At 39.3% G+C, this 57,671-nt stretch carries 60 protein-coding genes and 1 other RNA gene (1 of these 61 running past the window's edge); 42 read left to right on the forward strand and 19 right to left on the reverse strand.

All coding sequences use genetic code 11. The features are described from left to right. The first annotated feature begins 382 nt into the window (after positions 1-382). From AC570I_RS14795 to AC570I_RS14810, 4 genes are all read left to right on the forward strand, one after another. Positions 383-1,015 (forward strand): TetR/AcrR family transcriptional regulator, encoded by a 633-nt coding sequence (locus AC570I_RS14795; RefSeq protein WP_497406043.1) that lies wholly within the window; start codon positions 383-385, stop codon positions 1,013-1,015. A 345-nt stretch (positions 1,016-1,360) separates the two neighbouring features. Beyond that, positions 1,361-1,816: a hypothetical protein gene (locus tag AC570I_RS14800; protein WP_497406044.1), complete on the forward strand. Its 456-nt coding sequence runs from the start codon at positions 1,361-1,363 to the stop codon at positions 1,814-1,816. Positions 1,817-1,868: 52 nt separating this feature from the next. Next, a complete protein-coding gene (locus AC570I_RS14805; protein WP_497406045.1) occupies positions 1,869-2,570 on the forward strand; it encodes a hypothetical protein in 702 nt (233 codons plus the stop codon). Between the two features lie 102 nt (positions 2,571-2,672). Then, positions 2,673-3,467, forward strand: coding sequence for a hypothetical protein (locus AC570I_RS14810; RefSeq protein WP_497406046.1), 795 nt, complete (start codon positions 2,673-2,675; stop codon positions 3,465-3,467). A 310-nt stretch (positions 3,468-3,777) separates the two neighbouring features. On the opposite strand, the gene AC570I_RS14815 is transcribed toward AC570I_RS14810, so the two are convergent. Then, positions 3,778-4,281, reverse strand: coding sequence for a glycosyl-4,4'-diaponeurosporenoate acyltransferase CrtO family protein (locus AC570I_RS14815; protein WP_497406047.1), 504 nt, complete (start codon positions 4,279-4,281; stop codon positions 3,778-3,780). A gap of 91 nt (positions 4,282-4,372) precedes the next feature. After that, positions 4,373-5,764, reverse strand: a complete 1,392-nt coding sequence (locus tag AC570I_RS14820) for a hypothetical protein (protein WP_497406048.1) — start codon at positions 5,762-5,764, stop codon at positions 4,373-4,375. 393 nt (positions 5,765-6,157) lie between these two features. Here AC570I_RS14820 and AC570I_RS14825 point away from each other — a divergent pair, with 393 nt between their 5' ends. The 3 genes from AC570I_RS14825 (at position 6,158) to AC570I_RS14835 (ending at position 7,986) form a co-directional block, all read left to right on the forward strand. After that, entirely contained in the window at positions 6,158-6,658 is a 501-nt protein-coding gene (locus AC570I_RS14825) for a GNAT family N-acetyltransferase (RefSeq protein ID WP_497406049.1), read from the forward strand. 20 nt (positions 6,659-6,678) lie between these two features. Beyond that, positions 6,679-7,146: a MarR family winged helix-turn-helix transcriptional regulator gene (locus AC570I_RS14830; RefSeq protein WP_497406050.1), complete on the forward strand. Its 468-nt coding sequence runs from the start codon at positions 6,679-6,681 to the stop codon at positions 7,144-7,146. Between the two features lie 573 nt (positions 7,147-7,719). Then, positions 7,720-7,986, forward strand: a complete 267-nt coding sequence (locus AC570I_RS14835; protein WP_497406051.1) for an aldo/keto reductase — start codon at positions 7,720-7,722, stop codon at positions 7,984-7,986. A 327-nt stretch (positions 7,987-8,313) separates the two neighbouring features. Here AC570I_RS14835 and AC570I_RS14840 read toward each other — a convergent pair whose 3' ends face one another. The 4 genes from AC570I_RS14840 to AC570I_RS14855 form a co-directional block, all read right to left on the reverse strand. After that, entirely contained in the window at positions 8,314-8,991 is a 678-nt protein-coding gene (locus tag AC570I_RS14840; RefSeq protein ID WP_497406052.1) for a DUF6766 family protein, read from the reverse strand. Then, positions 8,984-9,484 (reverse strand): CinA family protein, encoded by a 501-nt coding sequence (locus AC570I_RS14845; protein WP_497406053.1) that lies wholly within the window; start codon positions 9,482-9,484, stop codon positions 8,984-8,986. The genes AC570I_RS14840 and AC570I_RS14845 overlap by 8 nt, the downstream gene beginning before the upstream one ends. Positions 9,485-9,601: 117 nt before the next feature. Continuing rightward, positions 9,602-10,051 (reverse strand): DUF421 domain-containing protein, encoded by a 450-nt coding sequence (locus AC570I_RS14850; RefSeq protein WP_497406054.1) that lies wholly within the window; start codon positions 10,049-10,051, stop codon positions 9,602-9,604. 213 nt (positions 10,052-10,264) lie between these two features. Then, a complete protein-coding gene (locus AC570I_RS14855) occupies positions 10,265-10,780 on the reverse strand; it encodes a sigma-70 family RNA polymerase sigma factor (protein WP_497406055.1) in 516 nt (171 codons plus the stop codon). A gap of 616 nt (positions 10,781-11,396) precedes the next feature. Here AC570I_RS14855 and AC570I_RS14860 point away from each other — a divergent pair. From AC570I_RS14860 to AC570I_RS14905, 10 genes are all read left to right on the forward strand, one after another. Continuing rightward, positions 11,397-11,663 (forward strand): transposase, encoded by a 267-nt coding sequence (locus AC570I_RS14860; protein WP_497406056.1) that lies wholly within the window; start codon positions 11,397-11,399, stop codon positions 11,661-11,663. A gap of 192 nt (positions 11,664-11,855) precedes the next feature. Further along, positions 11,856-12,488, forward strand: coding sequence for an IS3 family transposase (locus AC570I_RS14865; RefSeq protein ID WP_497406131.1), 633 nt, complete (start codon positions 11,856-11,858; stop codon positions 12,486-12,488). Positions 12,489-12,661: 173 nt separating this feature from the next. After that, positions 12,662-13,057: a hypothetical protein gene (locus tag AC570I_RS14870; protein WP_497406057.1), complete on the forward strand. Its 396-nt coding sequence runs from the start codon at positions 12,662-12,664 to the stop codon at positions 13,055-13,057. Between the two features lie 1,246 nt (positions 13,058-14,303). Further along, positions 14,304-14,891, forward strand: coding sequence for a hypothetical protein (locus AC570I_RS14875; RefSeq protein WP_497406058.1), 588 nt, complete (start codon positions 14,304-14,306; stop codon positions 14,889-14,891). Positions 14,892-15,321: 430 nt separating this feature from the next. Beyond that, entirely contained in the window at positions 15,322-16,374 is a 1,053-nt protein-coding gene (locus AC570I_RS14880; protein WP_497406059.1) for an NAD(P)H-dependent flavin oxidoreductase, read from the forward strand. Positions 16,375-16,511: 137 nt separating this feature from the next. Beyond that, positions 16,512-16,838: a winged helix-turn-helix transcriptional regulator gene (locus AC570I_RS14885; protein ID WP_497406132.1), complete on the forward strand. Its 327-nt coding sequence runs from the start codon at positions 16,512-16,514 to the stop codon at positions 16,836-16,838. A 385-nt stretch (positions 16,839-17,223) separates the two neighbouring features. Beyond that, a complete protein-coding gene (locus AC570I_RS14890; protein ID WP_497406060.1) occupies positions 17,224-18,135 on the forward strand; it encodes a helix-turn-helix domain-containing protein in 912 nt (303 codons plus the stop codon). Positions 18,136-18,251: 116 nt separating this feature from the next. After that, entirely contained in the window at positions 18,252-18,983 is a 732-nt protein-coding gene (locus AC570I_RS14895; RefSeq protein WP_497406061.1) for an SDR family oxidoreductase, read from the forward strand. Positions 18,984-19,943: 960 nt separating this feature from the next. Beyond that, positions 19,944-20,198: a DinB family protein gene (locus tag AC570I_RS14900; protein ID WP_497406062.1), complete on the forward strand. Its 255-nt coding sequence runs from the start codon at positions 19,944-19,946 to the stop codon at positions 20,196-20,198. A gap of 148 nt (positions 20,199-20,346) precedes the next feature. Next, the gene (locus tag AC570I_RS14905; RefSeq protein WP_497406063.1) at positions 20,347-20,607 is read left to right on the forward strand and encodes a chemotaxis protein CheB; all 261 of its coding nucleotides are present in this window, start codon (positions 20,347-20,349) and stop codon (positions 20,605-20,607) included. Positions 20,608-20,636: 29 nt separating this feature from the next. Here AC570I_RS14905 and AC570I_RS14910 read toward each other — a convergent pair whose 3' ends face one another. Next, a complete protein-coding gene (locus tag AC570I_RS14910) occupies positions 20,637-20,909 on the reverse strand; it encodes a winged helix-turn-helix transcriptional regulator (protein ID WP_497406133.1) in 273 nt (90 codons plus the stop codon). Between the two features lie 188 nt (positions 20,910-21,097). Here AC570I_RS14910 and AC570I_RS14915 point away from each other — a divergent pair, with 188 nt between their 5' ends. From AC570I_RS14915 to AC570I_RS14925, 3 genes are read left to right on the forward strand one after another with little or no spacing between them, the layout of a single operon-like run. Next, positions 21,098-21,493, forward strand: coding sequence for a hypothetical protein (locus tag AC570I_RS14915; protein WP_497406064.1), 396 nt, complete (start codon positions 21,098-21,100; stop codon positions 21,491-21,493). Beyond that, positions 21,494-21,844 (forward strand): MBL fold metallo-hydrolase, encoded by a 351-nt coding sequence (locus tag AC570I_RS14920; protein WP_497406134.1) that lies wholly within the window; start codon positions 21,494-21,496, stop codon positions 21,842-21,844. Beyond that, positions 21,841-22,077: a hypothetical protein gene (locus AC570I_RS14925; protein WP_497406065.1), complete on the forward strand. Its 237-nt coding sequence runs from the start codon at positions 21,841-21,843 to the stop codon at positions 22,075-22,077. Before AC570I_RS14920 ends, AC570I_RS14925 begins: the two co-directional genes overlap by 4 nt. A gap of 107 nt (positions 22,078-22,184) precedes the next feature. Here AC570I_RS14925 and AC570I_RS14930 read toward each other — a convergent pair whose 3' ends face one another. After that, on the reverse strand, positions 22,185-22,739 hold the full coding sequence (locus tag AC570I_RS14930; RefSeq protein WP_497406066.1) for an NAD(P)H-dependent oxidoreductase: 555 nt from the start codon (positions 22,737-22,739) through the stop codon (positions 22,185-22,187). A gap of 83 nt (positions 22,740-22,822) precedes the next feature. On the opposite strand from AC570I_RS14930, the gene AC570I_RS14935 reads away from it, so the two are divergent. Next, a complete protein-coding gene (locus AC570I_RS14935; protein ID WP_497406067.1) occupies positions 22,823-23,185 on the forward strand; it encodes a winged helix-turn-helix transcriptional regulator in 363 nt (120 codons plus the stop codon). 687 nt (positions 23,186-23,872) lie between these two features. Here AC570I_RS14935 and AC570I_RS14940 read toward each other — a convergent pair. Further along, positions 23,873-24,043, reverse strand: a complete 171-nt coding sequence (locus tag AC570I_RS14940; RefSeq protein WP_497406068.1) for a hypothetical protein — start codon at positions 24,041-24,043, stop codon at positions 23,873-23,875. 385 nt (positions 24,044-24,428) lie between these two features. On the opposite strand from AC570I_RS14940, the gene AC570I_RS14945 reads away from it, so the two are divergent. The 6 genes from AC570I_RS14945 to AC570I_RS14970 all read left to right on the forward strand — a co-directional run bounded on the left by AC570I_RS14945 (position 24,429) and on the right by AC570I_RS14970 (position 30,046). Continuing rightward, positions 24,429-24,695: a hypothetical protein gene (locus AC570I_RS14945; RefSeq protein ID WP_497406069.1), complete on the forward strand. Its 267-nt coding sequence runs from the start codon at positions 24,429-24,431 to the stop codon at positions 24,693-24,695. A 982-nt stretch (positions 24,696-25,677) separates the two neighbouring features. Next, positions 25,678-26,469, forward strand: a complete 792-nt coding sequence (locus AC570I_RS14950; protein WP_497406070.1) for a helix-turn-helix domain-containing protein — start codon at positions 25,678-25,680, stop codon at positions 26,467-26,469. Positions 26,470-26,693: 224 nt separating this feature from the next. Beyond that, the gene (locus AC570I_RS14955; RefSeq protein WP_497406135.1) at positions 26,694-28,457 is read left to right on the forward strand and encodes a cytochrome c oxidase subunit I; all 1,764 of its coding nucleotides are present in this window, start codon (positions 26,694-26,696) and stop codon (positions 28,455-28,457) included. A gap of 25 nt (positions 28,458-28,482) precedes the next feature. Beyond that, complete coding sequence (locus tag AC570I_RS14960; protein ID WP_497406071.1) at positions 28,483-29,076, forward strand: hypothetical protein; 594 nt, start codon at positions 28,483-28,485, stop codon at positions 29,074-29,076. A gap of 17 nt (positions 29,077-29,093) precedes the next feature. After that, positions 29,094-29,516, forward strand: coding sequence for an acyl-CoA thioesterase (locus AC570I_RS14965; RefSeq protein WP_497406072.1), 423 nt, complete (start codon positions 29,094-29,096; stop codon positions 29,514-29,516). Positions 29,517-29,806: 290 nt separating this feature from the next. After that, entirely contained in the window at positions 29,807-30,046 is a 240-nt protein-coding gene (locus tag AC570I_RS14970; RefSeq protein WP_497406073.1) for a hypothetical protein, read from the forward strand. Between the two features lie 542 nt (positions 30,047-30,588). Here the strand turns inward: AC570I_RS14970 and AC570I_RS14975 are convergent. Then, the gene (locus AC570I_RS14975; protein ID WP_497406074.1) at positions 30,589-31,146 is read right to left on the reverse strand and encodes a DUF1348 family protein; all 558 of its coding nucleotides are present in this window, start codon (positions 31,144-31,146) and stop codon (positions 30,589-30,591) included. A 421-nt stretch (positions 31,147-31,567) separates the two neighbouring features. On the opposite strand from AC570I_RS14975, the gene AC570I_RS14980 reads away from it, so the two are divergent. The 4 genes from AC570I_RS14980 to AC570I_RS14995 all read left to right on the forward strand — a co-directional run bounded on the left by AC570I_RS14980 (position 31,568) and on the right by AC570I_RS14995 (position 35,940). Beyond that, positions 31,568-33,808 carry a heavy metal translocating P-type ATPase gene (locus AC570I_RS14980; protein WP_497406075.1) on the forward strand — a complete coding sequence of 747 codons (2,241 nt, stop codon included), beginning with the start codon at positions 31,568-31,570 and terminating at the stop codon, positions 33,806-33,808. 74 nt (positions 33,809-33,882) lie between these two features. Further along, positions 33,883-34,098: a heavy-metal-associated domain-containing protein gene (locus AC570I_RS14985; protein ID WP_497406076.1), complete on the forward strand. Its 216-nt coding sequence runs from the start codon at positions 33,883-33,885 to the stop codon at positions 34,096-34,098. A 187-nt stretch (positions 34,099-34,285) separates the two neighbouring features. Next, positions 34,286-34,849: a helix-turn-helix domain-containing protein gene (locus AC570I_RS14990; protein ID WP_497406077.1), complete on the forward strand. Its 564-nt coding sequence runs from the start codon at positions 34,286-34,288 to the stop codon at positions 34,847-34,849. Between the two features lie 233 nt (positions 34,850-35,082). After that, positions 35,083-35,940, forward strand: coding sequence for a helix-turn-helix domain-containing protein (locus AC570I_RS14995; RefSeq protein ID WP_497406078.1), 858 nt, complete (start codon positions 35,083-35,085; stop codon positions 35,938-35,940). 307 nt (positions 35,941-36,247) lie between these two features. Here AC570I_RS14995 and AC570I_RS15000 read toward each other — a convergent pair whose 3' ends face one another. Both AC570I_RS15000 and AC570I_RS15005 read right to left on the reverse strand, forming a co-directional pair. Then, entirely contained in the window at positions 36,248-37,300 is a 1,053-nt protein-coding gene (locus AC570I_RS15000) for an alpha/beta hydrolase (protein ID WP_497406079.1), read from the reverse strand. 2 nt (positions 37,301-37,302) lie between these two features. Beyond that, the gene (locus tag AC570I_RS15005; RefSeq protein ID WP_497406080.1) at positions 37,303-37,719 is read right to left on the reverse strand and encodes an OsmC family peroxiredoxin; all 417 of its coding nucleotides are present in this window, start codon (positions 37,717-37,719) and stop codon (positions 37,303-37,305) included. Between the two features lie 1,197 nt (positions 37,720-38,916). Here AC570I_RS15005 and AC570I_RS15010 point away from each other — a divergent pair. From AC570I_RS15010 to AC570I_RS15045, 8 genes are all read left to right on the forward strand, one after another. Beyond that, positions 38,917-39,444, forward strand: a complete 528-nt coding sequence (locus AC570I_RS15010) for a TetR/AcrR family transcriptional regulator (RefSeq protein ID WP_497406081.1) — start codon at positions 38,917-38,919, stop codon at positions 39,442-39,444. 4 nt (positions 39,445-39,448) lie between these two features. Next, the gene (locus AC570I_RS15015; RefSeq protein ID WP_497406082.1) at positions 39,449-39,862 is read left to right on the forward strand and encodes a DUF1348 family protein; all 414 of its coding nucleotides are present in this window, start codon (positions 39,449-39,451) and stop codon (positions 39,860-39,862) included. A 481-nt stretch (positions 39,863-40,343) separates the two neighbouring features. Then, the gene (locus AC570I_RS15020; protein ID WP_497406083.1) at positions 40,344-40,598 is read left to right on the forward strand and encodes a hypothetical protein; all 255 of its coding nucleotides are present in this window, start codon (positions 40,344-40,346) and stop codon (positions 40,596-40,598) included. A 424-nt stretch (positions 40,599-41,022) separates the two neighbouring features. Beyond that, a complete protein-coding gene (gene cynS, locus AC570I_RS15025; protein ID WP_497406084.1) occupies positions 41,023-41,463 on the forward strand; it encodes a cyanase in 441 nt (146 codons plus the stop codon). A 6-nt stretch (positions 41,464-41,469) separates the two neighbouring features. Next, the gene (locus AC570I_RS15030) at positions 41,470-42,174 is read left to right on the forward strand and encodes a carbonic anhydrase (RefSeq protein ID WP_497406085.1); all 705 of its coding nucleotides are present in this window, start codon (positions 41,470-41,472) and stop codon (positions 42,172-42,174) included. A gap of 247 nt (positions 42,175-42,421) precedes the next feature. Beyond that, the gene (locus AC570I_RS15035) at positions 42,422-43,309 is read left to right on the forward strand and encodes an AraC family transcriptional regulator (RefSeq protein ID WP_497406086.1); all 888 of its coding nucleotides are present in this window, start codon (positions 42,422-42,424) and stop codon (positions 43,307-43,309) included. Between the two features lie 693 nt (positions 43,310-44,002). After that, entirely contained in the window at positions 44,003-44,686 is a 684-nt protein-coding gene (locus AC570I_RS15040) for a lipid-binding SYLF domain-containing protein (protein WP_497406087.1), read from the forward strand. 20 nt (positions 44,687-44,706) lie between these two features. Beyond that, a complete protein-coding gene (locus AC570I_RS15045) occupies positions 44,707-45,093 on the forward strand; it encodes a hypothetical protein (protein ID WP_497406088.1) in 387 nt (128 codons plus the stop codon). 208 nt (positions 45,094-45,301) lie between these two features. Here AC570I_RS15045 and AC570I_RS15050 read toward each other — a convergent pair whose 3' ends face one another. The 7 genes from AC570I_RS15050 to AC570I_RS15080 all read right to left on the reverse strand — a co-directional run bounded on the left by AC570I_RS15050 (position 45,302) and on the right by AC570I_RS15080 (position 52,026). Next, entirely contained in the window at positions 45,302-45,700 is a 399-nt protein-coding gene (locus AC570I_RS15050) for an OB-fold nucleic acid binding domain-containing protein (protein WP_497406136.1), read from the reverse strand. Beyond that, positions 45,595-47,760 carry an error-prone DNA polymerase gene (locus tag AC570I_RS15055; protein WP_497406089.1) on the reverse strand — a complete coding sequence of 722 codons (2,166 nt, stop codon included), beginning with the start codon at positions 47,758-47,760 and terminating at the stop codon, positions 45,595-45,597. Before AC570I_RS15055 ends, AC570I_RS15050 begins: the two co-directional genes overlap by 106 nt. A 252-nt stretch (positions 47,761-48,012) precedes the next feature. Beyond that, a complete protein-coding gene (locus tag AC570I_RS15060) occupies positions 48,013-48,309 on the reverse strand; it encodes a PHP domain-containing protein (protein WP_497406090.1) in 297 nt (98 codons plus the stop codon). A gap of 822 nt (positions 48,310-49,131) precedes the next feature. Beyond that, on the reverse strand, positions 49,132-49,959 hold the full coding sequence (locus AC570I_RS15065) for a site-specific integrase (protein ID WP_497406091.1): 828 nt from the start codon (positions 49,957-49,959) through the stop codon (positions 49,132-49,134). Next, on the reverse strand, positions 49,943-50,392 hold the full coding sequence (locus AC570I_RS15070) for an Arm DNA-binding domain-containing protein (RefSeq protein WP_497406092.1): 450 nt from the start codon (positions 50,390-50,392) through the stop codon (positions 49,943-49,945). The genes AC570I_RS15065 and AC570I_RS15070 overlap by 17 nt, the downstream gene beginning before the upstream one ends. 256 nt (positions 50,393-50,648) lie before the next feature. Continuing rightward, positions 50,649-51,015: a transfer-messenger RNA gene (ssrA, locus tag AC570I_RS15075) on the reverse strand. 108 nt (positions 51,016-51,123) lie between these two features. Beyond that, positions 51,124-52,026 carry an AraC family transcriptional regulator gene (locus AC570I_RS15080; RefSeq protein WP_497406093.1) on the reverse strand — a complete coding sequence of 301 codons (903 nt, stop codon included), beginning with the start codon at positions 52,024-52,026 and terminating at the stop codon, positions 51,124-51,126. A gap of 268 nt (positions 52,027-52,294) precedes the next feature. On the opposite strand from AC570I_RS15080, the gene AC570I_RS15085 reads away from it, so the two are divergent. The 3 genes in view from AC570I_RS15085 to AC570I_RS15095 are tightly spaced (at most 33 nt apart) and all read left to right on the forward strand, a layout consistent with a single transcriptional unit that may run on beyond the window. After that, positions 52,295-55,585 (forward strand): SusC/RagA family TonB-linked outer membrane protein, encoded by a 3,291-nt coding sequence (locus AC570I_RS15085; RefSeq protein WP_497406094.1) that lies wholly within the window; start codon positions 52,295-52,297, stop codon positions 55,583-55,585. Beyond that, complete coding sequence (locus tag AC570I_RS15090; RefSeq protein ID WP_497406095.1) at positions 55,585-57,516, forward strand: RagB/SusD family nutrient uptake outer membrane protein; 1,932 nt, start codon at positions 55,585-55,587, stop codon at positions 57,514-57,516. The genes AC570I_RS15085 and AC570I_RS15090 overlap by 1 nt, the downstream gene beginning before the upstream one ends. Positions 57,517-57,549: 33 nt before the next feature. Further along, positions 57,550-57,671, forward strand: partial view of a DUF5000 domain-containing lipoprotein gene (locus tag AC570I_RS15095; protein WP_497406096.1) — the beginning only. Its footprint extends 1,105 nt past the window's final position; only the first 122 of its 1,227 coding nucleotides appear in the window; its start codon is at positions 57,550-57,552; the stop codon falls past the right edge of the window.

Here is a 57,671-nt window from a genome sequence, read left to right on the forward strand (position 1 = left end):
AAGGTTAACAATGAAAATTTTCCAATCAACCTTTCTAATGGTTATTTTTTTCATTTATCGTTTGTATGATGCACCTAAAAATTCATATTACTTCTTTTATTAAAGCATTGACTACCCATTTAACATCAATGATCTGCTTATTTTGACGATATACTAATTAATCGGTAAATCCATTTGTCGTTTGTTTTGTATGCAGCCTAGCTCAAAGTAATAAACACTCTTATATCTCAAGCTTGAGATAAATTATTTTAGATGGGCTTCTTTGGAGTTTAATCATAAATGATGGATTTTGAATGTATCCGCTTGGAGGAGAGGTGGGGATTTATAGCTAAATCTTTGTTGCTGGCCCAAAAAATCGCAACTTGCATTAAAATAATAAGCAATGGCAAGGAAAATTACAGATGGACCAGTTAGAAATAAGGAGCGCACCAAGGCGAAATTTTTACACGCACTTGGGAAAATCCTTAAGAAAAACGGCTTTTCAGGACTAAGTATTACGAGCGTTGCAAATGAGGCAAAGGTTGACAGGCGGCTGATCTATGACTATTTCGGGGGATTGGAAGGCTTAGTAAAAGAATACCTGAATAGCCATGATTACTGGAAAATAAATCCCGAAGAAATCGATGGAATTGTGCAAGCTTGTCAGGCAGATGCTGGCAAAGGGGTTGCCTATTCAGTGTTGGAAAATCAGTTTGATAGTTTGATTAATAATGAAGAGATGCGCCGTATTATCACTTGGGGACTCATTGACAACTTGCCTGCGCTGAAGGAACTCGACTTGAAACGCGAAAATATGGGTAACCAGTTATTGAGTGCAGTAGCGGACAGTCACTTTGAAGACAGTGATAAAAACTTTAGGGCGATGTATGCAATCCTTATGGGAGGCGTTTATTATCTGACGCTCCATGCTAAGATGCAGGAGAATCCATTTTGCGGAATAGATTTGCAAAAGTCGATGGGGCAGGAGCAGATCAAAAAAGCACTTAAGGATCTGATCAATTTGATTTACGCTTAACCAGTCTCAGATTTGTAGCAACATCTGTTATATCACACCTATTTTTTCCCCAATTTACATTTTATAAAATATATCTCGAATTTGTGATTTATTATTTTTAGATTTGAGACGATCGCTTACCTCAGATAACTAAAATATGAAAAGAACATTGTCTGCTAGTGTTTTTTGTTGACCGTGCATATTTCCTCTACACGAGAAATAATAGTTTCTGCAACTGCTTTTTTAAAGATTATAGTAAAAAGAATACTATTTAGATCAATGGCGTAAGGAAAATCAGCGTCTAGATTAACGATTTATTACTCAGCCAATTTGTGTATCATCTTGATCCGAAAATATATTTAAATAATGAAAAAAAGTTTATTGCTGACTATCATTATCGCAATGTTCGCGATACATGCCTTCGCACAAAAGGTATATACAGGTTACGTTAAATTTAACAAGAATGGTTATACCGCAGTTGCCGAAAATGCTGTAACGGCACAAGAAAAAATCGAGGGGGTGAGGTTTATCAAGCATTTAATCTCACAGGTGTATGGCAAAGATGCCTTACGCAACAAACTTAGTGCTGATATCGATAGCCACGTTATCGTTTTAGGCAACCGTCAAGAGGCAATCGAATCGATGAACTCATATTACAAAGGACTGTTAACGGGAAAACCTATTGAAAATACCACATTGGCAATTTACAGCATATTGAAAATCAAAGGAGCAGCAAGTCCGGAAGCTGGTGGGTATTCCCTTATTGACCTGAAGAATAAAGTGGCTTACAATTTATATGATGAAAAGATCATTAAACTTTAAACCTTTAGTAAAAATGAGAAGGTTCTTTTTCGGAAGTTTTTTATCGTTGTGCATGAGCATTTCTTCTAGCAGCTGTCAGTCTCCTTTGTCAGATAGAAATCTAAATGATCTGTCGGCAATGGATGTACGTATCGAGATCGCTCAGGACCTTATCCACCAAAGAAAAAATGAAATCACTGTTTTTATAAATGATGAAAATGGTAAGCCCTTCAGGAACAAAGCGGTCAAGCTGGATGTAAACGGCCACGACATGGCCTATTCTGAGCGGCAGGAACTGTATTATACAACGAGTTCTAAATATTCGGCAACTGATATTCCGGTTGAACAGGAATATAATTTTCAGATTGTGTTGGCAAATGGTAAAACCTATTTTTTGGGTAGGATTGCTCCACTTTCACAGCACAATGATCAGAATATCGTTTGTGCTGACAAGGGTGACTTTACCCGTGATTTTGTAGTTTCGTGGAAGAATCTCAAAGATATTGACCATTTGGCAGTCACTAAAGGAATACTGCTACGTAATTCAACAGCTCAGGTTCAAAATCACGATTTCGAACCGCAGGTAAATAAAAAAATTGGTGCGAATGGTATTTACACGGTTTCAAAATCAGACTATATTACTTCCAATTCAACTATAAGCAGTCTGGAACTCAAATTTAGTGCAACAAAATTTGGGGTAATGAATCCCCGGTTACTTAAGGGGAGCGAAATCCGTATTTCCGGTCATATTGATAGATATGTAGAATTCGAGTGAACGTTATAGCTATAAAGGGATTAAATTGACTACTGGTAAAATCAAACTGTAGAATACACAATCATGATGAAGTTTACACTTTACTGTGGCACATAATACAAAATGGATATTGGAACGCATTTGAAGAAAACCGCTAAATATGTGCTTTATAGCTTTCTTGGCTTATGGATATTGGTTTATGTTACTTCCCGGCTTTTTCTGATCATGTACAGCGACCGTGGGGTTGTTGACTATTGGTTATGGATTGCCTGCGCTTCGATACCCTTTTCTGCTTTTGCAGCCTGGGGAACTGCCCAAGGTAAAACCAAAAAGTGGCTACCCTTTGTCGGACATACATTACTTTATAGCATAATTGCCGTTTTTGGCACAGGTTATATTATTGTTAACGGTGATATACTAATCAGCAGTGCGATAAAACCGACGCGAACAGTCGTTGCAGAGATAGTCGATGTGCATAAGGTATTTGGCCGTAAAACCGGCCTTGATCATACTTCTGTGACTATTTCGGTGGAGGGCCGAAAGATTACTATGGAAGCGAGACCTTTCGCCTATTTTTATCTTCATGGCAGATCATCGGTTCAGCTCACGCTAGGGCGCTCGATGCTAAAAAATGATTTCGTGACTTCAATCGGCATAGATAGCAGGGAAAAAATGCAGGCGAGATGGGCACATTTCACAGACATGTTGTTTCGCCTGCGCCTGCTCTGGGCTGTACTCGTTTGTTTTATTTTGGGCGTATGGCTTGTTCCAGGTTCTTTTCTCAAAAGCAATCCCCTTAAAAAGAAACCCTTGAGTGCTGGGAAACAAATAGGTATTGTTGTAATCATTCTGATAGGGCTTGGGGCGCTTTTTTACATAGGTGTACTGGTGTATATGTTTTTCTTGAAAGGGAACTGAACTTCCAGTCACTCTTCCGATTGCCTCTTTCAGGATATAACGGAATATTGAACCTCCTTTTGGTTGTGGTTGAGTTTGCTTTTTAGCGTTAATGTTATAATCCCATTTGTCTAGATATTGTACGAATGCGCCGCTTCCATCAGTTCCATAATAAGTATTTAAATAAAATGGTTTCGAGCTGTGGGCTGATTTAAGCAAGAAGGGCTGAGCGTCCACATTGGAGATGATTAATGCAAGGGTTATAAAAGCGAGAAGTTTTTAATCATATTTTAAGTTATGTGTTTCACTGGACTGTAGATTAAGGTTTGCCTTAGGCGTTTACGTCAGGGACAGCAGATAAGTCTTTGCTTCGCTGATTGAGAACGCTAAGGTACCGGTCAATTCGTCTTTTGTTTTGCTGCTGCAATAAACTTGGATATAGGTTCATTAGAATATTGACCAGAAGCATCACCAGTGCAAAGCTATATAAACCATCGTATAGTTTGATAAGCATAAAAATGGCCATGAACAAAAACGCGAAAAGGTGGTTGAGTTCAGCTGTTGTCATTTCTGAACGATAGTCTTTGAGTTCACTCACAGCTATTTGTTTTCTTATCGATAACTTCGGATTTAAATATTTAAAGAAACTATGCATAATTATCCATTTGAACGGAGTAATGCCGATTAGGCTATTGGTTTTCTCATTGATTATGAAATTCAGGTTTGACAGTTTCTGGTTAAAGAAGTCAGTTTTTGAAAGTAATGCGGTAATGAGCATGCCTACAATCCACGATATGATAGCGATGGAAAGGCTAAATGTTAAATATTTGATCATGTGTAGCGAAGTAACACCAGGTGCTGCTTATTTGTGATGTATTTGATATTTATTCCAGTCTAGAACCAGCGAACAGCCTCATTCTGTCTGCTTAATACAGCATGCGCTGAGGAAATTCTTTTTTCATTAAGCTTTCGACGGAGGAAGCATGTTTGTTAATAATAAGCAGTTTAGTTCTGTCCTTCAAATCAACTGCTTTAATAAATTCCAGTTGTGGATTAAATTTAAGATTCTTTAGCTCAGCGACATAATTTTTTAGAGTCTTCAACTTTTCACTGTGATGAGCAGATATGATGATAACCTTAGTGATCGGCAGCTTTCGCAGTTCTTCAAAACTCTTTGCGCTCAGGTTTGGTATCGTTTTATGGATAGAGTAGGGGTAGTTTCTGCGGAAATAACGGGTATCATCGATATCATCGCACATAATAGCCCTATAAGTTAAGATATTATCCAGTTCTTTACTCCAGCTTGAGAACTTGGCATCATACAGGCTTACATAAGTTTTGATAAACCCTTCATCAATGGTTTTTCCTTGGACTAAGTAGTCGCAGATCATGGGATAGATTTCCCTAGCCAGCAGGTTTACATATTTTGTGTAGTACCAATCTTCGGTATCCGCACTGCCCACTAATTTTTCATACGCATAGCCATTGCCTAAGGCAGTTGCAAGAACTTCGTTTAACAGCAGGAATGCATACTGGCTATTATTTGATTGTGTATTTTCGAACCAGTTTTTCATATTGTTTTTCATTGCTATGGGCTGGCTATCATACCCGATATGGAATATTTCGTGAAGCATAACACTGAACAGTACATCGTAACTTTTGAAGTTCAAAGGGAATCGGATAACTGATATATTTAAAAATGCCCTTGCGCCAATGCCGCTTTTTCCGATGGTGGGGAATGCAACTATTTCAAACGGGGTATCCTTGTCCCAAGCCGCTCCGTAAAACTTCATTACATCATCATAGATCGCAGCAACGCCATTATTGGACAGCGCGTTATTGATGTTCGACAACTGGGTTTGAAAGTTCGCTTTATTTGGCTGATATATGAGATCATTATAAATAAGCGCAGAGGTCTCGAGAATATCTGCGAGGGCGGTGAGTTCGTCATTGGCAACGACGCCAAATGATTTTGTTTTGAACTCCGCGATGGTCTTGCTGTCGATGAGGTTCTTTTCAATCAATGATCTTGATGCCAAGGCATTTTTCAGTGTCGGTGGATACTGCTCAAAGTAATAGGTATAATCTAGTCGTAATGTATCAAGCTGGTTGATCATTTTTCTAGACGCATCGGTATTGTACCTTGATTTGGAAAATTCTGTTTTAAATGCATTATCGGGATAGCTATCGGAAAGTTTTGTAAGGAAATCATATGTCGCATATAATTCGGAAAACGAAACCTTGAAGTGCATTTCGCTTTGGCAATAGGTTACCTGATTAAAGAATAGAAATAATAACAGAAGTAAGAGGTATTTCATAGATATAATTGTGTCTTGTAAGTGGCGGCCCATCCTGAGCGCTTTGCCTTCAATGAAGCAGTCAGAATTTGGGCTCACGGTAGCTGCTGGTCTGCAAATATAAAAAATAAATTAAAATTATATCCCGTTTACGTGAGATAATAATTACTTTTGGATTGTGGTTACAGCAATGTCTCATTTGTAGTTTTGTATCCAAATCAATCTGCATTGGAGAAAACAGATTATTGTTGAAATTTTCAAATGTATGGATGATAAAGAAATTAAGAAACAGCCTAGACAATCACATTTGACCTCCTTTTAACTAACGGATAAAAATATAGTTGACTTATTCAACTATATTTCTTTTCTTTGTATTGTTGAGTTTTTCAACTATTAATCTCTAAAAAAAGAAATATGGAAACGATTGTGCTGTCAGATATTCAGATTAGAAATACATTATTACCCGGGGATTTAGGGTATATCGCCTATATACACGGTGATTTATATGCCAAAGAGTGTGGTTATGGAATAAATTTCGAAGCCTATGTGCTGGATGGACTAAAAGATTTTGCGAATGAGTATCACCCAGAAAAAGATAAGGTTTGGATTTGTGAGCATAATGATAAAATCATTGGCTGTTTGGTCGCTCAACATCGTTCCGAAAAGATGCAATTTCGCTATTTTATCTTTCTCCCAGAATATCGGGGGATAGGTTTAGGAAAGCATCTAATGCAACAGTTCTTGGCGTTCATGATGGAAAAAGACATCAAAAAAGCTTATTTATGGACTACTGAGGAACAACAGGCAGCGATGGCACTGTATACAAGGTTTGGTTTCCAGCTGACGGAGGAAACCACTTCGGATAGTTTCAATAAACCTATCCGTGAATATCGATATGACCTGGAATTGGCATAATCAGTTTCAACCCATTACCAATGAATATGAAAATACAGCAGGCAGTCATTGAGGATATCAGGAACTTCAATCGCTATTATACAAAACTACTCGGACTTTTGGACAACCGACTTCTGGATAGTCAATTTTCTCTTGTAGAAGCCCGGATTCTTTTTGAAATACATGCCTCTGGAGAGATCAGTGCCTCACAGATCATGTCCGAAGTTGATATTGACAAAGGATATCTAAGTAAGGTGCTGAAACACTTTGAGGAGACAGGACTAATTTCAAAGCAATTATCGGAGGTGGACGGGCGAGTTACGATGCTTTCATTAACAGCTGAGGGAAACAAAACATTCGCTAAATTGAATTCCGCATCAAACACGCAAGTCGAGTCGCTGATTTCCCCACTCAGCAATTACGATCAGCAGCAATTGACAGCCCATATGCAGGCCATCATGGAACTGTTGTCACTGAATGGCGGACGCAAACAGGATGCAAAAAAGTAACTGTTTATCGCTTGAACAGAACCCCTTTTTAATTGGGTTCTGTTCAACTTAGTTCATAATACTTCAGGTGATTGACTCTGATACTTTTCGATGATTTTATTCATAAACTTTGCATTTTGCGTATTTCGGTGAAAGTGGTTCTTCCCCACTTTTGGTGGTTTTATGGATAAAACGGAGTACAATGATCCCGTCTCAACAGTAATAGATAAATCGTAAGTTTTTGATTATCTGTATATGTATAAATTGGCGAGAAGGGGTCAAATTTATTGCTATATCCACATAGTTGACTCTAACACTCTCCACTGCTAGGACTATCAAAACATTTATAAACGTTTCCTAACCTGTTCGAGCTGGATCATCTTTGTATTGATTTCCTCTATTATGACTGATCCTGCATTAATGGCTCAGAAAAGTACTGAAGAACTTACTCAGCGTCTAAGACTAAATCAAGCTCAAAAAGATAAAGTAAAAAAATATTAACTGAGCATAATACCCAAATTGCAAGTGCTCTGAAACAAAATCAAGGTGTTCCAAAATTAATGGGGCCTATTGCCACAAAACTTGTTCAGCAAAGTGATAAATACAGGCCTTTACGTCAGTGAAATTGATTTAGGTGCTGCAAACTTCGGAACACGTAAGGGATACGGAGCAACTGCCGAGGAATCAAAAAAAATATTGGCCGCTTATTCTGCTGCTGGTGTCAACTTCATCGACGTATCAGATCTCTATCATCTGGGGGAAGCCGAGGAAATTGTTGGAGAGTTTTTAGAAAACCAAAGACAAAATTATATTATCTGTACCAAGTATACATCAGGCCTTATGACCAGCTTAAGGAGCTGATTTCCGCATTCCGTGAAAATGGGGGAGAAGCTAAGCCAATACATGTAAAGACACAGCTTTCCTATTCGAGAAACCAAGAGGAAGCCATGTCGGGAGCATATGATCAATGGAGGAGTAATATTTTTCAGGGGAGCGTGTTGGGGGAGCTTCCAACTGTAGCACATTTTGATATCCCAGATTTCGTCACGAATTCCGTTCGCGGCAAAATGATAGTGATGGTCATGTTTGCAACAATGTGAGGAAAATCGCCCGAGGCTCCTTCCATTCTATGTGCCAACGGCGGTAACCGTCATTTTATTGCTGCAATAAGTTAATCTAGCCTGGTGCCTACTTCCCTGTTTTTAAGTTCGGAGCATCCACAGGTTTTGACTCCGGTGAACCTTTTTGCCTTAAAAAAATGGTCAATATTACAATGGAGGCTACTGATAAGAACTCACTTTGCCAGTTCTGGAATGTTTCAAACCAGAAGTTTGCCTCTCCCAGATATCCAAACACCGAAATAGGGGCTTTACCTTTAATAAGTTGTTCAATATTATGGTCTTTCCAGCTGCCATAAAGGTGCAGGCACCAGCTCACGAGGAATAAAATCCCGAATACGATAGATAACGAGTGCTCATATATTTTTAGTATCAGCCCACCTTTTCTCACCGGCCATGGTGCATCTTTCCCGGCAACTGGCTCCAGGTCTACCTCTTCATCTTCATCTATTTTCTTTGATTCTGCGGAGCCGACCTGGCGGAGCGAGATTGTTAAAATAACATACAAAGCCATTTGAAGAAATTCACTTTCAAAATTCTCAAAAGTCGCGGAAATAAAGTGCCCTGAAGTTAGGTAGGTAGTTAAAGAAATTGGTGTTGTGCCCAGGTCCTCAAGATCACTATTATGTGTTTTCCACCCTGTTAATGCCTGCGCAATGAGCGTGACAATAAATATTGATAAAAAGAAAACAGATAAGCCATTTCGATATAGCCATTTGCTTTTGCCCATGTTTTGTTTTTCACCCATGATAGGAGGTTTTTGCTGATAGGTGTTCATATAATAATTTCGCGCAGTTTTCTATTGTTCCGGTAATAATGTCTTTGCGATCTCCAGGAAAATTGAAGCGTTGAGAAAAAATGACTTCCTGTCCCATGGTGCCGTACAAAAACATGGTACCGACTGGCTTCTCAGGTGTTTCACTACCTCCGGGGCAGGTTAATCCGGTTACGCCGATATGAATATCGGCAGGGATAACAGCTGCCAGGCCGGACGTAATTGCACGGGTAACTTCCATCGATTCGGGCGTATATTTTTCGATGAGCTTCTGGTCAACGCCCAAGAGACTTTCCTTTAGCGAAGCGTCGTAACAGCAAATTGCGCCTTTTAAAAACTTGCCTGCGTCATCGATCAGGGAAAACTCCGAGCATAGCCAGCCGGCAGTAGCGCTTTCCGCAAATGCGATAGTCAAGCCAGTTTCTTTAAGCACGCATCCAAGTTTATTCATTATTTCCGACTGCATAAACATTCTTTTTGAATCTAAAACAATAGCTTTATTATTATGGTTTTGGATATGCCAAAATCTAGTCTGAGCAGATGACGCTAGAAGTTTCAAGCTTTAGACGAATACGAATAATGATTACAGCTGACTCATTTTTTCTTCCGGCTTTTTTAAAATACTGATCCTGCCATCTCTTTCCATATAAATCCTATCAACATCAATCATGCTATCTGTATGCAGCATATTGCGGACATGAGAAATGATCTCTTCTTCACTGATCAGCGCTTTACCCCGGGCGTCATGTAAAAAATTGCCATCTTGATAGATAAGGATCTTTTCACCCGATATGCCCTTTGCTATCGCGGGATAGGCAGAGGTAAGCCAAGCACTGACCCGATGCAGTATGACAATTAGGAGACTGGATGCTAAAACCGGCAATAGGGGTGAAGCACCAACTACTGCACGACTAAGGATGGCCCCCAAAAGAATAACAATGATGTTATCTAATGGGCTTTTTACTGAAAATGATCTTCTTCCTGATATCCGTAGCAAGATGTAAGCTGCAAGGAATATTATTGCAGCCCGCAAACACATTTATAAAATAGACAAGTCTCCTCCATGTCCAATAAGTTCAGTTAAAGTCTTCATATCTAAAATGTTGAACTGAAAGTCTTAATATATTCGCGTTGCATTGTACTGAAAAGAAAAGCATACAATAAGATGTAGCGCAATACCCGAACGGATTGATTGAATTTACAAAATTATGAAAGCCCATCCTGCAATCCCTTATTGTAGCATGTTTCATATTATTCCATCCCGGTATTTATTCAGGTATTTCTTGAGCAACTGCCTGGCATTAAAGATGTGGGTTTTAACAGTGCCCAATGGGATATTAAGCTCAACGGCGATTTCATCATATTTATATCCTTCGAAATATCGTTTGAAAGGAATGCGGTAATTTTCAGGGATACTATCCATTGCTTTTTGAATATCCCCCATAACAAATGTAGATTCACCGGAATTGCGGGATGCACTATGCATTAAGTTGGCGCTTGAAATCTCATCATCAACTTGGAGGACTTCGTGTCGTTTTTGATCCCGCCTGTACTTATTAATGTAAGTATTTTTCATAATCACATACAGCCAGGCTTTAACATTTGTTCCGGTGTCGAATTTGTGACAAAATCTTATACCCTTTAAAAGTGTATCCTGTACAAGGTCTTTGGCTTCATCCTCATCGTGGGTAAATCGCATGGCATTTGAAAGTAGTGAGGTCGAATAGCGATCCGCAATTAAACTAAACTCAATTTGCTCCATTTTTCATCTTGTAATTAAAAATAAAACCAATAAAATAAACAGGTTACGTATAGGAATGTTTTTTCTATTATTAATTTATAAAAAGCTTGATGGAATAGCAGAATTTATAGTCAGATTGAATAACGATTGCAATTTTTCAAAAATAAGTTAAGCAAATCACTCTCTTCAAATTGCTTTTTTCCCTATAAATTAGTTTACTTTATTTGTTCGCGCTTCGTTTTTTTTTCAAGCAGTGATATTAGATATGGGATTGTGGTTTATTTCGTCAATAAAAACATCAATTTCACAAGCTGACTTGCCTGTTTGTGTTATGCTTCTTCTGGTTTGATCTTAAATGAGATAACAAGCGCTTTCTAATAATTAGCGATTATGGTATTTCTATCGTTTCCAAGACAATTTCCATAAGAAGAACGCATGCTTTGCAGCATTAGGCAGCACCTTATAATTACGTCGTCCAATTGCATAGCAGATAGTTTTGATAGTATTTCAAAAAACCTTGAAGAGTCGCGCTTGTTTATTTAAGTTAGGAAATTCTAGTAAGAGACTACTTGATTGTAACCCTTCCTAAATATCGGACTGTTTAAGAGGCGAAAATTCGTAACTTTAAAACAGTAAGATGAAAAAGTCAAAAATCAGTGACGCTCAGATCGTAGCAGCAATCAAAGAACATGAAGCAGGTAAAACAGCAGCTGATATCTGCCGTAGCCTTGGGGTACACCAAGCCACCTTCTACAACTGGAAGAAGAAATACTCAGGGATGGATAATCAGGAGCTTCGCCGGCTCAAGGAGCTTGAGGAGGAAAACCGGAGATTAAAATATATGTATGCTGAACTCGCCTTGGACAATAAAATCCCTAAGGATGTCTTGTCAAAAAAGTTCTAAAGCCCTGCCAGCGAAAGGATATGGCTGCTTATGTGATTGCTCAACATCATGCAAGCATTAGCAGGGCTTGCAAGGTAATTTGCCTGCCTAAGTCCATGTATTATTATAAGAAGATCAAGGATGACAACGCAACGATTCTGAAGCTTCGGGAACTCGCGGAAAAGCATCCAACTGAAGGGCAGGATTTGTATTATAGCCGTATCCCGTAGGGAAGGCTTGATATGGAATTATAAACGGGTACGCCGCGTTTATCTGTTATTGGGCATGAACCGCCGCAGGAAAATTCGTAAGCGAATTCCAGGGCGTGTAAAACAACCATTGTTGCAGCCTGAAGGGCCAGGAGTAACCTGGTCCCTGGATTTTATGAGTGATGTATTAATCAACAAGCGAAAGTTTAGGACATTTAATGTTATAGATGATTATAACCGAGAGGCCATTGCGGTGGAAGTTGACCATAGTATGCCCGCAACTACGGTAGCCAGATTATTGGAAAGAATTACCAGGGAACAAGGGAAACCTAAGCGTATTAGGACAGATAATGGGCCAGAATTTATCAGTAAAGAATTTCGGGACTGGTGTGCGGGAAAAGATATTGAGATTCAATACAGACAGCCGGGTAGGCCGATGCAGAATGGTTATATCGAGAGGTTCAATCGAACCTTCCGGGAAAATATTTTGGATGCCTATTTATTCGAGGACACCATGCAAGTACAGGTACTGGCCGAAGAATGGATGCATGACTACAACTATTGCAGACCGCATGAAGCGCTAAATGGTAAATCGCCCATGGAATATAAAGCCATGCCGGCGGCGTGTTCAAATTAATCCAACTTTTTTCAAGTTGGATTAATTTGAACAGATATTATAAATTTGAATTCTCGTCAACAGATCGGTTCGAAATCCAGGAGGGTTACATTTCGAATATAGAAAAAATCAATTTATGTTGGGTTATGAAGTTATATATGTGATACATATATCTGAATGATTTATATTTGGATATGGACAAAAGAACAGAAAAACTTAGGGAAAACGTAAATAGTATTCTCTTCATTTGGAATGACTATAATAATTTATCAAGGGATAAATTCAAGGGTGAGGATCGAAGTTGGCACAAAAGGATGGTTGATATCTACAATAATGAAGCTCCTACGACACTAACAAAGTTAATTTTGGAAATTAATGCGGCAAGTGCACCGTATTTGCAATTTCGCGAGTATAATGATGGAGAGGTTGAATTGATTTCAATTATTAGATCAATAAATGAAAGCTATTCAATATGGGATGATGCATTTGTTTTGAGTGGCGATAAAGACAAAGTAAAATTTCTTTTAGAACAGTCAATCTCACAGGTTTCAGAACTACATCGCGCGATGATAAATATAAAAGGCGAATAATATTCATATGGAATAACGAAAATCTATTTGCTAAGATCATTACTACAGGCAGTAAATTCAGGTGAAAACATGGAATGTTGTACCTGAAATAAAAAGCCCTTTAGCTTTTGTGAGCTAAAGGGCTGGTAATCAATGTAGCCCTTATTGGACAAATCTCGAACTTTTGATGCGCATAATTAGCAGGGATATATAACTTGGCAATCACTTTGTTATTTTAAAGGGAGGCCGTTAACTGACCTGTAGATATTTATTGCCTTGTCATCAAAGTTTTCTGGATAGTTACGCTAACAACAATATCTATATATTCTTTACCCAGTTGCGCGATCTTTTGGTTTGAAAACTCCCTATTGATTTAAGCTGCTATCTAGGTAAACTCTTACGCTATCGGCCATCAAAGATTTATCATTTTGAGCTTTAACTGTCCAAGGAGTCAAAAGTATAATTACTACTAAAATTTGTTTCATAAAATTGAGATGAAAATTAGTCATTCGAGGTTGCATTCGATCACTTTTTTTATAAATTCTTTTATGCCGTAGCTAGCTAGCGCGAATAAACTTACAGGTGAAAGGAAGATATACAGCGCTCTGGATACCTTCGTATGCATGTGACAATTTTTCTATTTAGCGTAATTGGTGCAATTAACCTTAAAGCTAAAAGTAAGATATACAGTAGGGGATGAATACTTTCTTTCATTGAGACAAGCTTCGCTTGTTTACTCACAAACTACAATTTTTTAGTACTTTAGAATGTCGATTATATAATTCTCATTTAACTAAATTATTATGTTACTATTTGCTGTTCCATTATATTTTGTTGCATTCATAGGTTGGTTATTTATGCTGGACTGATTAAAAAGATTCTGAAACAATGTATGCCGTTTTTATATTTTGGAAGCATCTTCAGCGTAATTTGGGTAATAATAGTTTTGGTTTCTATCTAGCTATTTGTTCGATTTTTAGATTTTCCATTTACCGTAATTAGCACGTACAACCTGCAGATGAAAAAAATATCCATCCGCGGATGATACCTTCATTATTTGAGCCTGTCAACTATCTTTTTATAAGCGGTAAAATCTTGCTCACCCATCAAGCGTCTTACATATTCATCCATTCCAATACCATTTTTTTAATTTACATATCTTGTCAAAGAAAGGATCGTTATTTGGACCATGGTTAAAATAGCTAAATTACTCACAAAGCTTATTTTTTGAAGCAAGTCATTAGAAATAAATAACCTTACAAAGCATATGAAAACGCTTCTCCGGGCAGCATCCCTTGTTTCATGGGTTACCCATCCCTTATTTACTTCTATATTTCTTATCGTAGCTTTTAGCCTCAATCGTTATCCGGTACATCAGGCGATGTTTATCATGGCACTACTAGTGATAGGCGTTATGGTGCCCATGAATTTGGTTACCTATATTGGGCTTAAGAGGGGACGCTTAACAGATTTTGATGTATCTTCAAGAAAGCAGAGAACGCTGTTATATTTTATGGTTATTGTTTTGATGATGATCGCATCATGTATAATCTACGCTTTTGATATGGATAAACAATTATTCTTGAGCTGCCTGCTGATTAGTTCATTATTGTTGGCTATTAACCTGATTAACTATTTTATCAAAGTTTCCCTGCACGTCGCCCTAAATGTCTTTTTCTGTTTTATCGTTTATAAACTTTATCCATCAAGCGCACTATTTTCTGCCGTCCTAATGCCTATAGTTGGTTTTTCCAGGGTTTTACTTGGTCGTCATAGCCAAAAAGAGGTGATTTTAGCTGGAGTCGTTGGCCTTTTGTTTGGAGCAACGTTTCTGATGTTGTCGGAGGCAAAATAACAGTCATAGGGAAGTTATATGGAGAAACTTATCTACAAGAGAGATCAGAAAAGTAGGATATTAAAAGACTGGCGATTGGTTATCGTGCTATCAGTTTTAATCAATTTGCACTCTCGCGGGAGCCAGCTCTTGCCTGACTTTTTTTATTGCGTAGCATTGTTGACTCGTTTCAATGATCCATATCTTTCCCTTTTCCACAAGTAATTTCGGAAGAGTATATCTTCTTTTAGTCGTTTAGAATTGTAGAGCTTGTATAGACATTGCAAACTCTATAACTCCTTTCGAATGGTCCATTCAATGTCAAAAAGCACTTTCCAAAAGTAAAGTGCTATATGTTGGAAAGTTCCTTATATATAGGTTTGCATAGAATTATTTTACTATAAAAGATGGAACTAGATGTTACATTAATCGCTGAAATTAAATTTTAGAAATGAGTCTGAAGAAATTAAAACAAAACTGGAAATTCGTGAGTCGTATTCCAAAAATCCTGGGAGTGAAATATCCAATTATTCAAGGGGCAATGTCTTGGCTTACGGATGCAAGGTTGGTGGCAGAAGTAAGTAATGCAGGTGGGTTAGGTATGCTGGGGCCACATGCAGGCCAAACCACCAATCCATCTTCGGATGAAGAGGTGATTGAACGCATGCGTCTGGAAATCCGAAAGGTTAAATCCTTAACTGATAACCCTTATGGAGTGCCAGTAACGGTTTCCGCAAACCCTGTATTCATTACAAAAATGGTTCAACTTGTACTGGAAGAGCAGGTTCCAGTAGTTTTATTCAACTATCTAGATGAAGAACAATTTCAGCTCATCAAATCAGCTGGAAGAAAGATACTTTTCCGCCCGATTGATGCATCCCCTGAAAATGCACGTCAGGCAGAACAAGCAGGTGCAGATATTATAATTGCTACTGGATTTGATGAAGGCGGTTCTTTGCCAAGCAAAACAATAGGAACCTTTTCCATCACATCTCAAATTGTTCAGTCTGTAAATATACCAGTGATGGCAGCAGGTGGTATTAGTGATGTAAATGCAGTCCGTTCCGTATTCGCATTAGGAGCAGAAGGCGTATATGCAGGGACGCTATTTTTAGGTACGGAAGAAAGTAGGATGGCCCATAATGTGAAGAAAATGATGTTGGAAAGTTCTGCGGTTGATCTGTTACTATTTCGTTCTGCTTTTTCATTTTATCGTTCATTACCGACACCTTTCGCAGAAAAACTGGTGAAGATGGATAAAGATGGGGCAAGCACTGAAGAAATTACTGAAGTATTGGTTTCAAGCCAAGGAATGAGGGTAGGGATGTTAGAAGGAAATCTTGAAGGGGGATATGTTTCATTTGGGAACGGCATCACTTATATCAATGAAATCCGCCCCGTTAAAGCTGTAATAGAAGATGTAATGCAGGATTTTTTAGAGTTTAATCATGAATTTGAAATAGAATCAAATTTTAACCCCGATTCCATACAAAAAATGGTTTAAAGCAATTCCGGACTTAGATTAGGTATGATGAATGTATCACTAAGATAATAATGCTTTATTATGTATATTAAATAACATGGGTTACCTCTTAGATCAAAATGGCAGTCAAGAAAGAATATAACAAATGTTTGGAAACAGTGAAACCTGTGCGTGATACGTTAGAAGTGATCAGTGGAAAATGGAAATTAGCCATCATTATTTCCGTCGGCGTGGGCAATGAGCGTTTCATTGATATTCAGGATAGCATTCCCAACATTTCTCCAAAAGTCTTGGCAAAAGAATTGAAAGAACTTGAAAAGCATAAATTGATTAAGAGAATAATTACTGATGGTTACCCGGTTAAAATCTTTTATAAAAATGAACCTTATGCTGACACTTTAACACCAATTATATTTGCTATGAAGGAATGGGGTTTAAATCACAGGGATAAGCTATTCAACCCTGATAAACTAGCAGCTGAGTGATACTTTTAAATTAACCCATCAATCTATGGGAACAAAAAATTGGTATTCATGCTTTTCTTATAGCTATAGCTATTCATAAATCATCGTATAGGATTATTTAATAGGGAAGTAGACACGCTAATGTTAGTTTCAATTGTTACGGGTACCATCAATCATATTGCAATAAATTCTAAGGATTTTGAAACAGAATCCTTTGAAACGACTGGTGAAATAAATATATCGGAGCAAAGTTTAAAAGCACGGGTATCTAGATTTCTGAGAAGTTGTATGGCCCCCTTCTTCTGATCGGTGAGCAATAATAAGCGCATTTGTTTGAGGGGGGCTTTTCAAAGATGGGCAAATCATTTTATATAGTAAGAGATCAACTTTTCTATTATTTTTGATTATGAAAATATCTGGTCATACATCTTCCACCGATCCCGCAAATATCATTGCCTTATCAGATACAATCCAGAATAATGCAGATACTTTTCATATACTGGACCTTAGTATAGCTGATAATCCAGTTTTTTCATTAGGATATAACAGGAAGAAATTTTACACAGCGACCTTATTACAAGGGGAATACAGGCTTGAATTTGAAGACAGGAACATTGATGTTTCAGGCAACTCCTTACTGTTCACCACGACCAAGATTCCTTTTGGGGTTCACCAGACCGGTTTAGGATACTCAGGGATTAGTTGCGTGTTCAAGGAGGAGTTTATCACCAAAGCTAACAGCGGTTATCGTCTACTCGAATTTTCGATCTATAAACCTGGCAGGCAGAATATCTATTCGCTTACAGAAGATCAGACGAAACTCTTTATTGAAATCTACAATAAAATGTTTGATGAATCACAGGAGAACAGCTCTTTTAAAGACAATCTGCTTCGCACTTATTTACTTGAAATTATTTTCCATGCACAAAAGCTTGCTCCGATTAGCACCTTTGTGAAAACAAATAATACCACCGAAGTTATCGCCTGCTCCTTTATCAGGTTATTAGAATCCCAGTTTCCTATTGAATCGCCTCAGGATACGATCAAATTTAAAACGGCGAAAGATTTCGCAGACAATCTTTCTCTACATCCCAATTATTTGAACCGGCAAGTTAAATTATCTAAAGGAAGAACTGTAACTGCGATCATTGCGGCCAGGCTTGTTCAAGAGGCTAAAATCCTATTAAAATTAACCAACTGGAATATTGTGGAAATTTCTTCTGCACTGGGTTTCGAAGAGCCGTCACATTTCAATTTATTCTTTAAAAAGCACACCAGAAGTTCCCCTACGGATTACCGAAAACTACAAAAAGAATAATCGCTTCATAAATTAAGTGAGTGAAAGTTTGATTTTAGTAAGGATCGGTGTCATCTGCGCTAACATCGGCCATACTATCTACGCTACATTTGCATTGGAATTAAACAATTTTCGAAATGACAAAGATAGCATTAGTGACCGGAGCCAATAAAGGCATCGGTTTTGAAACAGCGAAACAACTAGCAGCCCACAAGATTAAAGTTCTCTTAGGGGCAAGAAATGAAATAGAAGGTAAAATAGCGGAAGCGGCCTTAAGGGATTTATCATTAGATGTAACATTTGTACAACTGGACATCAGTAATTCGAGTGATATTGATAACGTTAGAAAATACATAGAAAGCGAATATGGTGTGCTGGACATTCTAATCAACAATGCAGCCGTATTTTTAGACGGTGCGTGGTTCGGAAATAACACGGCAACCGTTCCGCTTCAGACCATTCGGGATACTTTTGATATTAATTATTTTGGTACAGTAGAGCTTACTCAGGCATTATTGCCCATAATCAAAAAAAGCGAGGCCGGGCGAATTGTAAACATCAGTAGCGTGTCCGGTTCCTTTGGTGCTCATTTAGATAAAGAACATTGGCTATACGCTTTAAAACCTTATGCTTATAGTGCATCAAAAACTGCATTGAACCAATTCACGGTTTTTCTGGCTAACGCTCTTGAAGCTTCCAAAATTAAAGTGAATGCAGTTAGTCCAGGTTGGGTGCAAACATCTATCGGTTCAGATCAGGCACCCCTAACTCCGGAAGAAGGCGCTAAAACTGGCGTTGCCATGGCATTAATTGATGAGAATGGTCCCACAGGAACTTTTTCTCAATCAGGCGATATGGTACCATGGTAAATATTAATCCTTAATTTCCAACACAAAATGTGCAACTGATTTTATGTGATAATCCAGGATATTATTCGAACATAACACCAAAAGTCGTAGCAAAAGAATTAATTCCCATTTTGGCAAGAAATCGTAATCCTCAATTGCGTGCAACAAGCGCTTTGTTGCACGCCAGAAGAAATGACGGCTGCCTGGATTTATTTTTGCTTATCGGTTGCCGGCTCCTGAACTTTTTCCATTTGAACCGCCTGTATGCTGTCTGGGGTAATATTTACTAAGGCTACTATCGATCAGGATTTTCTCAATCAATGATCTGGATGACAGCGCATTTTTCAGTATTGGCGGATATTATTCGAAGTAATAGCTATAATCCAGTTTTAGTGTATCAAGCTGGCCGGCCATCTTCTTGTACTGCGTGGTATTATACTTAGACTCTAAATATTCGGTTTTAAATACTTTATGAGGATAGCCGTCGGAAACTTTGCTAATAAAAGTATATGTTGCATATAATTCAGAATACTTAGCCTTAAACTAAATTTTGCTTTGACTAGATGCGGTTCGATGGAAAAATAAACAGAAAAGAGAAGTAAAAATTTTCATATATATGTGTCTTATCAATGACTGCTAGTGCTGATCACAACGCTGTCAATGGGAAGTATGTCCCCATATAACATAGTGCCTATATTGGTAAATATAGTGAATAAGTAAAAATATGTCACGTTAACGAGATATAATAAATTAATTTAAATTTAGTTTCAGTGATCCGGAAGTTTGAAAATGGAGATGAGATTAGATGATTAGCAATAGTTCTTACACATTCCACCCAGCATTTGGTAGCCGAATGATTTACGGAACGAAGGAAAGCAATACTGGCTCAGCAGTTTGAACGTCTGGCTACACATTTTGGACTTTCGGCCATTCAGCGCCGCAATTCCCATCTTTATCTTTGTGTACATTTAAAAAACAACGATGACAACATTATCAGAATGTGAAGAAAATTACAGTACAGATCTTAAAGTTTATTTCATTGAGTTAGCCGAATTCAGTAATTGGGCAGACAGCTGTGTTATTAACTTGCTTACCCAAATCACAGATGAACAATGGAGCAAAAATGCCTTAAGCAGTTTTGGAAGTATCAGAGATACGGCTATACATATTTTAAGTGCGAAAGAATATGGCTGGACTTCTGGACAAATGTTCCAAACCCAGTATATCTCTCCTTAGAATTTAAAGGAACCAGATTGGAACTGATAAACATATGGAATACAATTTCAGGTAAGCTCAAATCGTTCATTGCAAATTATCCTAAAGAGAATTATGCAAATGCGATAAGTGTAAAGACAGAAGAATTGGGTGATCTGGCGTCTGTGTGGTGCTTTCTGGCCAGGATGGTGATGGATCAAAAGACAGTTTTAATATTGGCCAAAAGCGTGGCACCACCATCGCCCAACTCTTCAAAACAGCTACACAGCCCTCAATGCGCGAAGGCGCAATAGATATAGGCCGTGAAGCTTATTCATTAAGCCCCGGTGATATTGCGGATTTAATCGTTAACAAAGTGAAAAGTGTTGACTATAAAATAGAAACTTCATACCCTTTTAACTGGATACCGAATGTGGAATTTATATTGTAAGATTGCTGACTTTAGATTAATACGGAAATTCAACAGGTTAATTTTGTCTCCAAGTTGTCATCCAACATCTGTTTGTCTGCCCAGGCCCTTAAATGATTGATGAACGGAATTAATTCTTGTCCAACAGGTGTTAGTGAATATTCAACTTTCGGGGGTACTTCAAGATAAACTTGTCTGTTAACTAGTTTATCATCTTCCAATTCCCTTAGTGTCTGGGTAAGCATTTTAGGTGTTATATCAGTAAAAGCTTTTCTGAGCTCGCCGTAACGCATTACAGATCGGTCATGTAGATACCATAAGATACGCCCTTAATATTTGCCACCTATTCTTTTAAAGGCATAGTCCACTGCGCATCTTGGTTTTTCAGTATTTACTTGTATCATTTAATATTGTTCTATTTGATTATCAGCTTGGTATACTTCAAGTGCGTAGGTTACAAAATTGTGCGTACTTGACACAAAGATAGCATTAAAATACCTTTGATTAAAAAATGATGAAAAAAAGAGAATTGTTAAAATATGCTGGGATCTTAGGGTTCTCGGCATCACTGGCACCTTATGAATTAAAAGCTCAAGCCCCAGTGCTTGATTTAGTAAAATCTCCATCAGGCTACATCAAGTTTAAATTAGGACAGCTTGAGATGCTCGTGGTTACGGATGGTCACATATTTATCCATCCCGCCCAGCCGATCTTCGCCCCTGGTATCGAAAAACAAAAAGTAAGAGAAGCTTTGGCAGATAACTTTATATCAGATGATGCAGTAGACGCGGCAATCAATATCTTGGTGATTAAAAAAGGAAATAGGATTATAATTATTGGTACGGGTAGTGGAACAGCAATCGGTGATCAGGCAGGTAGATTCTTAAAGAATCTTAATTCTGCATGAATATCAGCGGATGAATTTACAGATGTATTCATTACGCATTTGCATGTAGACCATATCGGTGGCATTCTTGATACAGCAGGGCAAAGAGTATTTCAAAATGCGAACTATCACTTACCTCAATTGGAATATGATTTTTGGATGTCTGAGAACCCTGATTTTTCAAAAAGTAAGAATACAGGTTCTAACACAGATGGTGTTATTTTGGCTCGAAGTGTCACGGCAGCTATTAAGGATAAATTGAAGCTTTTTACGTTCGGAGAAACTTTGTTTGGCTGTATTCAGACCGAATTAGCAGAAGGCCACACACCAGGTCATCCTATACTTAAAATTTTTCAAACGACCAAAAAATGAGACATATTGTTGATACGGTACATGCCAGCTTACTACTTTCACACCCTGAATGGGGAACGGAATGGGACACAAATTTTGAAAAAGGAGTAGCTACCAGAAAGCGGATATTAAAAGAACAAGCGATGAGTAGAGGCTTAACAATGTCCTGCCATTTACCATGGCCAGGATTAGGTTATATTGTCAAAAAGGGTCAGGGATTTGGTTGGATTCCTAAGTCTTTTTCTACATCTTAATTGTTCAGACATAGCCTCAGATTTGCCCTGACGGATGAAAGCCACGCGAGTAAGCGATTTAAAAAATCGAAATAAATAGGAATAAACCGCTCTACATGGTAATGTACTCAGGTCGTTGATTTTAAATCATTTAATTGAGCTATCAATCTTATAGCATGATCTTTTGCTTTATTCTTAACATCTTCTATAGTATAACCAGCAACTACAGATGTTCCATGAAAATAGATAGGGTCAACGTATTTCATTTTTGAATAATAAGCTGTTTGTTCTAGATTCTTACAAAATTCGTGTACACGGAAATGATGATCACCTAAAGTGGTATACTCACATTCAGGTCCCCCGATGGTAAAGCTTGGTACAAAACTTTTGTCTTTCAATTTGTCACCGTTGGAGCCATAAGCAAATTGATACTCAAATACAGTATCAAACCAAAGCTTTAAAATAGCTGGCATATTATACCAATAAATAGGATACTGGAAAATAATGGTCTGATGTCTCAACAATGCATTTTGTTCTGCTTTTACGTCAATTTTGTAATCAGGATATAAGCTGTAAATATTCCTTAGTTCTATATTTAAGTTACTGTTTTGTAGTTCTTCAACAATAGTTTTGTTAGCTACAGAGTTTTCAAAGTTCGGGTGTGCTAAAATGATCAGTGCCATACTATAATAATTTTAGTTGCAAAACTATCTATAGTGAGTTAAGTTTGCAATATCTATCAAAATGGATAGTATAAATTAAAATCATGAAAACTGAATGTCTTAAAGATTCTATTATACTTAATGGTAAGATATACCCTTGCACGGTTAGTCTTACGATGGATTTCATTGGTGGGAAATGGAAAGCGGTTATTCTATATCACTTGAAAGACCAGGAAAAGAGATACAATGAACTCCGCAAGGAAATGCCAGCAATTACCGAAATGACTTTAAGTTTACAACTGAAGCAATTAGAGAAAGATAATTTGGTGTTACGAAAAGTTTATGGTGAAAAACCACCTGTAAAAGTTGTATATAGTCTTACTGATTTTGGCAAAACTTTATTGCCAGTTTTAGAGGCTATAACCAATTGGGGAAATCAAGCTATGGAACAGGAAGGAGAGGCTTAATACGATGCCTTAACTTTAGCACAGTTTGGTTATAGGATCATTTTTCCTTGGAAATTGAACAATATAACCGGCAATATCAAAAGTAATAATTCAGTTAGGCCTTTGGATACGGAAGGGTCTGTTACACTATTTCTAACTTCACGAAATTCTGCAGGACAACTTCTAGCAGTAGGGTATTCAGCGAAAACTGTTGGTCTATAAATGGTGGTATAAAATGAGTGAAATGGAGGTGCAAACCAGTTTCCATTGCAACATGATCCATACCATCGTAAATAAAAGCGGGTATTCTATACTATTGTCGCATTTTCCAAAGGGTGGTTATTTTTTAGTTCTTGGTTTTTTAGTTCTTGTTTTCGCAATATTCTTTTTTGGTTTTTGTTTCGCTTTTGGAACTTCGACTTTCGGCTTGGACGTTGTGGCTTTTGATTTCTTTTTCGCAGGCATTGTTTTCCTGGCATTCTTGACACGATATTCCAGCAGGTACAATCTGGTCTGCCATTTTTCAATGGTAGCGTCATCACTTTTTGGAATTCCGGTTGGTTCGAGCAAGCCAAGCACCTGGGCGAGTTCACGCGTGTTTTCGGCCTTTTCGCTGTTCTGCTTTGCCCAATCTTCATGTTTGTTGTGTATGGTGTCCTGGTAGCTGGAAATGGCAAGATTAATTAGTTTTACTTCGTCTTCTTTTGATCAGGTCTTTCGGTAAAGTATCATGAGCCTGTTCCAGGCATGGTGATTGGTGGGATCTGCTACAGTCGCCTTTTGGTATAGCTTGATAGCACCCGTAGTATCGCCAGATTTTTCCAGTTCCAATCCTGCATCGGACTGCTCTTTTGATTTGATCTTCTTTCTCCTTAACATTTTATTCCAACAAGTGAGCCAGATGTATTGTTTGGTCATTTCCGGTCAGCAGACTTTCCATGCCGTATATCCACGAGAGGTACAAAAGAGTGCTACAAATATTGTTGGAATATATTGATAATGGTCATTCAATTGATAGGCATTAGCATGTGAAAACTATAGGATAAGAATATTTGGTTACGGTGGATTTCGAAGGTTACATAACCATTGATTTAGTTTTTTGTGTTCGCATCTAGTATTTCATTAGCTAGCCATATCTTTTATTGACCAAGGTACTGGATGGTCAAAATTCAAAAGGACTTTCGCGGCATAAACCGCTTCGCTTTTTATTCCACGTTCCTTGTTTGTTTTTCCCTTAATCCAGTCCTGGTCTGGTCAAAAAAAAATGGCTGCTAAACATTCAAAAATTAAAAACTGCGATGGGAAAATCTTCCATAAATCACTGGTTTCGCTGCGCTTTACTATTTATACTGATAACGGTGACGGGATTATGGTGTATGATAATGATGATCCCGGACGGACGCCACTTTGTGGATACGGAGCAGAAGAGACGCTTCTCGAGATCGTTATGGACCATGCGTGGATCTGGGCGAGTGATGACATGATGTATAATATTGACTGTATTCTGGAAGCGGAATCCGGTTCAGGTTAGGCACGCTTAACCTTAAATTTGCAGTTCATTTTCGTAAGAAAAATTATTTTCTTTGGTTGTCAGCTGGTTATCTGATGGTGTTTGTCAATCTCACAAATCGGTATATTTTTGCGCGTTTTCTTCTGAATCATTTGAAAAAGCAAACATAGCGGTGACATATTTATCCTTACACCCTATCTTGCAATCTGGTCACTGATGAGGTTACGAACAGAGTATATAAGAAGCCTGAAAGATTGGACGCTAACAATTTTCGATGTTTCAGCCGCTTTTTTAGACCATGGTTGTGAGAAATGATTCTTCGAATTTAAGCTAAATTAAAGCCTCTAGACACCGCTTATGAGATAACAACCTGCCTAATTGCAATAGGCAGGTTGTTAAAGAAGAATGCTCTGTGGAATTAACATTCACATAACCGGTTCACTTAAGCATTCGAAGCATCGCAATACGCTACTTGGTCAGTGGAATAGTCAGTTCCACCTCATCTGGTGGCAGGCACTTCTGATCGTTGCAGGTCATGAATTCAACCATAGCCGTAATTGATTGTAAATCTTTCTTATTGAGCCTAATTTTTTGGCTGAAAACTGCCTGTTTTTCGAAAAATGATAATGACATCCCCATCACTGCTTCGTATTTGGTAATTGGTTTTGTTGTGTTTAGGACTTACACTTAATGGTTTGATGGGTGCTATGCGTTTTTCCCAATAAACAGATGTTTTATTAGGTATTTCTACAAGAGGTATAAAGGGCAAAAGGTCACGCTCTGCTATTGCTTTTCACCCAGTCGGACTAGGGATAATCAATAATAGTGGTAAATTTTTACGGTACAAGATAAACATATGTTTTTACCATCTATAAGCTTCTGAGAGTTAGGCTAAGGTACATCTGATACAGTGTTAAGCTAAAAAAAAGTCAATCCATCATACATTTATATCCCCTTCTGATTGCTTGGTCAATCGAAATGTTTTGTAATATTGTAAGCCCGTATGAATACAGAAAAGCTTATTGTACATAATTTCAAAGATATACCGGAGGATTTTCAAACTGATCCTTCAAGGGAAGACTTTTTCGAGATTTACTGGTATGAAAAGAGCAAAGCTAAGGGGCAAAATAGAGACTACCTAATGTTAGTCGGACCCTTTCGGTCTCCCAAGGTGAACATTAAGTCGTCGTCCGGTAAATTTATTGCTTTCAAAAGAGATTGCCTGGATGAAGAAGATAAAGATTTTTCAATCGATGTCTTCAAGCTATTCAATTTGCTTGGGTGGAATGCGTCAATTGACTTAAGCCCGCAAATTGCAGAAACATTAAAGATAACCTTCAAGTTAATATACGAAGAATGCCTAAATCCATTGTCAGATATTTCCATTCTTAAAGCTTTATTGAAGGTGTTCCTACGTAATATACTTAGGGCAGAACAAAAAGCACTACCGGAACAGGATTTCAATCAGAAAAGGACTTATGAATTTTTATTATTGATGGAAGAGCATTACGTTCAGGAGCGAAAAACGGCATTTTACGCTGAGCGCCTTGGAATTGGTGAAAAACGCTTAAATCAGATTCTTCAGGGTAAACTCAACATCACCTCTACACAGGCGCTTCACAAAAGACTGATCATCGAGGCAAAGCGAAAAATTATAAGTAGCAACCTCACGATCAAAGAAATCGCATACGTGCTCAACTTCGAAGACCGAGCCTATTTTTCAAGGTTTTTTAAGAACAAGACAGGCATCTCCCCGGAGAACTTCAGGCGCATGGCCAATCAGATTACTATCTGACCGAAATCTCGTTTTGATATTTCCAAAAAGTACATCACGATTAGATAATAGTACACGAATCAAACCTGCTTCTTGCGGACATTTGCATTTTAGTCAATCTAATTATTTTATCTAAAATGTCCACTACAATACAATCTGATTCACATGTTTCGTTGCAACATGCCGATAGTCATCATGTTAAGGAATCACTTATTAGCAAGTATATTTTTAGCCGCGATCACAAAATGATTGCAAAACAGTTCCTGATTACCGGAATTGTGATGGCAGTAATCGCCATGGTATTATCGATTCTGTTCAGAATTCAACTCGCCTGGCCTGATAAAAATTTCCCTTTTCTGGAAACGTTTTTAGGGAAATGGGCTGAGGGTGGCCGTATAAAACCTGACTTTTATCTAGCGTTGGTGACCATTCATGGAACCATCATGGTATTTTTTGTGTTGACCGCAGGTCTGAGTGGGACTTTCAGTAACCTTTTGATACCCTTGCAGATCGGAGCACGTGATATGGCATCGCCATTCATGAATATGTTATCTTACTGGTTTTTCCTTTTGGCATGCATCATCATGATGAGCTCATTCTTTGTTCAAACTGGTCCTGCGGCGGCCGGATGGACCATCTATCCACCACTCTCCGTACTTCCCACTGCGATTTCCGGTTCGGGGCTGGGGATGACGTTATGGTTGATCAGTATGACATTTTTCATCGTTTCACAAATGATGGGCGGCATAAATTATGTTAGTACTATCCTGAATATGCGTACCAAAGGCATGGATTTATGGAAGATGCCATTACCAATTTGGGCGTTGATGCTGACTGCCATTCTTGGGATATTATCATTTCCAGTGCTGATTGCCGGGGTGGTATTTCTAATTTTCGACAGAAACTTCGGAACTAGCTTTTACCTTTCTGACATCGTAATGGGAACGAATATTTTGCCAAACGAAGGTGGCTCACCAATTTTATGGCAACATCTCTTCTGGTTTCTAGGACATCCCGAAGTGTATATTGTGATTATGCCGGCACTGGGGATATCTTCTGAAGTAATCTCTGTGAATTCGAGAAAGCCGATATTTGGATATCATGCAATGGTATATTCATTGATTGGTATCACTGTCCTCTCATTTATAGTGTGGGGACACCATATGTTCGTTACAGGCATGAACCCTTTACTGGGCGGGGTGTTCATGATTACCACCTTAATCATTGCCGTTCCCTCAGCCGTAAAAACATTTAATTACCTCGCCACATTGTGGAGAGGTAATATAAAGTTCACTCCAGCCATGCTTTTTGCTATTGGGTTAGTCTCATTTTTCATTTCAGGAGGTTTAACCGGTCTATTTTTGGGTAATGCATCTTTGGATATCAACTTACATGATACCTACTTTGTTGTAGCACATTTTCACTTGGTAATGGGTTCTGCAGCAATTTTTGGAATGCTCGCGGGAGTATATCACTGGTTTCCGAAAATGTTTGGACGGATGATGAATGCAAAGCTTGGCTATCTCCATTTCTGGTTGACATTTATATGTGCCTATCTCGTATTTTTTCCACTTCATTTTTTAGGTCTGGATGGCGTTCCAAGGAGATATTATGCGTTCACAGAATTTGAATTTATGCAAAAATGGATGACAGTGAATGTATTTGTTACTTGGGCAGCTATTATTGCTGCGCTGGCCCAGGTTGCGTTTTTGTTTAACTTCTTTTATTCCATTTTCAAAGGTAAGCCTGCAACGCAGAATCCTTGGCAAGCCAATACACTTGAATGGACTACGCCTGTCGAACACTTTCATGGTAACTGGCCTGGAGAAATACCTACGGTTTACAGGTGGCCTTATGATTATAGTAAACTTGGTCATGAATTAGATTTTATCCCACAGGATGTTCCGTTCTCTCAGACCATGAGCTCAAATATGCCCCACGATTTTGAAGGGAACGCCGTTGCTGAAAACATCCAGCGGCAGTGGGAAGAAAGTAACCCGAAAAAATAAACCCATTTGCAGCTTAAAAAATAATATGGCTCACGTATTGCATAAGCAGCGTAAAAATATCATAAAAAAAACAAGGTTAGATTATTTGATGCTAACCTTGTTTTTAGTCATCGCCCTGTTTTTTCTGCCTTTTATTTTTATTTTATTAACTGTGCATTTCACCCCAGGGAATTCCATGCCATTGGAATTCGCCCAAAGCGTGCTACTAGTTATAGCAGGTTCCTGGCTACTCAGTCAACTGAGGAAGTTTAAATCGGAAGAAAACAAGATAGGTTATCAAGTATCTTCCGTTGCTCTTTTGCTTAATGGAATAGCCTTTTTGTGTTTCCAATACAGCGCCTGGTCAAGCATATTAAGCGGCCTGGATATTGAAGAGTACAATATCATGGGGATCATCGTGCTCATCCATGGCATTCACTTTGGCATTGGTCTCCTGTGCCTTGCTCATATCACGATTAATGCATTTACACTCCATAATAACGCCGACTTATTCATTTACTTTTTAAATGATAAAAGACAGCGCTTCTTTTCCAGAAGTTTGATGTATTTCGAATTTGTTAGCTACTTATGGATTTTCTTATACGTTTTAATGCTACTACGTCAAGGGCAGTTTTGGTAATAATTTAAAGTTATAATATGTTAGAAAAAGGAAAAGTTACCCTTCGCTGGGCAGACCTCGATCCCAATTTTCATTTGCGCCATAGTAGTTATTATGATCTTGCGTCGCAATACCGGATGGAAGTGCTTAATGAGTTGGGCATTACCATGGATATCATGGAGAGAGATAAGTTTGCACCTATATTATTACGGGAGGAGTGTGTTTTCCTTCGGGAAATCAAATATACAGATGTGGTATTCATTAATTTTAGTGTAAAGGAAGTTAATGAGGACTATTCAAAATGGGAAATCGTTCATGAATTTATTGATGATCGGAATAAGGTCAAAGCAAAACTTACTGTCAGTATCGCCTGGTTTGATATTCTCAAGAGAAAGATGGTAAATCCTATCCCTGAAGTGTTAACCCATGCTTATCATCTACTTTCGAAGGCTAAATTGTAGTAATATTTGATATGTTAGAAGTTGGAATGACTGGGAACTTGGTTTACACAAGATGCTGTCAAGAGACGAAGATGACCAAGCCCCTAAGACCGTCGATATTACACCGGACTATGGACATGATAGTCACTTAATATTCTATGAGTTAACCAGGGTTATCTGGTGAGAAAGCTTTACAACACCTTGGCCTCGAAGCAAATGAAATTTGTTGCCATTAAAGCATTTTTTGACAAGCATTTCCGACCACGATCATAAAAATAATGGATTTAATATAATTACGCTCAATCTAATATATGCTAATATCTAAACACGGAAAATTTATTCGCGTTCAAAACACATACATCCGCATGTCCTGCATCGAATTGGTTAAACCTAAAGATCTCATTCAATATGACAGTGAAGATCGGATACTGAGTAAGGATTTTCCTGAGATACACATTAGTACCGCTAAAGATTCATACACCTTTTTATTTCAGAACTTCGAACAGCGTGATTCAGCGCTTATGACGCTTCTATCCCTTATTGCTACCTAAAACGAAATTTACTAACTATCAGTAATGACGGATAGATGTATATTCACCTTTAGCGAATGGATTCAAAAATTCTATTATGAAGACTAAATATTTAATTAAATTCTTTGAAGGTCGCTAAAGTTATATCTGTAAATAGGGCCTGAAGTGCATTATTTCAAAAGAGCTTCTATAGTTAGTATAAGATTATCAGTAACCAAGGGCTTGCCCAAAATGGCATCAGCTTCACAATCTATTTCCCCAATCTGGTCATAGCGCATTGAAGTAAGAAGAATTACGGGGATATGCTTGTAGGAATAGTGCACCTTTAACTAAAGCTAGCAGCCTAAAGGTTCCATCATCTTTTCAAATCGTTGAAACCGGTATAATGATCGGTGGTTGGATAGAAAAGACAGTTAGAATAAATCATGACCTTAATGATTCTGCCACAGGACATTGCTATCCTGCCAGCACTTGATCCTTTTGCCCAAAAAGAAAATGAGGTTTTAATAAGGGGCGAAAAGAAAAAAGTATTTCTTATCCATTTCCGCCCCTTAACACAAATGCTATTTAAATTTTCGATCTTTCTCATCAATTGGCAAATCATTGATGCTCGCATACCTTTTCGCCATTAAGCCGTTTTCGTCAAACTCCCAGTTTTCATTTCCATAAGCCCTGAACCATTTTCCGTCCTTGGTCATATATTCATACTCAAACCTCACCGCGATGCGGTTACCTGCATGCGCCCAATACTCCTTTTTGAGCTTGTAATTCAATTCTTTCTTCCATTTATTGGAAAGAAATTTCACAATGTCTTCCCTTCCATTTACGAATTGATCTCTGTTCCTCCATTCGCTATCCTTGGTATAGGCCTTGGATATTCTTTCGGGATCCTGCGAGTTCCAGGCGTCTTCTGCAAACTGTATTTTTTGCAATGCCGATTCATAGGTGAATGGTGGCAGTGGATATTTTTTCTCAACTTTCTCATTCTGATTGGTTGACTCAGCCTCGGTTTTGTTAACATGCGCCTGCTCGATGGCAGTTGGTTTGTTATTGTTTTGTGCGTTTGCTAATCTTACGGTTAGAACTGCGGCTATTACTAAGATTTGTTTTAAAGTTTTCATAATTCCGATTTTTAAATTTTAGGATTAAATTAATTAGTTGTCAAATGATAACGCTTACTTAAATACGTTCACTGGGCGAGTAATTGTTTCACTCCTTTCCGAATTGCGCGCCAGATCCGGAAAAAGCAATCTCTAGCAATGAAAAGCGTTCCAAGCTACCTTTGTATCACATCTTCAGAGACAAATGTATGGCAAATTCGTAAAACGAACAAACCAGTCTGTCTATTTTTTGATTTATTTTTTATTTTTTTTATGCAATGATTTGATAACCAGGTTTTTTAATTTGAAATGCAGTCCTCATTAGTGTCCAATATTGGACTCGCTCATTCTCAATACATGAATTTTACAACGTATTCTCAAAATTTTGTAATGTGTAACCACACTTAAAAAGTCAGATTTGCATTGTAAAAAGAAATGAATTATGAAATCATCGACTAATAAAGCCATCAAGCAAATTTTTCCTGTATTGGGGATGACCTGTGCGTCATGTGCGGGGAGTGTAGAAAGTATTGTTAAGCGCCTACCAGGGGTTATCAAAGCCTCAGTGAATTTCGCAACATCTGACCTTTCAATTGATTATCTTCCTGAAGTTACTGATTCTTTGAAAATCAAGAAATCAGTACAGGATATAGGGTATGATCTGTTTATAGAAGATTCCCCTGAACAAATGGAAGCATTGGAAGTCATTCATGAAAGGAAATTTAAACAATTAAAATCAAAAACCTTTTGGGCGGGGATCCTCTCCTTACCGGTTGTGGTGCTGGGGATGTTTCTTATGAATGTACCTTATGCCAATCATATGATGTGGGCTTTCTCGACTCCGGTTGTTGTATGGCTAGGCAGGGATTTTTTTGTAAATGCATGGAAACAGGCAAAACACGGTAATGCCAACATGGATACTTTAGTAGCGCTGAGCACTGGCATGGCCTATGGATTTAGTGTCTTTAATATGTTGTTTGCAGGTTTTTGGCAACAACGGGGTTTGCATGCCCACGTTTATTTTGAGGCCGCTGCAGTTATCATAACATTTATATTGCTAGGTAAACTTCTGGAAGAAAAAGCTAAGGGGGGTACTTCATCAGCAATAAAAAAGCTTATGGGCCTGCAGCCTAAAACTGTTGTGTCAGTGCAGGCAGATGGGAGTGAGGTGGAGGTTCTCATTGAAGAGGTACATGAAGGGCAGGTTATACTTGTAAAACCTGGTGAAAAGATTGCCGTTGATGGGATTATCACTTTAGGGACTTCATATGTTGACGAAAGCATGTTGAGCGGTGAGCCGTTGCCTCTGCCAAAAGTAATTAACGATAAAGTGTTTGCAGGGACTATCAACCAAAAAGGAAGTTTTCAGTTCAGGGCAACAAGAGTGGGAAAGGACACTATGCTTTCGCAAATCATCCGAATGGTGCAAGATGCACAAGGCAGCAAGGCTCCTGTGCAGAAGTTAGTTGATAAGGTTGCAGGCATTTTTGTGCCGTCTATTATTGGAATCGCTATCTTGACATTTGCCGCATGGTTCGTTTTCGGAGGTCAAAGCGGTATTGTACAAGGACTATTGGCCGCAGTTACTGTATTGGTTATCGCCTGTCCGTGTGCGTTAGGATTGGCAACACCTACGGCAATAATGGTTGGCGTTGGAAAGGGAGCAGAAATGGGTATTCTAATAAAGGATGCCGAAAGTTTAGAGTTGGCAAGGAATGTCAACGCGATCATATTAGATAAAACAGGGACAATTACTGAGGGAAGTCCCATAATAGAGGAAATCATTTGGCTGAACAATGATAATACAGCAAAAGATATACTTTTAAGCATCGAAAAGCAATCCGAGCACCCATTGGCAGAATCAGTTTTGAAATATTTGGGAGACGAATCCACAATAATATTATCTGACTTCGAAAGTATAACAGGCAAGGGCGCAAGGGGGAAATTTAACGGGAAAGCCTATTTGGTGGGTAACAGAAGGCTTTTGATGGAAAATGGAGTGAGAGTGGCCGATGAACTACAAGTGCATGCAGATAAATGGTCTGGAAGCTCTAAAACGGTCATATGGTTTTCGGAAGATGATCAGGCTATATCGGTAATAGCAATTTCTGATAAAGTCAAAGGCACATCTGCCCAGGCCGTTAAAGACATGCAGAACCTGGGCATCGAGGTTTATATGCTGACAGGAGATAACAGCGCTGCTGCAAAAGCCATCGCGGAGGAAGTTGGCATTTCTCAATATAGTGCTGATGTTTTACCACAGCAAAAAGCTGACTTTGTTAAGGCACTTCGAAATAAAGGTAAGGTTGTGGCAATGGTAGGCGATGGTATCAATGATAGTACCGCGCTAGCTACAGCTGATGTAAGCATTGCCATGGGAAAAGGCTCAGATATTGCAATGGATGTTGCTAAAATGACAATTATTTCTTCTGACCTCACTAAGATATCTCATGCAATTAGCCTATCGAAACGAACAGTTAAAACTATTAGGCAAAACCTGTTTTGGGCATTTATATATAATTTAATCGGAGTTCCAATTGCGGCAGGGTTACTTTATCCAATAAATGGTTTCTTACTTAATCCAATGATAGCTGGCGGAGCGATGGCATTAAGTAGCCTAAGTGTTTTAGCTAATAGTCTGCGATTAAAGTGGGCTAGCCCAGACAGTAAATCTTATAAATAAATCTAAAGATTGTGCAACAATAACCAGAGCGTTTGTACGGATATTAGCAGTGTCAAATAATTAAATTTATAACAATGGAAACGAAGAACTATCAATTTAAAACGAACATTAACTGTGGTGGATGTGTCTCTAAAATTCAAAACAGCCTCGATCATACTGAAGGAATTTGCAGCTGGAGCGTAGACACCGGTAACCCTCAAAAAATTCTTACCGTGAGCACTGACAAGGTGACCAAGGAGCAGGTTATAGCAATTATTGAAAATCATGGCTATAAAATAGAAGAATTGTAAAATTAACTTCTAAAGAATTCTGGCATGCAATCTTTAGTGAAGATTATTGCAAATTAAGGTATATAAAAATTCTCTGGGAAAAAAGTCGTGGAATCTAACTATTACATCTCGACATCCTATGAGGATTTTGTATCCCCATTTATCACTTAAATTATATATCGAAGACTAAAAGAATCAATACATTAACATGACAACACTATACATAAAAAACATGGTATGCAGCCGTTGCGTCACCGCCGTTCGGCACGAATTCGAAGATTTAGGCCTGGAGACTGAAAAAATAGTATTAGGCGAAGTGGAAATTAAAAATGATCTCAGCCCTGAAGAAAAAGAGAAGCTGGAAGGTTCTCTTATCAAACTTGGGTTTACACTGATCGACGATAAAAAGAGCCGCATCATCGAGAGAATAAAAAATACGATCATTGAGCTTATCCATCATACTGAAAATGACATCAAAATCACGTTCTCGGAATTTTTGAGCAGCAAACTTCATCACGACTACAACTATCTTTCAAATTTGTTTTCGCAGGTGGAGGGAACGACTATTGAGAAGTACTTTATTGCTCAAAAGATCGAAAAAGTCAAAGAATTATTGGTATACGATGAACTTTCCCTGAGCGAAATTGCTTACCGCATGAACTATTCCAGTGTCGCTTATTTAAGCAATCAGTTTAAAAAAATAACTGGTTTAACGCCAAGTCATTTCAAACAGGTTAAAGATCACAAAAGAAAGGCTTTAGATGCTGTTTAGTTCTTTTTTGGTGAGTACTTCGAATAACTGCGTCCGAAATTCATAGTTTACCTTTCATTTTCTCGGCTAAATTGTATGCCCACACTACATTAATCGATGATCATTCAGTTATAGGTTTCTAGGCGAGGAACATCCCCTTCTTCAGCGAAATGGGCCTTGAAATTTCGGAACTTGGCTATTGGCAGATTCTCATATACATCATTTTTCATAACTTTGACTCAAATTTTCTAAACATGAGTCCTTCAGAGTTAATATTTGAATCAAATTATAAAAGATTTGGTTTACGTAACTTTTCTCAAGATGACCACCACTTGGTGGATGGCGATATATACCGTTCATACATCAAAGTTTTACTTGCGCCGAAAGGATCCTCAATTGCGGTTGACTTTGAAAGTTTTGAGATCATCGCGCCTACGCTTTTCTTTGTCAACGCCAATCAGTATCTGAAATTCACCGCCTCAGCTGCTGAACCTTCTAGGCTTGCCTTCTATAACAGGGATTTTTATTGTATACAAATACACGACGCGGAAGTTGCCTGTGATGGCATTCTATTTAACAATATCTTCGAAATCCCCCACATAGTCCTTAACCAGGATGAATACCACAGCATCGAAAATATATACAACAATATCGCTTATGAACTTGCTGAGGGAGACAGGTCATCAGAAGAAATGATTCGTACCTATCTTAAACAAATTATCATCCGTGCCACAAGGGTTTGGAAAAAACAGAATATCCTGGCCGTAGAGCCTAAGGCGGCCGCGGATGATCATGAGTTTTACAGGAGTTTCAATCGGTTGGTCGAGATCCATTTCCGGACCAAGCATGGCGTATCGGAATATGCCGGGTTGATGAACCTTGCGCCAAAAACACTTTCCAACAAACTCAAGCGCCTACAATTGGCAAACCCAAACCAAATGATAAAAAATAGGATCGTACTGGAAGCCAAACGACTTTTGCTGTACTCCGAGCTTAGTATTAAGGAAATTTCATATGAACTCGGCTATGATGATCCCGCCTATTTTAACAGAATGTTTACTCAAAAATGCAGGGTCAGCCCTGCAATATTCAGAAAAGAAGTCAAATCATAATTGATATACCTGTCCAACTGGGAGACTCAAAGTACGAAAGATCATTATGGGCTTGAAGTTGTCCACTGCGTAGTTCAATTGATGCAAGATTCTTTATCCCTTTTTGTATGGTGGGAGTACTAATTTACCTAGGAAAGATAGTACCCTTCGGACAAGAGGGTTGTTTACTTACTCCGATAATCTTTCGTTGTGACCTTTAAAAAAATATGAAGCCCCGCTTAATCAGCCAAGTCTTGGTAAACTGGTTGATCAAGGGGGCTTCCTCGATAGATATATTACTGCTAGCCAGGATGGCTAGCAGCTCTTTTTACTTAGAGAACAGCGCAGTTTTTAACACGCTTGCTGCTTGTTGTACCGATACCTGAACCGCGGGGATATCTGCCAAAGGGTTTAACATGCCATAATCATGTATGAAGCCTTTATAATCCTGGATGGTTGTAGGCACGCCTGCTTCGTCTAGTTTCCTGCCATAAGCAACGCCTTCGTCATGTAGGATATCGTTCTCCGCAACCTGAATCAAGGTGGGAGGCAGACCTTTCAATTCGGAAAGGGAAGCTTGTAGCGGAGAAGCATAACGGTTTTTGCGGTCAGCCTCGCTTGGAAGGTAGTTATTCCACATCCATTTCATTAAAGACGCAGTGAGGAACCTTTCGGTACCATAATCTTTCCAAGATTGACGGCTGAAGTCTGCGTCAGTAACTGGCCATAAGAGGATTTGTTGTAAAAGTTTTGGCCCGTTTTTATCTTTCGCCATTTGTGCGACTACAGCAGCCATATTCCCTCCGACACTATTGCCTACTACTGCCATTTTTGATGGATTAACCCCGATTTGACTTCCGTTTTTAGCTACCCAGAGCGTTGCAGCATAAGCCTGGTTAATCGCTACTGGAAACCTTGCTTCTGGGGAAGGAGTATAATCAGGAAAAACCGCTACAGCACCGCTATTGACAACAAGGTCTCTTACCAGTCTTTTGTGGGTGGGAAAGTCTCCTAAAACCCAACCACCGCCGTGGAAGAACATGAACACTGGAAGACCAGCTTTAGCACCTTTTGGCTTTACCACATGTAATTTAAGCGTGCCGCCCTCGATTGGAATAACTTTTTCACTTTCCTCAATGTCAGAATAATCAAACTTTACTGATTTTTGGGCACCTACTAAAACAAGTCTTGCGTCCACCGGGGTCATTTCCTCTATTGGCTTTCCGCCTCCGCTATTTAGTGCTTTTAAAAATCCTCTGATTTGCACTGAGATGTTAGGGTCGCTGTCAGCTGGAGGCGTTTGTTGTGCATTTGATTTTAAAGAAGCCAGGCTTAAAGCTAGCGCTGGAAGAATAAGGATTTTTGTTATTAATGATTTCATTTTTATATATTTTTAAGATTTGCAATTAGTGTTATTTTGAAATTGAAGGCTCCGCTTACCGGACAGGTTTCTTTTGCGCTGGTCGCTATTTCCAGGAATTGCTCTTGGCTAATGTTAGGGACCTCGGCGGTAAGTTGTAATTCTGAGTGCACTATTTTTCCTTCTTCCATCGTGATGACTGATCTTGTTTCTAACGTGCCCGGAAGATACCCGGCCGCGGTGAGGTCAAGGCTTAACTTCATTGTGAAGCAACTAGCGTGCGCTGCTGCCAAAAGTTCCTCTGGGTTAGTGCCCTTCCCGCCAACGAAGCGGGAATTGTATGAGTACTGGCTGTTATTTAAAACTGTGCTTTGAGAGGTAATATGCCCTGCTCCGCCTTGTATTGTACCGTCCCAGACGGCTGTTGCGTGACGTTTCATACTTTTCATTTTAATTATCTTTTTGTTGGTACAAATCTAAAGCGTCCTGGAAGGCGGGTAAAGACTTAAAAGTCCCGACCTGTTGTACATTTTTCCCTTGCGGGACTTTTTTAAATTCGATTCAATTGACAAAAGGGTTTATTAGGTTGAACTGGTGCCTGACTTACTGAGACTTTATAAATTCAGAGATATCTTTATTTATCGTTGCGGCTTCCTTCGTCTGCATCCCGCGCAGAAATCCCGGTTAGGTGGTTAATTTCGCATATTTCAGCAACCTGGCGGCTTTCACACCTGCAACCCCATTTATATGGTCGTATCTGCTAACTTCTTGATTGAGTGACATCGTCATATCCTTTTATGTGGTTTCGTTATACGATTAATTTGGTGTTCCGCTTCACTCTGAACTTAGATTCTATTAATGAAACAATACCAATGATTGCCTCGAAGCTAGTGCGTTTCGAGCGGGCATTGATTTTAAATTAGGCGAACTGGCATTTAAAATCGTTCAATTGGTGAAATCCATCGTTGGTTGCTGTTAGCCACTGTATCGACACATTGATTGAAATTATAGTTGTGCTTATTGGCACTGTCTGTTAAGTAGATTCATGTTTTATCACCTTAAGCATTTAGATTTCCATGTGAAATTTGTTGCAGATTGCTGCCGAAGTTCTCGAAAGGAACGATTTGTCAGATGCTGCTATTTCTCCGCAGTTATATATGATACGGTTGTATGCAAAAAAAAAGCTACCTGTGCTTATTCACCATTAATCAGTAGAGTCAATTTTTTTTTGCATCTGATATGCGAAAGCAAATTGAAAACTACCACAGCAAAAAGCCTGCAAATTCAACAGTTCAAAAGCATGTTTGAACGATTCTTAAACCTGTTTCACCGAAATATGAATTTATTTCTGTGGAAGCGATGCTAAGTTTGAACAGCAAAGCAAAAAGCAGGCATTTGATACCAAGTAAACATGATGGTGTTGAAGTCTGTGAAAGGATTGGCTTGACAACTTATAGTTTAGGTAGCGATCCCTGCTTAGAGAGCACGTATAGGCGGTCATTTTGCATAAATTAATGAACTAATTGTTGGCTAACAAGGAGGCCATCCGAAAGATTTCAAATAAAACAAAAAAACAGACAGACTTGTTTGTTCGTTTCAAATGTTTATCTATATTTGCATAGTTAAACTTTAAATATATGACATCACCGAAAAAAAGGATTATGGAGACAGCATCTGTTCTCTTTGCGAGTCAAGGTTACAATTCTACAGGAATCAATCAAATCATTTCTGAAGCCAGTGTCGCTAAAGCCAGTTTTTATCAGCATTTTAAGTCAAAGGAAGACTTATGTGTTGCGTTCCTGGATGCCAGGCATGAATACTGGTTTAATGAGCTGTATGAATTTGTGAAAAATGAAAAGGAGTTAAAGTCCAAGGTAGTCTCGTCATTCAATTTTTTAATTCATATGAATATGAAAGAGAATTTTAGAGGTTGTAGCTTCCTTAATATTTTGTCTGAAATTCCAAGTGACAACGTTAAGATTTTGAATCCAATCCAACAACATAAGGCTGATCTCCGAGCATTTTTCAAATCTCTAATAGCAGATGATACGATATCCGATCACGTCTATCTCCTCTTCGAGAGCTGCATAACGGAAAGTAAAATGTTTAAATCAAATGAGTTAATAGAAAAATCAAAATCAATTATAAATAACTTAATAAACTAAAATCATGGAACAGAAATTCCCACTACCTCCATATACATTGGAGACCGCATTACAAAAAATCCAATTCGCAGAAGATGCCTGGAATTCACAGGATCCTGAGAAAATCTCCGAGGCCTATACTATTGATAGCGAATGGAGAAACAGAGATCAATTCGTTAATGGAAGAAAGGATATTGTTAAATTTCTTTCAGAAAAATGGAAGAAAGAGTTGAACTATAAACTCAAAAAAGAGTATTGGGCGCATACAGATAATCGTATCGCAGTAAGATTTGAGTATGAATTTCAAGATTTAGATGGTAACTGGTTCAGAGCTTACGGAAATGAAAACTGGGAGTTCGACGAAAACGGTTTAATGGCAAAGAGATATGCAAGTATCAATAACCTAGCCATTAATGAAGCCGATCGGAGATTGAAATAGTTCAGTGGCATTGAAAGTGAAATTAGCCCGGTAGTCATGACATGTGCTAATTTCACTTTGATTTTTCGGCTAAGCACCATTATAACTATAATTGATGGCTTGGCCTGGAATAAACCCAGACAAGTAAAAGTCAACTAAGCCACACAAATTGACGCAAATCAACAACCTGATAATTAATTCTTTAAGTTATATTCCTAGTACTAGGGTCTAACCTGATCCATTTACAATGATAGGATGAAGGGTGAGTTAATTTTGCCGCTGAAGTTTTGTCTGAAAAAAAACAGTGTCCTTGCCTAAAGTGCCGTTATAAGCCTGACAACACCTGGCTCATAGTTCCTTTGAAATACGCTCAATCCCATATTTCACATTATTATTTCAACAATGAAATTCAAATTTTTTGCCAGTTTGGGTGCAATAGTCTTTGCGGCCCTCTATGCACATGGTCAAATTTTAACCATTCAGCAGACACTAAGCCGATCTATTGAACAGAGTAGAAGCAACATTGAACTTGCAAAATTCCAATGCTACAGTCTTTATTCGAAGGTCTGCAATTGTTGAAAGTCCAACGGGGCTACATGTGATACTTGTCGAGAATGGCAAAGCTAAAAAAGTCAAGGTTATAAAGGGTCGGATATTATCGGATAAAATTGAAGTGTTTGGTGATTTGAAAGATGGGGATAAGATATTGAAGATCGGGTTGGAAGAAATTGAAGATGGTATGAGTGTCATTCTTTAGAGTAATTCAAGAAAGCCAAGACGTATTGAAAATGTTAAATCAGGACGTCTTTCTTGTATTTAAAGATGAAAAATACCACACCGTTATGCTGATCAAACAATCTCAATCAGAAATAATACTCAAGGTATACTTGAGGGAGTGAAGCAAAAACCATCGCCATTTTTTTCGTAAACGTGATCACCTATATTGCTGGTTAAATATTTTTTATGTTCCGCATCAACTGTTCAGACAAAAAAATGATTTAACGATTTGGATTAAAACATTATTTCTAAACCGAAACAAATAATTAAAGTGTCATCGCATTTTTGATCTCTTAAGATAGTTTTTATTTTCTATTCAGTAAAAAGTACCATGATTCATTCGAATTCTACCGTACCTGGGTTACAAATGTCGATAATTTTGATAAAAAATAAATCATAATAAAATGGACAGAAAAATCGCAACTGAATTAATTATTCAAAGCATTATTAAAAGCAAAGTAAAATATCAAGATCTAGCTAAAGCTATCGGTAGCAGTCTCATCTGGACTACTCATGCATTACATGGGCAGGCCACTATGGATAAAGAAGCCGCAACAAAGGTTGGTGAAATGATTTCTTTGACGCCAGAACTGGTAGAGTCGCTACAGCAAATCCCAATGAGGGCTTTTGTTCAGGCCACGCCTACCGACCCGACCCTTTATCGACTTACAGAGATGATGCAGGCCTATGGTCCAGCAATTAAGGCTGTGATCAATGAAATGTTCGGCGATGGAGCTATGAGCGGTATCGACTTTAAGATGGATGTGGAGCGCGTCGAAAATCCAAATGGAGCTAGAGTGAAAATTACCTTAGATGGTAAATTTCTTCCCTTTAACAAATTCTAATTGATCATGGAAAATCAGAACGAATCTCATCAGTATTCTGGCACCGCAGCACAAAGCTGCAGTTGCCCTCATCATTCGGCAGACACGTTCAGTCAAATGATTACAGGAAATTTGAAATGGGCCCAGGAAACATCGACAGAGGATCCTGACTTCTTTAACCAATTGGCAAAGAGCCAGCAACCTGAAGTACTTTGGATTGGCTGCGCTGACAGCCGTGCTCCAGCAAATGTTATTACGGGCATAAAGGCAGGGGGCATATTTGAGCACAGAAATGTGGCGAATGTCTGTGTTAACTCCGATCTTAATATGTTGAGTGTGCTGGATTATGCTGTAAGCGTGTTAAAAGTGAAGCATGTTATTGTTGCTGGGCACTATGGGTGTGGAGGGGTTACTGCGGCTTTGAGTAACAAACAGTTTGGTATGATTGATAATTGGCTTAGACACATTAAGGACGTCTACCGAATTCATAGCCAAGAGTTGGACCAGATTGCAGATGAACAGGAAAGATTAAGAAGGCTTGTTGAGTTTAATGTAATGGAACAGGTGAATAACGTGAGCAGAACTGCCATTGTTGAGAATGCATGGAAGGCGGGGTCCGATCTTCAGATACATGGTTGGGTAATGGAACTTTCGACTGGGCTTATCAAAGATCTAGGCATCACCAAACAAGGCATTGGAAGCCTGGATGGAATCTATCAATTAGTAGGATAGTCATTAAGGTGGCTCTTGTGCTAAGTCTCTTTTAAGACAAGCTTCACATAGGTGGGAGTGCATCGATTGTGTTCATTACCACGCTTTAGCAAGTTTAGAGGTTAGGTTTAGGTAAGAGTTTCTATGAGTTCGAAAACAGATGGGCATTACTGGTTGGTACTGTGGTGCCCATTTTTATGTGTATTTTAAAACGTGATTGGTACCTTTGGCGAGATCGTTTGATTATAAATTTTAAGTTGGGATAAATATGAGAAACGAGTTTCCGGTCTATGACATCTGCGAATTTTCACTTAACAGGCAGGAAGATATTATTGTAAGCAGGTTTGCTATCTATTTAAAGAATTTGAAAAAACTTCATTTTCCCCATCGGCACGATTTTTATCATCTTATTTTATTTACGCATGGGGGAGGTGGGTTTTCCATCGATTTCCAGAATTTTAAAATAACGCCTTATCAAATCTATTTTATGGCTCCGGGCCAGGTTCACGGATGGGAGTTTGAAGGTGAAATGGATGGGTATGTAGTAAACTTTTCACCTCAGTTTTTTCAATCTTTTTTGCTGAAGTCGGATTACTTGGATCAGTTTTTATTTTTCAGTGGGCATGTCGACGAGTCGGTAATTTCAATACCCGATGAATTCAGGGAATCGGTAACCAGATTGCTTGACGAAAGTGTCGATGAAGCAGAAAGCAATAACCGCTTTAAAATGGATATGATAAGAGTCCTTATCCTGCGTCTTTTTATGTTGATTGGTAATCTTACCGAAAAAAGGGGAGATCAAGTTTCAGACAGCTATAATATTACACTATTGAGAAACTTTGAACGCTTAATTGATAACAACTACCTAGATCTCAGATTGCCTAAGGAATACGCAGCACTGCTCTATATTACCCCAAACCACCTGAATGCCTTATGCAACGATGTTTTGGGAATTTCCGCGGGAGAGGTGATAAGAAATCGCATAGCACTGGAAGCTAAAAGGATGCTGATCAACTTCAGTTTGACTGTTAAGCAGATTGCCTACGAATTGAATTTCGAAGACAATTCATATTTCTGCAAATTTTTCAAAAAACAGACGGGTCTGAGCCCCGAAGCGTTTCGCAAGCAATTCAGTTCCGCTAATTCCGGCTTTTAAGGGGGGGTGATTTTTTGCTCTTTGCTCTTTTAAAGTGAGCGACATTTGAAGATTTTTACGGTTTGATTGCATAGCCAGATTAATTTTTCGAACGGCCGGTTTTATGGAGTAATGCTTGAAGTATTGAAGCTGTCAATGTTTTGATTATTCCTCCAATGGATAAAAATAAATTCTACAAAATAGAGGATGAATCTAATTAATCTATGAAAAAACACATTTTGGTCAGGAAGACATCTATTTTGTTTTTGCTGTTAATCCAAGTTATTTTTTTGTTCGCAATTTTTAAGGAGAATCATCACTCTCTATGGTCTGTTGTTTCAATTCTGGTGATCTGTTTGCTGATATTAATAGCCTATTTGAGGGGACAGATTCATCACCATGAACATCATTATGAGCATATTTTGGTCGTATGCTGGATTCCTATTGGGGCAGTATCCTGTTTTTATCTCCATCATTTGCTTACCACGCAATATTATAATTTGCTCATTAAAACATAATTGAGATAATTAGCACATTGCTGCATCATTCCAAATCCATGATAATGCTCCATTTTATTGAATCAAAGGTCATTTCTCACAGAAAGGTAATAAACTTCTAGACCATTCATGAAAAGAAATAAAAGATATAATATTGCACTTCCGGACTATTTGGAGGCGTAAGCCTGCTTGATAATGCCGGGAATTTTTTCTACACATGAATATACTCAATACGATCAAGCTGAACCTCGCTGTGCTGTGCTTCTCAGCATTAATCTTTCCCAATGATGCCGCCTCTCAGAATAAGGAGCAAAAAAGGATAAAGGCGTCAACACAAGTACTTTCGGGTTTCGGAAAGATGAAAGAATCCATCCCCACAAGACTACTTGAGCTTACCCAAGGAATTGTTATTGTACCAAAGCTGATCAACGCAGGTTTTGTTATTGGAGGGAAACGCGGAAGGGGCATTGCTATGGTGAAAAGGAATGACGGTTCCTGGAGCAACCCTGTTTTTGTAACCATTACTGGTGGAAGTGTTGGTCTCCAAGCTGGCGTACAGTCAACTGAACTAGTTCTTGTTTTTACCCATGCAAATAGTCTGACTGAAATTAAAAAAAGTAGCTTCACGCTGGGGGGTGATCTATCTGTAGCGGCAGGTCCTTTGGGGCGAAGTTCTGCGGTGAATACCGATTACAAACTCGATGCTGAGGTATATTCCTATTCCCGTAGTAAGGGACTCTTTGCAGGGCTTTCTGTAAACGGCGCTTCTCTGGAGATTGATGCGGCTGCAAATGCAGTGGTATATGGTAAGGACATGGATGTGGCGCGAATCTTTGATTCTGAAGGAGACCCTGATGATGAAATAGGTAATCTGAAATCTGAGATTACCAAAATGAAGTAATTGAATTATTAACTTAGATCATGAAGAAAGTCATTTTAGTTTTACTGCTGGCAATTGCTAGCTTTTCAGGATATGCGCAAACCTACCAGCCGATCACCAGCAAGAATAAGACATATCTGGAAACGCTGAAAGGGGTGAGCTATACATACAAACAAGGTGTTGTTACCCTGAAGAATAACGGAAAGTATGATCTGGGTACAGTGAGTATAACTGTTTTATCAAAGGTGGACAGTACTCTATTCGGGATTGCCCTATTTGAGGAAGGGCTTGAGAAAGGAACTATTGTTAAGGCTAATGTTTATTTTACTACTGGCCTGGGCAATGGTGTTCATGAGGTTTCCTTAAAAGATATAGATCAAAAGAATCTGGTATTATCTTTTGATAAGGCGACTAGGGCTATGAAATGACACTAGTGGTAATTCCATCGACCAAAATGAAAAAAGGTTCTTTCATTTTGAATCAAAAACTTAATTAATGACAGTCCCAGTAACGGTACTACAATTTCTATTACGAATATTTATGCCAACTGGCAGGGCCACCAAAAACCCTTACCATTCAACTTAGGTATAGATTTCGATGGGATTATTTTCATAAGCGACACCAGTCTGGCACTTATTATTTAAAATTCCTCCCACCATGGAATGCCTCATTTGGCACCTCTTCACGTACCTGCGTCCTTTTATTCTGTGAAGGATAAGGCGCTGTTTTTTCATCACCTCGAGCTAAGGTTAGTACCGGCAACTCATCAATCTCTCGCTGCACTAACTTGCCCAGCATCTTTGTAAAATCAAAACACTTACTCACTATAACGTGCACTACCTGTCCCTCGCGCTGTAATCGGCCTTCTACCATCAGCAGCCTTGCGTGCAATATTTCCTTACGGTAGGTCTCAAACAATTTTTCGAATACTACGAGATTAGAATATCCCGTTTCATCCTCGATGGTGATAAAACAAACTCCGCTGCTGTGCCGGGACGCTGGCGCACCAAAACCAATCCCGCCACTTTTACTAATTGCCCGTCTGTAGAATCGTTGTTGATATGGTGGCAAGTTCGGATATTAAGCATATCAAGTTGCGATCGCACAAAACTCACAGGGTGTGCCTTTAGCGAAAGTCCAGTCGTTGCATAATCCTGCACCACGTGTTCTCCCTTTCCCATAAGCGGAAGCTCGACCTGCGTTTCAAGCACGCTCTCAGATGCCTGTCCCTTGAATAATTCTACTGGCATATCCTGCAAAGCCGAAATTTCCCACAGCGCCTTTCTCCGATCCATTCCCATAGAGCGAAAAGCATCCGCATCCGCCAATCTTTCCAGCGTAGCGATTGAGACTCCCACGTCACGCAGCGCGGTGATGCTTCGGTATCCGGCGCCGCGCGCACCAACCAGAATTTCCATTTCATCTTGCCGAATGCCGCTGATTTGCCGAAACCCCAACCTTATTGCAAAATATTTGCCCGATTTTTCTTCGAACTTATTATCCCACAAAGAATGGTTGACATCTATCTCGCGCACCTTTACCGTATGCTTTTGCGCATCAATCACAATTTGCGCAGGCTGGTAAAAACCCATAGGCATACTGTTCAGCAATGCTGTAGCAAAAACGTCCGGATAATAATATTTTAGCCAGCAGGACACGTATACCAACAGCGCAAAACTTGCCGCATGAGATTCAGGAAAACCATAGCTTCCAAATCCTTCCAGCTGCCTGAATATCCGCTTTGCAAATTCTAAGGTATATCCTTTGGCTAGCATCCCATCTATAAGTTTTTGCTCGTACTGATTTACCAGCCCTTTAAACTTAAATGTTGCCATGCTTCGCCGCAGTCCATCAGCTTCCGCCGGAGTAAATCCAGCAGCAACGATTGCTATCTTCATAGCCTGCTCGTGGAACAGTGGAACGCCTAAAGTCCTTCCCAGAATTTCCTCAAGTTCCGGAGAGGGGTAAGCCACATCCTCTTCACCGTTTCGCCTGCGCAGGTATGGATGCACCATGTCTCCCTGTATTGGCCCTGGTCTTACAATTGCCACCTCGATTACCAAGTCATAAAATTCCCGCGGCTGTAATCTGGGAAGCATGGACATCTGTGCACGGCTCTCAATTTGGAATACTCCTAAGGTGTCGGCAAGACAGATCATGTCGTAAACTTTAGGGTCATCCTGAGGAATATTTGCCAGGGTATATTGCTTTCCATGATGGTCCCGGCAAAGATCAAATGCCTTGCGTATGCACGTAAGCATGCCAAGCGCCAGGACATCCACTTTTAAAAATCCCAGCGCATCGATATCATCTTTGTTCCATTCAATATTGGTGCGATTCTCCATCCGGGCATTAAGGATAGGGCACAGGTCTGTAAGCTTTCCCTGGGTAACTACGAAACCCCCGGTATGCTGGCCGAGCTGCCGCGGAAAACCCATCATCTGTGAGGTAAGCTCTAGCGTTTTTCTTAGGTGCAGATCATTTGGATTTAGACCTTGTTCAGTAACCCTTTTTCCTTCGAACCACTCATCGGTAAACTCCCAAATGGAACTCGACAACCTGTTGATGGTATCCACTGAAAGCCCCATCGCTTTTCCAACATCACGAATTGCGCCCTTTTGGTGTTGCTGGGTTACCGTAGCTACTATTGCCGCCCGGTCACGCCCGTATTTATTATAGATGTATTGGATGATTTCTTCCCTTCGCTCATGCTCAAAATCTACATCGATATCAGGCGGCTCATTTCTGGCCGGAGAAATAAAGCGCTCGAAAAGCAGATCAAATTTCATGGGATTAACCGATGTAATTCCCAGAACAAAACAAATCGCAGAATTTGCAGCAGAACCCCTTCCCTGGCATAGTATCCCGCGCGACCTAGCCTCGCGCACAATATCCTCTACAAAGAGAAAATAGTTAGCATAATCCATTTGCCTCACGAACTCCATTTCATGGTGGATCATTTTAACCACTTTTTCCGGGATCTCTTCTCCGTAAAACTTGTGCGCTCCTTTCCAGGTAAGGAATTCCAGTTCTTCCATTGGACTTCGGCCGCTTTGATTGATTTCTTCAGGGTAAACATAATTTAGCTCATCCAAAGAAAAATTTCAGGCCTCAGCAATGACCATTGTATTTTTGATAGCGCCTGGATATTTTCTGAACAGACGATCCATTTCGGCGACCTCTTTCATATAGCGTTCTGCATTCTGATGCAAGCGAAACCCAGCTTCCTGTATGGTACATTTCTCCCGCACGCATGTCAATACATCCTGCAATTCCCTACGAGCAGGTTCATGGTAGTGGATATCGCCCGTTGCGACTACCGGAATCCCATGAAGCTCAGAAAGCTGCTATGTACGAAAAATCAGTTTATCATCATTTCCCATATAGGATTTGGTAGCTGATAGATAGAGTTGCCCATTCAAACATTGCTTATATTCTGCGACAGCACTGATAAAGTCTGGCTCATATTCAAACCTGCGGTTGAGCACTCCGGGCGTCACAATGCAAAAGATGATTCCCTTGCTATGGGCATAAACATCCGCCCTTGAAATATGGCAGGAACCTTTTTCGGCCCGCATGTTTCCAAGAGTGAGCAGTGCAGACAATCTGCCGTAGGCTTCCTTGTCTGTGGGATATGCCAGCAAGCTTGGTCCATCAAGCAGATCCAGCCTGCAGGCCGGAATAAGCTTTACGTTTTTTACCCTGCACGCCGCATGGGCGCGAAAAATTCCGGCCAGGGTATTACGATCAATTCCTGTATATCACTTCAAATCGTAGTTCAACTAAAGCCCTCCATCTTTTATGAAACCTCACTTGACTCTGCAATTTCGATTCGTTTATGGCATTAAAAACATAAAGAGTCGATTAGCTACAATCAATGCTGAAAATTATTGAGCACGATTATAGTGACCTGAATCCTTAATAGAAGCTATTTTTTTTCATTAACAGAATTAAACAATGTAAGCAGAGGTATTAATTGTTCAATTGTAGTCCCTGCCAGTGCACTTGAAGAAAAGATTATTAAATCATTCTTTTTTTATTTGCCACGATTATCTAAACCTCCCATTTTAAATAATTAATTAATAATAGGTTCATCCTCGTAGGTGTTCGATAGACGCCATTTCATAGTAGCAGTGCAAATGGAATACCAAATCTATTCTTCAACTGCCCATAATAGTTCTAGTTCCCTTTAGTGTTCTATTCTCTATGCTGCTATTATCTTCGATTATCCTCAAGCTCTTTACCAATTGTTTAATTTGCATTATCCTTAATTATTTTGACGGCTCTTGCATGTTGACTCATTATTCAGTGCTGTAACGAATTGCGTATGGGCTTCTTTAGCACTGATACTATTGTATTTTAAAAGATAAAATTGAGATATTAGCTATTAATTCATTCTAGACAGAAGTGAAACCATCTAAGTATGTTCTTCGACAACACTTAGATTTCTGCAAACAGGACGTTTTTTATTTCGTTACAATTGTATAATTATAAGTAGTCAATACTGTTTCCTTAGTCTTCTTTTCCTGAAGTTTAATCTGGAGCTTTGCCATATCATTATCAATCTTCCTATCCATAATTTTTGCGTAATGCTGAGTGGTCTTAATGTTTTTATGACCGAGCATTTTACTAACGGTTTCAATTGGGACATCATTCATAAGAGTGATTGTGGTAGCAAATGTATGTCTAGCTAAATGAAATGTTAATACCGTACGAATACCACAGATATCTGCAATTTCTTTAAGATAAGCATTCATTTTTTGATTTGAACTTACAGGAAAGACCTTTTCAGAATTATAACAAAGTGGGTGATCGGCATATCTATCCAAAAGCGTTATTGCTTTTGGCAGTAATGGAATTCTGGTTGGCGTTCCGGTTTTTTGCCTGTTAGATATAATCCAGCGTTCGTACTTTCGTCCAATGACCTCTGTTGTTTTCAGCTGGTAAATATCAATGTATGCCAATCCTGTATAGCAGCTAAATAGAAAGATATCCTTAACTCGTTGGAGACGCTCGTTTGCAAAGTTTGTCTGCTCAAGCCTGTCGACTTCATCTTCAGTAAGACAAACACGATCAATTTCTTTTACAGTCGCTTTAAAATTTGCAAATGGATCATTGATAATCCAGCTGTTGGCAAGACAAATTTTGATTATCTTTTTTAGATTCTTTATATATTTAACCGCTGAATTATTCGAACATTTACGTACAGTTCTAAGAAAAAAATCGTAGTCTGTCAAAAATTTATGGTTGATTTTGTCAATATTGACATCCGTAACTTTATATTTTTCTTGCATAAATTGTGTGACATGTCGAAGAGCGGTTTGATATCGTAAAAGTGTCATTTTTAGAGTACTCGCTGCCGACAAGCGCTTCCATCTCGCGATTATGTTGCTGAAATATCTCTTTAAGTGTGCGTTTTTTTTCAGATTTACCTAAATACACATCCATTAAATTTTGGGCAGTTATTTCATCTCCTAGCACTAAAAGCCTTCTTTGGGCATCCTGAACCTGGAGTTCAAGTTGGTGAAAATATGCATTGAGAATTTTAGCTCGAGCTGTGTTACCCTTTACTTTACCATTTCCCCATTCTTCTTCCAAACAGGTCTTTCCTGTTGCGGTTTCTGCCCGTTGTTTTGAAACGGTTATTCTTAAATAGATGAATTTTTCCTGATTACTACTGTTCCGGCCGTGTTTAAGGAAGAAAATTAAACTGAAATTTCGTTTCATAAATTGCTCTTTAAAAGTGAATAAATGTAAGAATGCAATTAAAAGAAGTCAAGATATTTTATTGAACAGGTTGAAATTCAATCTGTTATCAATAAAAGAGGTGCGTCATTTTTAAATTTTAGACGACGCACCTCTTGACGCACCTCGCATATTCGATATTTTGGCAAAAACACCACTAATGCGTAAAAACAAAAACCCTGCAAATCGTTGATTTGCAGGGTTCTAGTGTTTTTTTGGTGAATTTTGTTACTAATTCCAGTGGAGCCGAAGGGAGTCGAACCCTTGTCCAGTTGTGAGATAAATTATACCTTCTACATGCTTATTTTTCAATTGATTTTCGGGAAATAAACGGGCTGAAAACCGACCTTATTTAAATCCTTAGGTACTTTGTCTCACTTCAAACCGTACCTTTTTGAAGCCAGCGCTGTTGTTTCGATGCCCCGGATTCTAACCCAACAATGCAGCGGTTAGAGGGACAAAAGCTAAGCTAGTTCTAAACTAGGCAGCTAAGGCGTAAGTATTTTCGCCAACTAAAATGTGAACGTTCACTTTAAGTGCTCTCCGTACAACGCACTGCATGCTAACATAACTTTCGCCACCCCGTCAAATCCAAGAACGGCCCCAGTATAGTTTTCAATTTCAGTTTTAAACTTTTTACTGTTTTAAATCTGAACAACAAATATACAATTTTTTTAGGTAATTGTTTGCTGAAGCTAAGCGATGATTGAAAATCAATCTGAAACTTCAGACCTCCTTCGCCTCAATACCCTATAAACCTGCGGGGATACCCTCATACTTTTCTTAAACAACCTTGAAAAATGAAAAGGGTCTTCATAACCAAGGCTTACCGCGATTTCCCTGATTTTGATTTCAGTACTGTAAAGCAAGCCACAGGCTTTCCTTACCTTTAAGTGAATAAAATAATCCATAGGCGGCATCCCTGTAGATTTTCTGAACAGGCTGGAAAAGTAAGAAACGGACAGGTTATTGAGGCCGGCAAGCTCTTCCAGAGAAATTTTATTGGCTAAACCCTGGTGCATGTAATCAATTGTTTTTTTGATCATATCCTGATCATCCTGAGCTTTAATGCTGCTGTGTTTCTCCGGATAAAAAAATGTAGCCAGGAAATGGCATAAACATAAACTGATATTGTTGAGGTTATCTTTGCTATATCCGAGCTGAAGGTTATCATACATGGATTCCCATATTTGGATACCTTTTTCATTCAGCTGGATTTGTTTCGCACCGTCGTAGAGTTTCAGATTAAATCCTTTATTAAAACCTTCAAGATCCTTTCCACAAAAGTGGATCCAGTAGATTGTCCAGGGTTCATGATCATCTGCACCGTAACTCATCTTCACTTTGGTAGTTGGCACAATGATAAATTCGTTTGCTGACACCTCTAACCGCCGGTCATCGAGTAAAAACCAGCCCTTGCCCCTCAAACAGTAGATCAGGATGTTCTCACTGCATCCCTCGGGACGGTCACGGTAATGAAAAGCGGCATTCGGAAAATAACCCATGGAGGTTACGTAAAGCTGACTCATGAATACATTGCTTTCTGCCGCGGCTTTCCACGAAGCTTCCGGTACGTAGATGTGTTTTTCCCCTTGAAATCCGTCTTTTCTTTTCATTTACGAAATGATTTGGTTAGTAGCAGCAAAATAGTTGGCTAATACATGCGTCGCTGATAGCAAATATATCATTTGCAGACCAAAAAACATATAGCAGATTTGGTTGTAAAATAATTGGATAGTCCATCATAATAGGTGAATATGCTATTTTAACACCCTTCGAATAGCATTAATTTTGAACTTGTAAAGCAAATCAAGCAGATTGAGTCTCTTCACTTCATGATGTTTTTGATTTATCGCTTACAATAACCAAATAATTCAAACAAGTATGAGCCAAACTCTACAAAAAAAATGTAAACATCTCTATGCACTGGTGTTTTTGCTGCTTTTTATGGGCAGTGCTTCCTTTGCCCAAGTTCCTGCAAAGAAAACCATCACCGGTAAAGTAACTGATTCATTGGGTATCGGGATGCCTGGAGTGGTTGTAGCCGTGGTAAGCCAGGCCAATGTGGGTACCCAAACCGACAATAACGGAAAATTTGTATTGGATGTAAGTCCGGGACAGCTAATCAGATTCTCTTTTGTGGGCTACAAAGAACGGCGTGTAACGGTTGGAGAGGGGAGTGTAATCAACATCAAACTGATCGAGGATAATATCCTGGCCGATGAAGTGGTGATTACAGCACTGGGTCAGCGCCAGCGAAAAGAAGCTCTGGTGGGTTCAGTTACTACAGTCAAAGTAGCCAACCTTAAAATCCCCTCCAGTAATTTAACCAATGCCTTATCCGGACAAATCGCTGGTGTGATAGGTTATCAGCGTAGTGGTCAGCCCGGCCAGGACAACTCACAGTTTTTTATCCGCGGCGTCACTACCTTCGGATATAAACAAGATCCACTCATCCTGATTGATAACGTGGAGCTCACCTCGTCAGATCTTGCACGCTTACAGGTAGATGATATCGAAAGCTTTTCGATACTGAAAGACGCAAGTGCAACTGCACTATATGGTGCCCGTGGTGCCAATGGCGTGATTTTAGTCGCCACCAAGTCTGGTAAAGAAGGCAAGGCTAAAATCAGTTTCCGCTTAGAGCAGTCTGCCAGTCAGTCTACTCAGAACCTCGAACTTGCCGATCCGGTAACCTACATGAAGCTTTTCAATGAAGCTGCAATCGGGCGTAACATGGATCCCGTTTTCAACCAGAATAAAATTATCAATACACAAAATACCATCAACAAATCGCCCGGTTATAATGAATATGTGTATCCTGCGGTAAACTGGCTGGATATGCTCTTTAAAAAGAGAACTTCTACTCAGCGTGCCAATTTAGGTATCAGCGGCGGTGGTGGCGTAGCTCGCTATTATGTTGCCGGTTCCTATAACCTAGATAACGGTGTTTTAAAAGAAGATGAGCGTAATAACAACGACAATAATATTAAATTCCGTAACTACCAGTTGCGTTCGAATGTTAATATCGACTTAACTAAAACTACAGAAATGGTAGTCCGCTTATCGGGCAATTTCAGTGAATACAATGGTCCGATCGCGTCTGATGGAGGCTTCTCTACTGATTTGTATAACGCCGCTATTCATACCAGTCCGGTATTATTTCCAGCCTACTTTCCTGCAGATCAGGCTAACCAGAATGCCCAGCACATCCTGTTCGGCAATACGGTAGGCAATGCCGCAAACGATATCCGGAATATCAATCCATACGCACAAATGCTGATGGGACATAAGAATTCTTCCGAATCCAGAATGTCGGCACAGTTTGAGGTCAACCAAAAACTCGATTTTTTAACTGAAGGTTTAACATTCCGCTCAATCTTCAGTACCAACAGGTATTCGTACTTTGATTCGTCAATGGCGTATGCCCCGTTCTATTACAATGTAAGTTCGTACGACAGGCTATCAAATCAATATACACTCAACTGGTTAAATCCATCTGTAACGGCTCCACTAAATGTTTCGCGTGAATATTTATCTTATTATCCGGGTTCGCCAAACGTAAATACTTTCCTTTATGCGCAGGCATCAATGAACTACGACAGGACTTTTGGCAGCCATACAGTTAGCGGAACATTAATTGGAACGGCTCAGCAAACCCGCTACAATAATGCAAGGGATCCAAAAAATAATCAGCCAACACTCCAGTATTCTCTTCCTTACCGAAATATCGGCTTAGCTGGCCGTTTAACCTATTCGTATAAAAACCGCTATTTTGTTGAAAGCAATTTTGGCTATAACGGTTCCGAAAGGTTTTCAGAAAATCACCGTTTTGGCTTCTTCCCAACTATAGGCGGTGGATGGATCGTGTCTAATGAACCTTTCTGGAAAGGTGGGATTGCAAACGTCATCAGCAGGTTAAAACTACGCGGAAGTTTCGGTATCGTGGGTAACGACGCCATCGGATCACAGCGTTTCTTTTACAAATCTGATGTGAACCTGAACGGTGGAGGAAACTACGCACAGTTTGGTTTTAATGGTGCTTCAGAACGCCCGGGTGTATATATCAATAGCTATGAAAATACCAATATTACATGGGAAACTTCTCAGCAAACCAATATTGCTTTAGAAGCAACACTATTTAAAAATTTAAGTGTAATTGCTGAGGTTTACAATAACTACCGCTACGATATTTACATGCCCAGGAGAAATGTGCCTTCCACTTTAGGTCTCGAAGCAATAGACCCGAATACCAACCTGCCCGATATCGGTGCCAATATCGGTATCGCCCGCTCAAGGGGGATGGATTTATCTTTGGATTATAAGTTTAATGCAAATGATTTTTCTTTTGCAGTTCGCGGAAACATGACTTTCGCCAAAAACAAATATGTGAATTTTGAAGAACCGCAATGGGCTGAAGCCTATCGCTATACTACCGGACAGGCGATCAGCCGGAACTACGGTTACATTGCAGAACGTTTGTTTGTTGATGATAAAGAGGTTGCCAATTCTCCCACGCAGATTTTTTCTACTGGCGGAAAGCCACCAAGGGGAGGTGACATCAAATACAAAGACTTAAACAACGACGGTAAAATCGATGATGCGGATAAGGCCTATATTGGTTTCCCTCAGTCGCCTGAACTGGTTTATGGTTTCGGATTCAGCTCATCTTACAAAGGTTTCGATCTGTCGGCCTTTGTTACTGGCCAGGGCCGGATGACATTCTTCATTAAACCGGAAAAAATCAGCCCATTCGTACCTACAGATGAGAAAAGAAAAGTAAACCCTTTCGACGGCGGTGACGGCGATTATTTCGGAAACACCCAGTTATTACAGGAATTTGCCAACAACCACTGGTCGCCCGAAAATCAGGACTTATATGCCCTTTACCCACGCTTATCGGTAACTAAAGAAGATTTGGAAAACAACCGCCAAACCAGTACCTGGTGGATGAGAAACGGCCGGTTAATCAGATTAAAGTCTGTTGAGATTGGTTATACATTGCCACAGCGGGTTTCCAACAAAATCAGGTTGAGCTCAGCCCGCATCTATTTCAATGGTTTAAACCTATTAACCTGGTCGCCATTTAAAATGTGGGATCCTGAACAAGGGGGTAATGGATTTGCCTATCCCATTCAAAAAGTATTTAATGTTGGCCTAAACGTAACACTATAATGAAAGCGATCAAAAAATATTCGACATATATCTGTGCGTTGGTACTGTTATGTTCAATTTATTCTTGCAAAAAATACCTAGATATTACGCCCGAAAATCTGGGCACACTGGATTATGCCTTCAGAAACAGAAATGAAGCTGAAAATTACCTGTATGGTTGTTATGCTTATCTCCAGCGCTCTACTGATATGGCTACCAACCCTGGTTTTACCACTTCCGGAGAGCTGATTTATTCCAATTCGCTCGACAATTATTTAGGTTTTAACCGTGTAGGCTTTAACTTGTTGCGTGGTACACAGAATACGGCAAACCCAGGGCTAAATGCCTGGGATGGTAACGAAGGGAGCTATAGCTTTTTCCGCTCCATCAGGCTTTGTAATATCATGCTGGAAAACATCGATAAGCCCATCGACCTTTCGGCAAATGATAAGAAAAGATGGATAGCCGAGGCGAAGTTCCTGAAAGCATACTATCATTACCTGCTGTTTAAAATGTACGGACCTATTCCATTGATTAAAACCAATCTGTCCATCTCAGCAAGTACTGATGAAGTGCGAATTAAGCGTTCCACTGTAGATGAATCTGTAGATTATATTGTGTCGCTTTTAGATGAAGCCATTCCCGACCTGCCGGCTACCATTTCCAATCAGGCAACTGAGCTGGGCCGTGCAACCAGCATAATTGCACTGTCAGTAAAAGCTGATGTTTTGGCTACTGCTGCAAGTCCGCTTTTCAATGGTAATCCCGATTATGCATCTTTCAGGGATAAGGATGGCATTAGCCTGTTTCCGCAGGCATTTGATCCACAAAAATGGCGCAAAGCAGCTGATGCAGCCAAAGCCGCTATCGTTGCTGCCGAAGGGGAAGGTATTAAGTTGTATACTTTTTCTTCGCCAACAACGATCGGAACGCTGTCTGACTCGTTAAAAAGAGAGTTGGATGTTCAGAATGCGGTTACCGAAAAATGGGAACTCAATTCAGAAATCGTTTGGGCATCTAATCCGGCATTCGGGTATCAGGGTTTCGCTACCCCGAGGCTTACCGCAAATTCGGCTGTCAATGCATTTTCCAACCCCTCAACGTTTTCTGCGCCTATTGCTACACAAGAGCTTTTTTATACCGTAAACGGGGTGCCAATCACAGAAGATAAAACCTGGGACTATGCAGGTAGAAATACCATTATGGCTGGCGATAATGCCAGCAGGTATTATATCAAGGAAGGCTATGAAACGATTAAAGGACACTTTGCCCGCGAAACCCGTTTTTATGCCGATATGGCTTTCGATGGCGGCATCTGGTTTGGAAATGGCCGCATCAACCAGAATGATGACCAGCGCCCCCTATACCATGTATCTGCAAGGGGTTCGGGATTTGCAGCGCCCAGTGATAATATCCGTTTGAACATCACCGGCTACTGGCCCAAAAAACTCGTTAGCTATGCTTCGGTGTATGATGATGGTTTTCAGACCTTCGCTTACCGTATGCCATTAATCAGATTAGCTGACCTGTATCTGCTTTATGCAGAAGCTTTAAATGAAGTAGGCGGACCAACAACCGAAGTTTTTACCTATGCAGACCGTGTAAGGGCAAGGGCGGGTTTAAGAGGGATTCAGACTTCATGGACAAACTACTCCAGAAACCCGAATAAGTTTAATACCAAAGAAGGGTTGAGGCAAATCATTCATCAGGAAAGAAGAATTGAACTGTGCTTTGAAGGGCACAGCGGATGGGATTTAAGACGATGGAAAGAATTGCAGGCAGTGCTTACCACGCCGGTACAGGGCTGGAGCATCAATAATGCCGATGCGATTAATTATTACCGCCCGGCTACTCAGTTTATCCCTGTATTTGGAATTAAAGATTATCTGTGGCCAATTAAAAGCTATGATTTGGTCGTGAACCCAAATCTGGTGCAAAATCCCTTCTGGTAGTTAAAATATGATGTTAATCTTAAGTTTAAGAAAATGAAAAATATAAATAAATGGATTGCGCTCATGTTGTTTTCAATCGTTTGTCTAATGGCCTGCGAAAAAATGGAAACCTATAATGAGCCGGCCTCAACTGACATGACCAAGCCGGCGGTGGT

Source organism: Pedobacter sp. A2324, assembly GCF_059693705.1.

Bases quoted from the DNA above. Each gene is read 5' to 3' on its own strand.
- AC570I_RS14840 (WP_497406052.1), bottom strand. From the start codon at position 8,991: ATGGGTGAAAAACAAAACATGGGCAAAAGCAAATGGCTATATCGAAAT.
- AC570I_RS15010 (WP_497406081.1), top strand. From the start codon at position 38,917: ATGACATCACCGAAAAAAAGGATTATGGAGACAGCATCTGTTCTCTTT.
- AC570I_RS14825 (WP_497406049.1), top strand. From the start codon at position 6,158: ATGGAAACGATTGTGCTGTCAGATATTCAGATTAGAAATACATTATTA.
- AC570I_RS14800 (WP_497406044.1), top strand. From the start codon at position 1,361: ATGAAAAAAAGTTTATTGCTGACTATCATTATCGCAATGTTCGCGATA.
- AC570I_RS14950 (WP_497406070.1), top strand. From the start codon at position 25,678: ATGAATACAGAAAAGCTTATTGTACATAATTTCAAAGATATACCGGAG.
- AC570I_RS14985 (WP_497406076.1), top strand. From the start codon at position 33,883: ATGGAAACGAAGAACTATCAATTTAAAACGAACATTAACTGTGGTGGA.
- AC570I_RS15065 (WP_497406091.1), bottom strand. From the start codon at position 49,959: ATGCAAGAAAAATATAAAGTTACGGATGTCAATATTGACAAAATCAAC.
- AC570I_RS15045 (WP_497406088.1), top strand. From the start codon at position 44,707: ATGAAGAAAGTCATTTTAGTTTTACTGCTGGCAATTGCTAGCTTTTCA.
- AC570I_RS14965 (WP_497406072.1), top strand. From the start codon at position 29,094: ATGTTAGAAAAAGGAAAAGTTACCCTTCGCTGGGCAGACCTCGATCCC.
- AC570I_RS14820 (WP_497406048.1), bottom strand. From the start codon at position 5,764: ATGAAATACCTCTTACTTCTGTTATTATTTCTATTCTTTAATCAGGTA.
- AC570I_RS14945 (WP_497406069.1), top strand. From the start codon at position 24,429: ATGGCTGCTAAACATTCAAAAATTAAAAACTGCGATGGGAAAATCTTC.
- AC570I_RS14810 (WP_497406046.1), top strand. From the start codon at position 2,673: ATGGATATTGGAACGCATTTGAAGAAAACCGCTAAATATGTGCTTTAT.
- AC570I_RS14970 (WP_497406073.1), top strand. From the start codon at position 29,807: ATGCTAATATCTAAACACGGAAAATTTATTCGCGTTCAAAACACATAC.
- AC570I_RS14845 (WP_497406053.1), bottom strand. From the start codon at position 9,484: ATGCAGTCGGAAATAATGAATAAACTTGGATGCGTGCTTAAAGAAACT.
- AC570I_RS15085 (WP_497406094.1), top strand. From the start codon at position 52,295: ATGAGCCAAACTCTACAAAAAAAATGTAAACATCTCTATGCACTGGTG.
- AC570I_RS15030 (WP_497406085.1), top strand. From the start codon at position 41,470: ATGGAAAATCAGAACGAATCTCATCAGTATTCTGGCACCGCAGCACAA.
- AC570I_RS14960 (WP_497406071.1), top strand. From the start codon at position 28,483: ATGGCTCACGTATTGCATAAGCAGCGTAAAAATATCATAAAAAAAACA.
- AC570I_RS14990 (WP_497406077.1), top strand. From the start codon at position 34,286: ATGACAACACTATACATAAAAAACATGGTATGCAGCCGTTGCGTCACC.
- AC570I_RS15080 (WP_497406093.1), bottom strand. From the start codon at position 52,026: ATGAAAAGAAAAGACGGATTTCAAGGGGAAAAACACATCTACGTACCG.
- AC570I_RS15070 (WP_497406092.1), bottom strand. From the start codon at position 50,392: ATGAAACGAAATTTCAGTTTAATTTTCTTCCTTAAACACGGCCGGAAC.
- AC570I_RS14900 (WP_497406062.1), top strand. From the start codon at position 19,944: ATGACAACATTATCAGAATGTGAAGAAAATTACAGTACAGATCTTAAA.
- AC570I_RS14930 (WP_497406066.1), bottom strand. From the start codon at position 22,739: ATGGCACTGATCATTTTAGCACACCCGAACTTTGAAAACTCTGTAGCT.
- AC570I_RS14805 (WP_497406045.1), top strand. From the start codon at position 1,869: ATGAGCATTTCTTCTAGCAGCTGTCAGTCTCCTTTGTCAGATAGAAAT.
- AC570I_RS15005 (WP_497406080.1), bottom strand. From the start codon at position 37,719: ATGAAACGTCACGCAACAGCCGTCTGGGACGGTACAATACAAGGCGGA.
- AC570I_RS14875 (WP_497406058.1), top strand. From the start codon at position 14,304: ATGAAAACGCTTCTCCGGGCAGCATCCCTTGTTTCATGGGTTACCCAT.
- cynS (WP_497406084.1), top strand. From the start codon at position 41,023: ATGGACAGAAAAATCGCAACTGAATTAATTATTCAAAGCATTATTAAA.
- AC570I_RS14995 (WP_497406078.1), top strand. From the start codon at position 35,083: ATGAGTCCTTCAGAGTTAATATTTGAATCAAATTATAAAAGATTTGGT.
- AC570I_RS15090 (WP_497406095.1), top strand. From the start codon at position 55,585: ATGAAAGCGATCAAAAAATATTCGACATATATCTGTGCGTTGGTACTG.
- AC570I_RS14980 (WP_497406075.1), top strand. From the start codon at position 31,568: ATGAAATCATCGACTAATAAAGCCATCAAGCAAATTTTTCCTGTATTG.
- AC570I_RS14880 (WP_497406059.1), top strand. From the start codon at position 15,322: ATGAGTCTGAAGAAATTAAAACAAAACTGGAAATTCGTGAGTCGTATT.
- AC570I_RS14935 (WP_497406067.1), top strand. From the start codon at position 22,823: ATGAAAACTGAATGTCTTAAAGATTCTATTATACTTAATGGTAAGATA.
- AC570I_RS14830 (WP_497406050.1), top strand. From the start codon at position 6,679: ATGAATATGAAAATACAGCAGGCAGTCATTGAGGATATCAGGAACTTC.
- AC570I_RS14940 (WP_497406068.1), bottom strand. From the start codon at position 24,043: ATGTTAAGGAGAAAGAAGATCAAATCAAAAGAGCAGTCCGATGCAGGA.
- AC570I_RS14890 (WP_497406060.1), top strand. From the start codon at position 17,224: ATGAAAATATCTGGTCATACATCTTCCACCGATCCCGCAAATATCATT.
- AC570I_RS14955 (WP_497406135.1), top strand. From the start codon at position 26,694: ATGATTGCAAAACAGTTCCTGATTACCGGAATTGTGATGGCAGTAATC.
- AC570I_RS14925 (WP_497406065.1), top strand. From the start codon at position 21,841: ATGAGACATATTGTTGATACGGTACATGCCAGCTTACTACTTTCACAC.
- AC570I_RS14870 (WP_497406057.1), top strand. From the start codon at position 12,662: ATGGACAAAAGAACAGAAAAACTTAGGGAAAACGTAAATAGTATTCTC.
- AC570I_RS14915 (WP_497406064.1), top strand. From the start codon at position 21,098: ATGATGAAAAAAAGAGAATTGTTAAAATATGCTGGGATCTTAGGGTTC.
- AC570I_RS15035 (WP_497406086.1), top strand. From the start codon at position 42,422: ATGAGAAACGAGTTTCCGGTCTATGACATCTGCGAATTTTCACTTAAC.
- AC570I_RS14860 (WP_497406056.1), top strand. From the start codon at position 11,397: ATGAAAAAGTCAAAAATCAGTGACGCTCAGATCGTAGCAGCAATCAAA.
- AC570I_RS14855 (WP_497406055.1), bottom strand. From the start codon at position 10,780: ATGGAGCAAATTGAGTTTAGTTTAATTGCGGATCGCTATTCGACCTCA.
- AC570I_RS14815 (WP_497406047.1), bottom strand. From the start codon at position 4,281: ATGATCAAATATTTAACATTTAGCCTTTCCATCGCTATCATATCGTGG.
- AC570I_RS15040 (WP_497406087.1), top strand. From the start codon at position 44,003: ATGAATATACTCAATACGATCAAGCTGAACCTCGCTGTGCTGTGCTTC.
- AC570I_RS15000 (WP_497406079.1), bottom strand. From the start codon at position 37,300: ATGAAATCATTAATAACAAAAATCCTTATTCTTCCAGCGCTAGCTTTA.
- AC570I_RS15015 (WP_497406082.1), top strand. From the start codon at position 39,449: ATGGAACAGAAATTCCCACTACCTCCATATACATTGGAGACCGCATTA.
- AC570I_RS14895 (WP_497406061.1), top strand. From the start codon at position 18,252: ATGACAAAGATAGCATTAGTGACCGGAGCCAATAAAGGCATCGGTTTT.
- AC570I_RS14975 (WP_497406074.1), bottom strand. From the start codon at position 31,146: ATGAAAACTTTAAAACAAATCTTAGTAATAGCCGCAGTTCTAACCGTA.
- AC570I_RS14795 (WP_497406043.1), top strand. From the start codon at position 383: ATGGCAAGGAAAATTACAGATGGACCAGTTAGAAATAAGGAGCGCACC.